Annotated in this window: 57 protein-coding genes and 2 tRNA genes (2 of these 59 running past the window's edge); 33 read left to right on the top strand and 26 right to left on the bottom strand. The window is 71.3% G+C overall.

What is annotated here, in order from left to right; genetic code table 11:
• From ACIBK1_RS12240 to araA, 8 genes are all read left to right on the top strand, one after another.
• On the top strand, positions 1-424 hold the final stretch of the coding sequence (locus ACIBK1_RS12240) for an ABC transporter permease (RefSeq protein WP_030505821.1). The gene continues 623 nt to the left of window position 1, outside the view; only the last 424 of its 1,047 coding nucleotides appear in the window; its start codon lies beyond the left edge, outside the window; its stop codon occupies positions 422-424.
• Positions 421-1,419: a galactofuranose ABC transporter, permease protein YjfF gene (gene yjfF / locus ACIBK1_RS12235; RefSeq protein ID WP_449566882.1), complete on the top strand. Its 999-nt coding sequence runs from the start codon at positions 421-423 to the stop codon at positions 1,417-1,419. Before ACIBK1_RS12240 ends, yjfF begins: the two co-directional genes overlap by 4 nt.
• Positions 1,420-1,486: 67 nt before the next feature.
• Positions 1,487-2,605, top strand: a complete 1,119-nt coding sequence (gene chvE, locus ACIBK1_RS12230; RefSeq protein ID WP_030505819.1) for a multiple monosaccharide ABC transporter substrate-binding protein — start codon at positions 1,487-1,489, stop codon at positions 2,603-2,605.
• Between the two features lie 50 nt (positions 2,606-2,655).
• Positions 2,656-4,185 (top strand): multiple monosaccharide ABC transporter ATP-binding protein, encoded by a 1,530-nt coding sequence (mmsA, locus tag ACIBK1_RS12225; protein ID WP_030505818.1) that lies wholly within the window; start codon positions 2,656-2,658, stop codon positions 4,183-4,185.
• A gap of 5 nt (positions 4,186-4,190) precedes the next feature.
• Positions 4,191-5,450: a multiple monosaccharide ABC transporter permease gene (gene mmsB / locus ACIBK1_RS12220; protein WP_030505817.1), complete on the top strand. Its 1,260-nt coding sequence runs from the start codon at positions 4,191-4,193 to the stop codon at positions 5,448-5,450.
• Between the two features lie 94 nt (positions 5,451-5,544).
• Positions 5,545-7,194: a ribulokinase gene (gene araB, locus ACIBK1_RS12215; RefSeq protein WP_363415207.1), complete on the top strand. Its 1,650-nt coding sequence runs from the start codon at positions 5,545-5,547 to the stop codon at positions 7,192-7,194.
• A complete protein-coding gene (locus ACIBK1_RS12210) occupies positions 7,191-7,850 on the top strand; it encodes an L-ribulose-5-phosphate 4-epimerase (RefSeq protein WP_030505815.1) in 660 nt (219 codons plus the stop codon). Before araB ends, ACIBK1_RS12210 begins: the two co-directional genes overlap by 4 nt.
• A complete protein-coding gene (araA, locus tag ACIBK1_RS12205) occupies positions 7,847-9,328 on the top strand; it encodes an L-arabinose isomerase (RefSeq protein ID WP_357314408.1) in 1,482 nt (493 codons plus the stop codon). The genes ACIBK1_RS12210 and araA overlap by 4 nt, the downstream gene beginning before the upstream one ends.
• 107 nt (positions 9,329-9,435) lie before the next feature.
• On the opposite strand, the gene ACIBK1_RS12200 is transcribed toward araA, so the two are convergent.
• Both ACIBK1_RS12200 and ACIBK1_RS12195 read right to left on the bottom strand, forming a co-directional pair.
• Entirely contained in the window at positions 9,436-10,575 is a 1,140-nt protein-coding gene (locus ACIBK1_RS12200) for an NAD(P)-binding protein (protein ID WP_396734410.1), read from the bottom strand.
• Positions 10,572-11,486, bottom strand: a complete 915-nt coding sequence (locus ACIBK1_RS12195; RefSeq protein WP_396734407.1) for an RNA polymerase sigma-70 factor — start codon at positions 11,484-11,486, stop codon at positions 10,572-10,574. Before ACIBK1_RS12195 ends, ACIBK1_RS12200 begins: the two co-directional genes overlap by 4 nt.
• Before the next feature lie 93 nt (positions 11,487-11,579).
• Between ACIBK1_RS12195 and ACIBK1_RS12190 the strand changes: the two genes are divergently transcribed.
• Positions 11,580-11,652 (top strand) — tRNA-Ala (locus tag ACIBK1_RS12190).
• Between the two features lie 92 nt (positions 11,653-11,744).
• On the opposite strand, the gene ACIBK1_RS12185 is transcribed toward ACIBK1_RS12190, so the two are convergent.
• Positions 11,745-12,053: an AzlD domain-containing protein gene (locus tag ACIBK1_RS12185; protein WP_396734404.1), complete on the bottom strand. Its 309-nt coding sequence runs from the start codon at positions 12,051-12,053 to the stop codon at positions 11,745-11,747.
• Positions 12,044-12,751 carry an AzlC family ABC transporter permease gene (locus ACIBK1_RS12180; protein WP_396734401.1) on the bottom strand — a complete coding sequence of 236 codons (708 nt, stop codon included), beginning with the start codon at positions 12,749-12,751 and terminating at the stop codon, positions 12,044-12,046. The genes ACIBK1_RS12185 and ACIBK1_RS12180 overlap by 10 nt, the downstream gene beginning before the upstream one ends.
• Positions 12,752-12,818: 67 nt before the next feature.
• Here ACIBK1_RS12180 and ACIBK1_RS12175 point away from each other — a divergent pair, with 67 nt between their 5' ends.
• Positions 12,819-13,382: a helix-turn-helix domain-containing protein gene (locus ACIBK1_RS12175; protein WP_396734398.1), complete on the top strand. Its 564-nt coding sequence runs from the start codon at positions 12,819-12,821 to the stop codon at positions 13,380-13,382.
• On the opposite strand, the gene ACIBK1_RS12170 is transcribed toward ACIBK1_RS12175, so the two are convergent.
• Complete coding sequence (locus ACIBK1_RS12170; protein ID WP_396734489.1) at positions 13,379-14,533, bottom strand: low temperature requirement protein A; 1,155 nt, start codon at positions 14,531-14,533, stop codon at positions 13,379-13,381. The two genes, ACIBK1_RS12175 and ACIBK1_RS12170, sit on opposite strands and share 4 nt — an antisense overlap.
• A gap of 319 nt (positions 14,534-14,852) precedes the next feature.
• Here ACIBK1_RS12170 and ACIBK1_RS12165 point away from each other — a divergent pair, with 319 nt between their 5' ends.
• Positions 14,853-15,518, top strand: a complete 666-nt coding sequence (locus ACIBK1_RS12165; RefSeq protein ID WP_363415191.1) for a class I SAM-dependent DNA methyltransferase — start codon at positions 14,853-14,855, stop codon at positions 15,516-15,518.
• Between the two features lie 39 nt (positions 15,519-15,557).
• Entirely contained in the window at positions 15,558-16,997 is a 1,440-nt protein-coding gene (locus ACIBK1_RS12160; protein WP_051761215.1) for an ATP-binding SpoIIE family protein phosphatase, read from the top strand.
• On the opposite strand, the gene ftrA is transcribed toward ACIBK1_RS12160, so the two are convergent.
• Positions 16,910-17,962, bottom strand: coding sequence for a transcriptional regulator FtrA (gene ftrA / locus ACIBK1_RS12155; protein WP_396734394.1), 1,053 nt, complete (start codon positions 17,960-17,962; stop codon positions 16,910-16,912). The two genes, ACIBK1_RS12160 and ftrA, sit on opposite strands and share 88 nt — an antisense overlap.
• A gap of 72 nt (positions 17,963-18,034) precedes the next feature.
• Here ftrA and ACIBK1_RS12150 point away from each other — a divergent pair, with 72 nt between their 5' ends.
• The 3 genes from ACIBK1_RS12150 (at position 18,035) to ACIBK1_RS12140 (ending at position 19,182) form a co-directional block, all read left to right on the top strand.
• Positions 18,035-18,490 (top strand): rhodanese-like domain-containing protein, encoded by a 456-nt coding sequence (locus tag ACIBK1_RS12150; RefSeq protein WP_030505804.1) that lies wholly within the window; start codon positions 18,035-18,037, stop codon positions 18,488-18,490.
• Positions 18,491-18,561: 71 nt separating this feature from the next.
• Positions 18,562-18,634 (top strand) — tRNA-Ala (locus tag ACIBK1_RS12145).
• A 59-nt stretch (positions 18,635-18,693) separates the two neighbouring features.
• Positions 18,694-19,182, top strand: coding sequence for a nucleotidyltransferase domain-containing protein (locus ACIBK1_RS12140; protein WP_396734390.1), 489 nt, complete (start codon positions 18,694-18,696; stop codon positions 19,180-19,182).
• Here the strand turns inward: ACIBK1_RS12140 and ACIBK1_RS12135 are convergent, their stop codons facing one another.
• Both ACIBK1_RS12135 and ACIBK1_RS12130 read right to left on the bottom strand, forming a co-directional pair.
• On the bottom strand, positions 19,183-19,497 hold the full coding sequence (locus ACIBK1_RS12135; protein WP_396734486.1) for an HAD family hydrolase: 315 nt from the start codon (positions 19,495-19,497) through the stop codon (positions 19,183-19,185). It abuts the gene before it with no gap.
• Complete coding sequence (locus ACIBK1_RS12130) at positions 19,463-19,945, bottom strand: winged helix-turn-helix transcriptional regulator (protein WP_030505801.1); 483 nt, start codon at positions 19,943-19,945, stop codon at positions 19,463-19,465. Before ACIBK1_RS12130 ends, ACIBK1_RS12135 begins: the two co-directional genes overlap by 35 nt.
• Before the next feature lie 118 nt (positions 19,946-20,063).
• Here ACIBK1_RS12130 and ACIBK1_RS12125 point away from each other — a divergent pair, with 118 nt between their 5' ends.
• Entirely contained in the window at positions 20,064-20,768 is a 705-nt protein-coding gene (locus ACIBK1_RS12125) for an SDR family oxidoreductase (RefSeq protein WP_396734387.1), read from the top strand.
• 45 nt (positions 20,769-20,813) lie between these two features.
• Positions 20,814-21,029, top strand: coding sequence for a DUF6203 family protein (locus ACIBK1_RS12120; RefSeq protein ID WP_030505799.1), 216 nt, complete (start codon positions 20,814-20,816; stop codon positions 21,027-21,029).
• 130 nt (positions 21,030-21,159) lie between these two features.
• Here the strand turns inward: ACIBK1_RS12120 and ACIBK1_RS12115 are convergent, their stop codons facing one another.
• Positions 21,160-22,122, bottom strand: coding sequence for a GlxA family transcriptional regulator (locus tag ACIBK1_RS12115; RefSeq protein WP_396734384.1), 963 nt, complete (start codon positions 22,120-22,122; stop codon positions 21,160-21,162).
• Between the two features lie 71 nt (positions 22,123-22,193).
• Between ACIBK1_RS12115 and ACIBK1_RS12110 the strand changes: the two genes are divergently transcribed.
• The 3 genes from ACIBK1_RS12110 (at position 22,194) to ACIBK1_RS12100 (ending at position 25,187) form a co-directional block, all read left to right on the top strand.
• The gene (locus tag ACIBK1_RS12110; RefSeq protein ID WP_396734381.1) at positions 22,194-23,483 is read left to right on the top strand and encodes an MFS transporter; all 1,290 of its coding nucleotides are present in this window, start codon (positions 22,194-22,196) and stop codon (positions 23,481-23,483) included.
• Positions 23,480-24,142 carry a peptidyl-tRNA hydrolase gene (locus tag ACIBK1_RS12105; RefSeq protein ID WP_396734379.1) on the top strand — a complete coding sequence of 221 codons (663 nt, stop codon included), beginning with the start codon at positions 23,480-23,482 and terminating at the stop codon, positions 24,140-24,142. The genes ACIBK1_RS12110 and ACIBK1_RS12105 overlap by 4 nt, the downstream gene beginning before the upstream one ends.
• 136 nt (positions 24,143-24,278) lie before the next feature.
• The gene (locus ACIBK1_RS12100; protein ID WP_396734376.1) at positions 24,279-25,187 is read left to right on the top strand and encodes a hypothetical protein; all 909 of its coding nucleotides are present in this window, start codon (positions 24,279-24,281) and stop codon (positions 25,185-25,187) included.
• A 104-nt stretch (positions 25,188-25,291) separates the two neighbouring features.
• Here the strand turns inward: ACIBK1_RS12100 and ACIBK1_RS12095 are convergent, their stop codons facing one another.
• Positions 25,292-27,157: a CASTOR/POLLUX-related putative ion channel gene (locus tag ACIBK1_RS12095; protein ID WP_396734373.1), complete on the bottom strand. Its 1,866-nt coding sequence runs from the start codon at positions 27,155-27,157 to the stop codon at positions 25,292-25,294.
• 62 nt (positions 27,158-27,219) lie between these two features.
• On the opposite strand from ACIBK1_RS12095, the gene ACIBK1_RS12090 reads away from it, so the two are divergent.
• Together ACIBK1_RS12090 and ACIBK1_RS12085 are read left to right on the top strand one after the other, a co-directional pair.
• A complete protein-coding gene (locus ACIBK1_RS12090; protein WP_081903222.1) occupies positions 27,220-27,807 on the top strand; it encodes a Maf family protein in 588 nt (195 codons plus the stop codon).
• 10 nt (positions 27,808-27,817) lie between these two features.
• Complete coding sequence (locus tag ACIBK1_RS12085; RefSeq protein ID WP_396734369.1) at positions 27,818-28,642, top strand: EI24 domain-containing protein; 825 nt, start codon at positions 27,818-27,820, stop codon at positions 28,640-28,642.
• Here ACIBK1_RS12085 and ACIBK1_RS12080 read toward each other — a convergent pair.
• The gene (locus tag ACIBK1_RS12080; RefSeq protein WP_396734366.1) at positions 28,615-30,207 is read right to left on the bottom strand and encodes an ABC-F family ATP-binding cassette domain-containing protein; all 1,593 of its coding nucleotides are present in this window, start codon (positions 30,205-30,207) and stop codon (positions 28,615-28,617) included. The genes ACIBK1_RS12085 and ACIBK1_RS12080 overlap by 28 nt on opposite strands.
• A 218-nt stretch (positions 30,208-30,425) precedes the next feature.
• Between ACIBK1_RS12080 and ACIBK1_RS12075 the strand changes: the two genes are divergently transcribed.
• Positions 30,426-31,508: a DUF4192 domain-containing protein gene (locus tag ACIBK1_RS12075; protein WP_396734364.1), complete on the top strand. Its 1,083-nt coding sequence runs from the start codon at positions 30,426-30,428 to the stop codon at positions 31,506-31,508.
• Positions 31,509-31,515: 7 nt separating this feature from the next.
• Here the strand turns inward: ACIBK1_RS12075 and ACIBK1_RS12070 are convergent, their stop codons facing one another.
• Positions 31,516-31,866 carry a hypothetical protein gene (locus ACIBK1_RS12070; protein WP_030505789.1) on the bottom strand — a complete coding sequence of 117 codons (351 nt, stop codon included), beginning with the start codon at positions 31,864-31,866 and terminating at the stop codon, positions 31,516-31,518.
• A 158-nt stretch (positions 31,867-32,024) separates the two neighbouring features.
• Here ACIBK1_RS12070 and ACIBK1_RS12065 point away from each other — a divergent pair, with 158 nt between their 5' ends.
• Positions 32,025-32,606, top strand: coding sequence for a DUF1707 and DUF4870 domain-containing protein (locus ACIBK1_RS12065; RefSeq protein ID WP_396734361.1), 582 nt, complete (start codon positions 32,025-32,027; stop codon positions 32,604-32,606).
• A gap of 19 nt (positions 32,607-32,625) precedes the next feature.
• Here the strand turns inward: ACIBK1_RS12065 and ACIBK1_RS12060 are convergent, their stop codons facing one another.
• The 5 genes from ACIBK1_RS12060 to ACIBK1_RS12040 all read right to left on the bottom strand — a co-directional run bounded on the left by ACIBK1_RS12060 (position 32,626) and on the right by ACIBK1_RS12040 (position 38,699).
• A complete protein-coding gene (locus ACIBK1_RS12060) occupies positions 32,626-34,152 on the bottom strand; it encodes an ATP-dependent DNA ligase (RefSeq protein ID WP_030505787.1) in 1,527 nt (508 codons plus the stop codon).
• A 63-nt stretch (positions 34,153-34,215) separates the two neighbouring features.
• Complete coding sequence (locus ACIBK1_RS12055; protein ID WP_396734357.1) at positions 34,216-35,742, bottom strand: glycosyltransferase family 39 protein; 1,527 nt, start codon at positions 35,740-35,742, stop codon at positions 34,216-34,218.
• Between the two features lie 192 nt (positions 35,743-35,934).
• The gene (locus tag ACIBK1_RS12050) at positions 35,935-36,309 is read right to left on the bottom strand and encodes an FKBP-type peptidyl-prolyl cis-trans isomerase (protein ID WP_030505785.1); all 375 of its coding nucleotides are present in this window, start codon (positions 36,307-36,309) and stop codon (positions 35,935-35,937) included.
• Positions 36,310-36,453: 144 nt separating this feature from the next.
• Positions 36,454-37,176 carry a general stress protein gene (locus ACIBK1_RS12045; protein ID WP_197042393.1) on the bottom strand — a complete coding sequence of 241 codons (723 nt, stop codon included), beginning with the start codon at positions 37,174-37,176 and terminating at the stop codon, positions 36,454-36,456.
• An 83-nt stretch (positions 37,177-37,259) separates the two neighbouring features.
• Complete coding sequence (locus ACIBK1_RS12040; RefSeq protein WP_030505783.1) at positions 37,260-38,699, bottom strand: GuaB1 family IMP dehydrogenase-related protein; 1,440 nt, start codon at positions 38,697-38,699, stop codon at positions 37,260-37,262.
• A gap of 104 nt (positions 38,700-38,803) precedes the next feature.
• Here ACIBK1_RS12040 and ACIBK1_RS12035 point away from each other — a divergent pair, with 104 nt between their 5' ends.
• The gene (locus tag ACIBK1_RS12035; protein WP_051761210.1) at positions 38,804-39,313 is read left to right on the top strand and encodes a GyrI-like domain-containing protein; all 510 of its coding nucleotides are present in this window, start codon (positions 38,804-38,806) and stop codon (positions 39,311-39,313) included.
• On the opposite strand, the gene ACIBK1_RS12030 is transcribed toward ACIBK1_RS12035, so the two are convergent.
• The 6 genes from ACIBK1_RS12030 to ACIBK1_RS12005 form a co-directional block, all read right to left on the bottom strand.
• Complete coding sequence (locus ACIBK1_RS12030) at positions 39,295-39,855, bottom strand: hypothetical protein (RefSeq protein WP_051761209.1); 561 nt, start codon at positions 39,853-39,855, stop codon at positions 39,295-39,297. The genes ACIBK1_RS12035 and ACIBK1_RS12030 overlap by 19 nt on opposite strands.
• Positions 39,852-40,085, bottom strand: coding sequence for a helix-turn-helix transcriptional regulator (locus ACIBK1_RS12025; RefSeq protein WP_030505780.1), 234 nt, complete (start codon positions 40,083-40,085; stop codon positions 39,852-39,854). The genes ACIBK1_RS12030 and ACIBK1_RS12025 overlap by 4 nt, the downstream gene beginning before the upstream one ends.
• A gap of 30 nt (positions 40,086-40,115) precedes the next feature.
• Positions 40,116-40,907 carry an ABC transporter permease gene (locus ACIBK1_RS12020; RefSeq protein ID WP_051761208.1) on the bottom strand — a complete coding sequence of 264 codons (792 nt, stop codon included), beginning with the start codon at positions 40,905-40,907 and terminating at the stop codon, positions 40,116-40,118.
• The gene (locus ACIBK1_RS12015) at positions 40,904-41,776 is read right to left on the bottom strand and encodes an ABC transporter ATP-binding protein (protein ID WP_051761207.1); all 873 of its coding nucleotides are present in this window, start codon (positions 41,774-41,776) and stop codon (positions 40,904-40,906) included. The genes ACIBK1_RS12020 and ACIBK1_RS12015 overlap by 4 nt, the downstream gene beginning before the upstream one ends.
• Before the next feature lie 96 nt (positions 41,777-41,872).
• Positions 41,873-42,520 carry a nitroreductase family protein gene (locus ACIBK1_RS12010; RefSeq protein WP_030505777.1) on the bottom strand — a complete coding sequence of 216 codons (648 nt, stop codon included), beginning with the start codon at positions 42,518-42,520 and terminating at the stop codon, positions 41,873-41,875.
• A gap of 194 nt (positions 42,521-42,714) precedes the next feature.
• Entirely contained in the window at positions 42,715-43,833 is a 1,119-nt protein-coding gene (locus ACIBK1_RS12005) for a CaiB/BaiF CoA transferase family protein (RefSeq protein WP_030505776.1), read from the bottom strand.
• Between the two features lie 75 nt (positions 43,834-43,908).
• On the opposite strand from ACIBK1_RS12005, the gene ACIBK1_RS12000 reads away from it, so the two are divergent.
• The 3 genes from ACIBK1_RS12000 to ACIBK1_RS11990 all read left to right on the top strand — a co-directional run bounded on the left by ACIBK1_RS12000 (position 43,909) and on the right by ACIBK1_RS11990 (position 47,736).
• On the top strand, positions 43,909-44,898 hold the full coding sequence (locus tag ACIBK1_RS12000; RefSeq protein WP_396734350.1) for a 2-hydroxyacid dehydrogenase: 990 nt from the start codon (positions 43,909-43,911) through the stop codon (positions 44,896-44,898).
• 185 nt (positions 44,899-45,083) lie between these two features.
• A complete protein-coding gene (locus ACIBK1_RS11995; protein WP_030505774.1) occupies positions 45,084-46,454 on the top strand; it encodes an FAD-binding oxidoreductase in 1,371 nt (456 codons plus the stop codon).
• Positions 46,455-46,479: 25 nt separating this feature from the next.
• Positions 46,480-47,736, top strand: a complete 1,257-nt coding sequence (locus ACIBK1_RS11990) for a class I SAM-dependent methyltransferase (RefSeq protein WP_030505773.1) — start codon at positions 46,480-46,482, stop codon at positions 47,734-47,736.
• A 6-nt stretch (positions 47,737-47,742) separates the two neighbouring features.
• Here the strand turns inward: ACIBK1_RS11990 and ACIBK1_RS11985 are convergent, their stop codons facing one another.
• Complete coding sequence (locus ACIBK1_RS11985; RefSeq protein ID WP_030505772.1) at positions 47,743-49,269, bottom strand: long-chain-fatty-acid--CoA ligase; 1,527 nt, start codon at positions 49,267-49,269, stop codon at positions 47,743-47,745.
• A 147-nt stretch (positions 49,270-49,416) separates the two neighbouring features.
• Between ACIBK1_RS11985 and ACIBK1_RS11980 the strand changes: the two genes are divergently transcribed.
• On the top strand, positions 49,417-50,685 hold the full coding sequence (locus tag ACIBK1_RS11980) for a cytochrome P450 (protein ID WP_396734346.1): 1,269 nt from the start codon (positions 49,417-49,419) through the stop codon (positions 50,683-50,685).
• Positions 50,686-50,694: 9 nt separating this feature from the next.
• Here ACIBK1_RS11980 and ACIBK1_RS11975 read toward each other — a convergent pair whose 3' ends face one another.
• Positions 50,695-51,114, bottom strand: coding sequence for a hypothetical protein (locus tag ACIBK1_RS11975; RefSeq protein WP_030505770.1), 420 nt, complete (start codon positions 51,112-51,114; stop codon positions 50,695-50,697).
• Between the two features lie 98 nt (positions 51,115-51,212).
• Here ACIBK1_RS11975 and ACIBK1_RS11970 point away from each other — a divergent pair, with 98 nt between their 5' ends.
• The 4 genes from ACIBK1_RS11970 to ACIBK1_RS11955 all read left to right on the top strand — a co-directional run bounded on the left by ACIBK1_RS11970 (position 51,213) and on the right by ACIBK1_RS11955 (position 54,380).
• On the top strand, positions 51,213-52,202 hold the full coding sequence (locus ACIBK1_RS11970; protein WP_357314775.1) for a GlxA family transcriptional regulator: 990 nt from the start codon (positions 51,213-51,215) through the stop codon (positions 52,200-52,202).
• Positions 52,203-52,236: 34 nt separating this feature from the next.
• On the top strand, positions 52,237-52,665 hold the full coding sequence (locus ACIBK1_RS11965; protein WP_396734342.1) for a hypothetical protein: 429 nt from the start codon (positions 52,237-52,239) through the stop codon (positions 52,663-52,665).
• A complete protein-coding gene (locus tag ACIBK1_RS11960; RefSeq protein WP_363532697.1) occupies positions 52,662-53,030 on the top strand; it encodes a hypothetical protein in 369 nt (122 codons plus the stop codon). The genes ACIBK1_RS11965 and ACIBK1_RS11960 overlap by 4 nt, the downstream gene beginning before the upstream one ends.
• Before the next feature lie 66 nt (positions 53,031-53,096).
• Positions 53,097-54,380: a cytochrome P450 gene (locus ACIBK1_RS11955; RefSeq protein WP_363532700.1), complete on the top strand. Its 1,284-nt coding sequence runs from the start codon at positions 53,097-53,099 to the stop codon at positions 54,378-54,380.
• A 27-nt stretch (positions 54,381-54,407) separates the two neighbouring features.
• Here ACIBK1_RS11955 and ACIBK1_RS11950 read toward each other — a convergent pair whose 3' ends face one another.
• Positions 54,408-54,912 carry the end of a hypothetical protein gene (locus tag ACIBK1_RS11950; protein ID WP_396734338.1) on the bottom strand. 1,031 nt of this gene lie beyond the right edge of the window, so 505 of the gene's 1,536 nt are visible here — the last part of the coding sequence; the start codon falls outside the window, past its right edge — the gene reads right to left on this strand; it ends in the stop codon at positions 54,408-54,410.

Here is a 54,912-nt window from a genome sequence, read left to right as displayed (position 1 = left end):
GAGCCGCCTGGCCGGCATCAGCGCCCGCGGCGTGCTCATCATGGTGTACGCGTTCTGCGGGCTGTGCGCCGGCATCGCGGGCCTGATGATCAGCTCGAACGTCTCCAGCGCCGACGGCAACAACGCGGGCCTGTGGATCGAGCTGGACGCGATCCTCGCCGTCGTCATCGGCGGCACCCCGCTGTCCGGCGGCCGGTTCTCGCTGAGCGGCACGGTGCTGGGCGCCCTCATCATCCAGACGCTGACCACCACCATCTACTCCATCGGCGTCCCCCCGGAGACGACGCTGCTGTTCAAGGCGCTCGTGGTGACGATCGTCTGCCTGATCCAGTCCCCGGCCTTCCGTGCGAAGGTGTTCCACCGCCGCAGGCGCCCGGTCCCGGCGTCCACGGCGCCCGAAGAGAAGGTGAGGGTCTCGGCGTGACGGGTATCACCGGTCTGCTGGACCGCCGCCGTACGGTTCCACAGAAGTACATCCCGGTCCTGGTGACCGCGGGCCTGTTCGTGGCCATGTTCGTGGCGGGCGGCATCCGCTACGAGAACTTCGGGACCGGGCAGATCATCCTCAACGTCTTCATCGACAACGCGTTCCTGCTGGTCGTCGCGGTGGGAATGACGTTCGTGATCCTCACCGGCGGCATCGACCTGTCGGTCGGTTCGGTGGTCGCGCTGGCCACGATGCTGAGCGCCAGCCTGCTGAAGGACGGCTGGCCGGCGTTCGCGGTCATGGCCCTGGTGCTGGTGATCGGCGCGGTGCTGGGCCTGGCGATGGGCGCCATCATCCACTACTTCGAGATCCAGCCGTTCATCGTCACGCTGGCCGGCATGTTCCTCGCCCGCGGCCTGTGCTACACGATCAGCACCGAGTCGATCCCGATCGACAACCCGACGTTCACCGATATCGCGCAGACGCGGATCAACTTCGGCGGCGACCTGTCGGTCACCCCGAGCGCGCTGATCGCGGTGGCTGTCGTGCTGATCGCGGCGTACGTGCTGCATTACACGCGGCTCGGCCGCAACGTCTACGCGACCGGCGGCAGCGAGCAGTCGGCCCTGCTCATGGGCCTGCCGGTGGCCCGTACGAAGATCGCGGTCTACACGATCAGCGGGTTCTGCTCGGCCCTCGGCGGCCTGCTGTTCGCCTTCTACTCGCTGTCCGGCTACGGACTGAGCGCCGTGGGCATGGAGCTGGACGCGATCGCCGCGGTCGTCATCGGCGGCACGCTGCTGACCGGCGGGAGCGGCTTCCTGCTCGGCACCGTGCTCGGCGTGCTCGTGCTGGGCCTGATCCAGACGATCATCAGCTTCGAGGGGACGCTGAGCTCCTGGTGGACCAAGATTTTCATCGGTCTGCTGCTCTTCGTCTTCATCCTCCTGCAGCGCGTATTCTCAGGTGGCTCGCGCCGCAGAGCTCCTTGATGTGCGGAAAGTCCTACCCCTTCTACCGGCCGCACACCGGTGTGCGGCGACCCCCAAGGAGATGTACATGAGGTTGCTACGAATCGGGGGCGCGGTGTCCGCCATCGCGCTCGCCGTTACCATGACCGCCTGCGGCTCCAGCCAGAAGACGGTGGACACGGAGGCGTCCGCGTCCTCCGGGGCCGGCGCCGCCGGAGCCCTGGTCGGCGTCACCATGCCCACCAAGTCGTCGGAGCGCTGGATCCACGACGGCGACAACGTCAAGCAGCAGCTTGAGGCCCTCGGCTACCAGGTGGACCTCCAGTACGCGGAGAACGACATCCCCACCCAGGTCAACCAGATCGAGAACCAGATCACCAAGGGCGCGAAGCTCCTGATCATCGCCTCGATCGACGGCACCGCGCTCACCTCGCAGCTGCAGGAGGCCGCGGACAACAAGATCCCGGTCATCGCCTACGACCGGCTCATCCGCAACAGCCCGAACGTCGACTACTACGCGACCTTCGACAACTTCAAGGTCGGCGTGCAGCAGGCGACCTCGCTGCTGAAGGGCCTCGGCGTCGACGGCGGCAAGAAGGGCCCGTTCAACGTCGAGCTGTTCGGCGGCTCGCCCGACGACAACAACGCCACCTTCTTCTGGAACGGCGCGATGTCGGTGCTCCAGCCGAAGATCGACGACGGCACGCTGAAGGTCAAGAGCGGCCAGACCGACTTCAAGCAGGCCGCCATCCTGCGGTGGGACCCCGCCACGGCGCAGAAGCGCATGGAGGACATCCTCACCAAGACCTACACCGGCGACGCCAAGGTCGACGGCGTGCTCTCGCCGTACGACGGACTGTCCATCGGCATCCTGTCGGCGCTCAAGAGCTCCGGCTACGGCACCAGCGGCCAGCCCTACCCGGTCGTGACCGGCCAGGACGCCGAGCTCGCCTCGGTCAAGTCGATCATCGCCGGTGAGCAGTACTCCACCATCTTCAAGGACACCCGCAAGCTCGCGGAGCAGACCGTGAAGATGGCCGACGCGGTGCTGAAGGGCCAGAAGCCCGAGGTGAACAACACCACGGACTACAACAACGGCAACAAGGTCGTTCCGTCTTACCTGCTGGACCCTGTGGTCGTCGACAAGGACAACTACAAGGACGTCATCGTCGGCAGCGGCTACTACACCGAGGACCAGCTCAAGTAGGGATCCGGGCCCGGGGAGCAGTCCCCGGGCCCTCCCTGAGCGGGGGGCACATGACCGAGCACATCTTGCGGATGAGCGGGATCACCAAGACATTCCCCGGGGTGAAGGCGCTACAGGACGTCAACCTGGCGGTCCGGCGGGGTGAGATCCACGCGATCTGCGGCGAGAACGGCGCCGGCAAGTCGACGCTGATGAAGGTGCTGTCCGGGGTCTATCCCCACGGCCAGTACGACGGCGAGATCACCTTCGAGGGCAGACGCTGCGAGTTCGGCGGCATCCGCGACAGCGAGCACGCCGGCATCGTCATCATCCACCAGGAGTTGGCGCTGTGCCCGCAGCTGTCGATCGCCGAGAACATCTACCTCGGCAACGAGCGGGCAGCGCGCGGCGTCATCGACTGGAACCGCACCAACTACGAGGCCGGCGAGCTGCTGAAGCGGGTCGGCCTGCGGGAGAACCCCACGACGACGGTCTCCGACATCGGCGTGGGCAAGCAGCAACTCGTGGAGATCGCCAAGGCGCTGTCGAAGGAGGTCAAGCTCCTCATTCTCGACGAGCCGACCGCGGCACTCAACGACGAGGACTCGGCCCACCTGCTCGACCTGCTGCGCGGGCTGAGGGACGAGGGGATCACCTGTGTGATCATCTCACACAAGCTCAACGAGGTGATCGCGATCGCGGACTCCGTCACGATCCTCAGGGACGGGCAGACGATCGAGACTCTCGACATGACCGTCGACGGCGTGACCGAGGACCGCATCATCTCCGGCATGGTCGGCCGCGCCCTCGACAACCGCTTCCCGCCGCGCACGCCGGCGATCGGCGAGGAGGCGTTCCGGATCGAGGACTGGACGGTCTACAGCCCCAGCCAGCCTGGCAGGAAGGTGGTCGACGGGGCCTCGCTGACGCTGCGGCGTGGTGAGATCGTGGGCCTGGCCGGGCTGATGGGCGCCGGCCGCACCGAACTGGCGATGAGCGTGTTCGGGCGGACGTACGGGGTGCACATCTCCGGCAGCATCTTCAAGGACGGCAAGCCGATCGAGATCCGCACCGTGCAGGACGCGATCAGGCACGGCGTCGCCTACGCCACCGAAGACCGCAAGAGGTACGGCCTCAACCTCATCGAGGACATCAAGCGCAACATCAGCGCGGCATGGCTCAAGGGCCTGTCGAGGCGTGGCTGGGTCAACGAGTACGAGGAATACCGCGTCGCCCAGCAGTTCCGCGCGAGCATGAACATCAAGGCGCCGAGTGTCGACAGCGTCGTCGGCAAGCTGAGCGGCGGCAACCAGCAGAAGGTCGTGCTCTCCAAGTGGATCCTGACCGAGCCGGACGTGCTGATTCTCGACGAGCCGACCCGGGGCATCGACGTCGGCGCCAAGTACGAGATATACACGATCATCAACCGTCTGGCGGAGCAGGGCAAGGCCGTGCTGGTGATCTCGTCCGAGCTGCCCGAGTTGCTCGGTCTCTGCGACCGCATCTACACGCTCTCGGAGGGGCGCGTCACCGGTGAGGTGCCGCGCGAGGAGGCCACGCAGGAACGCCTCATGTATTTCATGACCAAGGGACAGGAGTAGCCGGCATGAGCAGCATCACGCCCGCCGACGTGGAGGTCGGCGCCAAGGGCGGCGGGGGAGCGCCGGGGCGGCCGGGCCGGGTGTCGCTCGGCGGGCTGTCGCTCAACCTGCGCTCCAGCGGCATCTACATCGCGTTCGCGCTGATCATCGTATTGTTCTCGGTGCTGACCGACGGCGCACTGCTGCAGCCGCAGAACATCTCCAACATCATCGTCCAGAACTCCTACATCCTGATCCTCGCGATCGGGATGATCCTGATCATCATCGCGGGGCACATCGACCTGTCGGTCGGCTCGGTGGTCGCGGTCACCGGCGGGCTCTCCGCGGTGCTCATGGTGAACATGGGCATGCCCTGGCCGGTGGCCCTGCTGATCACGATCGCGGCCGGCGCGCTGATCGGGGCCTGGCAGGGGTACTGGATCGCGTACTTCGGCATCCCCGCGTTCATCGTCACGCTGGCGGGCATGCTGCTCTTCCGGGCGCTGACCCTCACCGTCCTGGGCAACCAGGGCATCGGCCCGTTCCCCGACCAGGTCCGCACACTGGCCAACGGCTTCACCGACGGCTGGCTGGGCAACATCGGCCTCGGCCCGCTCGGGGGCGCCGACCTGTTCAGCCTGCTGGTCGGCATCGTCGCGATCGCCGGCATGGTCCTCGCGCAGTGGCGCAGCCGCAGCGCGCGCAAGGGGTACGGCCAGGCGGTCGACCCTCTGGCGCTGTTCGTGCTGAAGATGGCGGCCGGAGCCGCGCTGATCCTCTTCCTCGTCGTGCAGCTCGCCCGCTTCAAGAACCTGCCGTGGGTGCTCGTGCTGCTCGCGGTGCTCGTGCTGGCGTACTCACTGATGGCCAACCGCACCGTGTTCGGGCGGCAGGTCTACGCGATCGGCGGAAACCTGCACGCGGCGGTGATGTCCGGCGTCAAGGTCAAGTCGGTCGTCTTCTGGATCTTCGTCAACATGGGGGTCCTGTCCGCGATCGCCGGCGTCATCTTTGCCGGCCGGCTCAACCAGGCCGGCCCCACCGCGGGCAACAGCTTCGAGCTGGACGCCATCGCCGCGGCCTTCATCGGTGGCGCGGCCGTTCAGGGCGGCGTGGGCAAGGTGGTCGGCGCGATCACCGGTGGTCTCATCATGGCGGTGATCAACAACGGCATGTCGCTGATCGGCTCGCCCAGCGAGCGCGTCATGCTCGTCAAGGGCGCCGTGCTGCTCGCCGCGGTGGCGTTCGACGTGTGGACCAAGCGCAGGGCCGGCACCGCCCGCTGACGGCCGCAGAGATCGACAGGAAACCGGGTCGCCGGCCTCATCGCAGGCCGGCGGCCCTCGCCCCAGCCGGCACGAGAGCTTGTGGAGGTTGAGTGTGAGCGTTAACAATGAGCGTTATGTGGTCGGTGTGGATTACGGCACGTTGTCCGGCCGCGCCGTGGTGGTGCGCGTGAGCGACGGCGCGGAGCTGGGGAGCGCCGTGCACGAGTACGCCCACCGCGTGATCGAGGACGTGCTGCCCGGCTCGGGGGCCCGCCTCGGACCCGACTGGGCCCTGCAGTCGCCGGCCGACTGGATCGACGTGCTGCGCAACGCCGTGCCGAAGGCCCTGGCCGACGCGCAGGTCTCCGCGGAGCAGGTCGTGGGCATCGGCACGGACTTCACGGCCTGCACGATCCTGCCCGCCACGGCCGACGGCCACCCGCTGTGCGAGGAGTTCCCCGAGCGGCCGCACGCCTGGCCGAAGCTGTGGAAGCACCACGCGGCACAGCCGCACGCCGACCGGATCAACGCGCTGGCCGCCGAGCGCGGCGAGGCGTGGCTGCCGCGGTACGGCGGCAAGATCTCCTCCGAGTGGGCCTTCGCCAAGGGCCTGCAGCTGCTGGAGGAGGACCCGGAGATGTACGACCGGGCCGACCGCTGGATCGAGGCCGCCGACTGGATCATCTGGCAGCTCACCGGGGTGGAGACCCGCAACGTCTGCACCGCCGGATACAAGGCCGTATACCAGGACGGCGCCTACCCGTCCGAGGACTTCCTGGCCGCGCTGAACCCCGCCTTCTCCGGGTTCACCCGGAAGCTCGGCCAGGATCTCGCTCCGCTGGGCGGCCTCGCCGGTCACCTGACCCCGCGGGCCGCCGAGTGGACCGGGCTGCCCGAGGGGATCGCGGTCGCGGTCGGCAACGTCGACGCCCACGTCACCGCGGCCGCGGCCGACGCCGTGCGGCCGGGTCAGATGGTCGCCATCATGGGCACCTCCACCTGCCACGTCATGTGCTCCGACCAGCTCGCCGAGGTCCCCGGCATGTGCGGCGTGGTGCGCGACGGCATCGTCCCCGGGCTGTGGGGCTACGAGGCCGGCCAGTCCGCCGTCGGCGACATCTTCGGCTGGTACGTGGACAACTGCGTGCCCGCGTCGTACGCCGAGCGGGCGGCGGAGGCGGGAGTCGGCCTGCACGAGCACCTGACCTCGCTCGCGGCCGAGCAGAAGGTCGGGCAGCACGGGCTGGTCGCGCTCGACTGGCACGGCGGCAACCGCTCGGTCCTGGTCGACCACACCCTGTCCGGCGTCATCGTCGGGCAGACGCTCGCCACCCGCCCCGAGGACGTCTACCGCGCGCTCATCGAGGCCACCGCGTTCGGCGCCCGCACGATCGTGGAGACGTTCGAGGCGGCCGGGGTGCCGGTCGAGGAGTTCGTGGTCGCCGGCGGCCTGCTCAAGAACCGCTTCCTCATGCAGACGTACGCCGACGTGCTGCGCCGCCCGCTGTCGGTGATCGGCTCCGACCAGGGGCCGGCGCTCGGCTCGGCCATCCACGCCGCCGTCGCCGCGGGCGCCTACCCCGACATCACGGCCGCCGCGGCGGCGATGGGCAAGCGCGAGGCGGCGGCGTACGTGCCCGACGCCGAGCGGGCCGACGCCTACGACCGGCTCTACGCCGAATATCGCAGGCTGCACGACCACTTCGCGGACGGCGAGATGCTCCACCGGCTCCGCGCGATCAGGAACGAGGCCAGCGCATGATCGATGAACTCCGCAGGGAAGTCTGCCGGCTCCACGCCGAACTGGTTCGATACAACCTCGTCGTCTGGACGGCCGGCAACGTGTCGGGCCGGGTGCCGGGCGAGGACCTGTTCGTCATCAAGCCCAGCGGGGTGTCGTACGACGACCTGACCCCCGAGTCGATCGTGGTCTGCGACCTCGACGGCAACCTCGTCGAGGGTGACCTGTCCCCGTCCAGCGACACGGCCGCGCACGCCTACGTGTACCGGAACATGCCCGAGGTCAACGGGGTCGTGCACACCCACTCCACGTACGCCTCGGCCTGGGCGGCCCGCGGTGAGGCGATCCCGTGCGTGCTCACCGCCATGGCGGACGAGTTCGGCGGCGAGATCCCCCTCGGGCCGTTCGCGCTCATCGGCAACGACGACATCGGCAAGGGGATCGTCGCGACCCTGAGCGGGCACCGTTCCCCCGCCGTGCTGATGCAGAACCATGGCGTGTTCACCATCGGCGAGTCGCCGAAGGCGGCGGTCAAGGCCGCCGTGATGTGCGAGGACGTCGCCCGCACTGTGCACGTTTCCCGGCAGCTCGGTGAGCCGCTGCCGATCGCACAGGGTGACATCGACCGCTTGTACGACCGGTATCAGAACGTCTATGGACAGAGGAGTCACCTGTGAAGCTATGGTTCCTGACCGGTAGCCAGGGCCTGTACGGCGAGGACACGCTGCGGCAGGTGGCCGAGCAGTCCCAGCGCATCGCCGAGCAGCTGGGCGAGGCGTTGCCGTTCGAGCTCGAATGGCGGCCAGTGCTCACCGACGCGGCGGCCATCCGCCGCGTGTGCCTTGAGGCCAACGCTGACGACGACTGCATCGGCCTGATCGCGTGGATGCACACGTTCTCCCCGGCCAAGATGTGGATCGCCGGCCTGGACGCGTTGCGTAAGCCGCTGCTGCACCTGCACACGCAGGCCAACGTTGAACTGCCGTGGAGCTCCATCGACATGGACTTCATGAACCTCAACCAGGCCGCCCACGGCGACCGCGAGTTCGGCTACATCCAGACGCGGCTCGGCGTGCCGCGCAAGACCGTCGCGGGTCACGTGAGCGACCCCGCGGTGGCGGCGCGCATCGCCACCTGGGCCCGCGCCGCGGCGGGCCGGGCCGAGGTCGGCTCGCTGCGCCTGGCCCGTTTCGGCGACAACATGCGCGACGTCGCCGTGACCGAGGGCGACAAGGTCGAGGCGCAGCTGCGGTTCGGGGTGTCGGTGAACACCTACGGCGTCAACGAGCTGGCCGAGGCCGTGGACGCCGCCGCGGACGCCGACGTGTCCGCCCTCGTCAAGGAGTACGAGGACCTCTACCGGCTGGCCCCCGAGCTGCGCGCGGGCGGGGAGCGGCACGAGTCGCTGCGGTACGCGGCCCGCATCGAGCTGGGCCTGCGGCACTTCCTGGAGGGCGGCGGCTTCAAGGCGTTCACCACGAACTTCGAGGACCTGGGCGGGCTGCGCCAGCTTCCCGGCCTGGCCGTGCAGCGGCTCATGGCGGAGGGCTACGGCTTCGGCGGCGAGGGCGACTGGAAGACCTCGGTGCTGCTGCGCACGCTCAAGGTCATGTCGGCGGGCCTGCCCGGCGGCACCTCGTTCATGGAGGACTACACCTACAACCTCACCCCGGGCGAGGAGCTCATCCTCGGCGCGCACATGCTGGAGGTCTGCCCGACGATCGCGGCGGACACCCCCGCGTGCGAGATCCACCCGCTGAGCATCGGCGGGCGGGAGGACCCGGTGCGGCTGGTGTTCGACGCCGCCCCCGGCCCCGCCGTGGTGGTCGGCCTGTCCGACATGGGCGAGCGGTTCCGGCTGGTGGCCAACGAGATCGACGTGGTCGCGCCGCCCGAGCCGCTGCCCGCCCTGCCGGTCGCCCGCGCCGTGTGGCGGCCCCGGCCCGACCTGCGCACCTCCGCCGAGTCGTGGATCACGGCGGGCGCCCCGCACCACACGGTGCTGTCCTCGGCCATCGGATCCGAGGAGCTGACCGACTTCGCCGACATGCTCGGCGTCGAGTTGCTCGTGATCGACGAGGCGACCACCTCCCGCCAGTTCACCAAGGAACTGCGGTGGAACCAGGCCTACTACCGGCTCGCGCAAGGATTCTGACAAGCAGGAAGTGAGTGGTGGGCGGCCCGGCCGCCCTCACCCTCGGGCCCTTCTCCTCCGGGGAAGGGCCCGTTTCCGTCGCGTCAGACCGCCCGCCGGTACGGCGATCAGGAGGCGAGGGCGGCCCGGGCCGCCGCGAGCGCGCTGTTGATCGACACCTCGGAGAGCATGCCGGGCGCCGCCACCTGGTCGCCGGCCAGCCACACGCCGTCGCCGCGCTGGACCGCCGGCCTGTCGCGCCACATCGTGCCGGGCGGGTCGAGCGCGCCGCTGCGCCCGGCGGCCACGGCGTCGCGGCGCCAGGTCGTCCGCCCGCGCCAGTCCGGCAGGGCCAGGTCGGCGATCCGTTCCAGCCGCGCGAGCGCCGCGGCCTTCGGCTCATCGGGGCGCATCGGCATCTGCATCTGGACGAGGCTTTCCCCGGGCGGGGCCAGGGACGGATCGGGCAGCGAGTAACGCTCCAGGAAGCCGCCCTCGTCCAGGTCGCTGACGAGGAACATGTCCCGCGGATCGGCGCGCACGGCGAGGTCGAGCAGGACCGACCGGCCGCTCTCCCAGCGCAGCGAGTCGTCGCCCAGCAGGCCGCGGGCGGCGTCGAGGGAGGTGGCGACGATCACCCGTCCCTCCGGCAGCCGGTCCGCGCGCGATCCGGTCTCGATGCGTACGCCGAGGTCGCGCGCCCGCGCGGCCATCCGGTCGATCACCCGTCCCCAGCCGCCGGCCACATAGCGCGCGGCCGGGTAGCGCGGGGCGAGCACCCGCCGGAGCCGCTCCCAGGCGAAGGCCGCCGACAGCCGGCCGGGGTCCGACTCGTAGGTGACGACTCCCAGGAACCGGGCGGCGGCGCGCGCGGCGCCGGCGCCGAAGCGGCGGGTGGCCCAGGATCCGAAGTCCTCGTCCACCGGCGCCGTGAGACCACGCCGGGCGACCATCCGCAGCAGCCCGGCCGGCGGCCGTCCGGTCAGCCTCCCGTCCCGGCGGAACCGGACCCGGGCCAGGTGTCCCGGCCGTATCGGCGCGTACGGCCGGACGAGTCCCCGCTCGTCCAGCCACCGCCAGGGCAGGCCGTCGGAGTAGAAGACGTGGGTGCCGTCGTTGGCGACGTACGGCGTGGCGGTGGAGCGGGCGCGCCCGCCGAGGGTGTGGTGCGCCTCGCGCAGGACGACGGCGGCGCCGCCCTCGGCGCAGGCGATGGCGGCGGTCAGGCCGGCGAGCCCGCCGCCCACGATGGTGATGTTTTCTCTCATGCACTCCCGGACGAATCGCGGGCCCCGATCCGTGACATCTTGTCCGGGTTGGCGATGAGGTAGATCGTGTCCACCAGTCCATCGGCGATCACCAGCGAGATGACCGTGACGGGACGGCCGTCCAGCCGGGCGACGATCGCGGGGCCGCCGTTGACGTGAGCGATCTCCATGTCCATCTCCCTGTCCGGGGAAGCGCCCATGGAGGCCAGGAAGCGCCGGCGGCCCTCCGCGCTCGCGATCGCGACGAGGAAGCGGGCGACCGGCGCGGCGCCGGCCAGCTCCCGCAGCGGCGCCCGGACCTTGCCGCCGCCGTCGCCGACCATGCGGACGTCCGCGGCGAGCAGCGCGGTCAGGCCCTCGATGTCCCCTTCCGCGCAGGCCGCGACGAAGCGCTCGGTGATCGTGCGCCGCTCGCGCCGATTCACGTCGAAGCGCGGCCTGCGCTCGCGCACGTGGTCACGGGCGCGTCTGGCGAGTTGCCGTACGGCGGGCTCGCCTCGGCCGAGGATCTCGGCGATCTCGCCGTGGGAGAAGCCGAACGCCTCCCGCAGGACGAACACGGCCCGTTCCAGCGGGGACAGCGTCTCCAGCACGACGAGGAGGGCCAGCTCGACGCTGTCGGCGAGTTCCGCGGACTCCCCGGAGTCCGGTGCGCCGACGACCGGCTCGGGCAGCCAGGGCCCGACGTACGCCTCCCGCCTGGCCCGCACCCGGCGCAGCCGGTCGACGGCGAGGTTGGTGGTGACGCGTACGAGGTAGGCCTTCGGGTTGGCCACCGACGCGGCGTCCACCTCCGCCCAGCGCAGCCACGCCTCCTGGACCACGTCCTCAGCGTCCGCGGCGCTGCCGAGGATGCGGTAGGCCACACCGGCGAGCAGGCTCCGGTGCGTGGTGAAGACTTCAATGGTCATGTCATGCCAGACGTATCATGCCCGCCGCGGTGTGACATCGGCTCGTCCGGTTACCGTCCCCGCGCGGACTCCTATACACTGACTGCGTCGCGAGGGGCTATAGCGCAGCTGGTAGCGCACTTCCATGGCATGGAAGGGGTCTGGGGTTCGAATCCCCATAGCTCCACAACACCTCAAGGGCGGTCGATCGACCGCCCTTTTGTCGTTCGGGCCGCACACGTTCATAGAGCTGTGCTGATGCGATCGGGCGCTTGTCCGTCAGGGCACGCCGAGGAGGCGGAGGACCGCCGTCGTGGCGGCGGCGAGGACGACGATCAGGGGGAACGGCGCCCTCCGCAGCGTGAGGATCCCGGCGACGAGCACTCCGGCGGGCCTGGCCCATCCGGCGAAGCCGTGCCCCTCGGTTAGGGCCGAGGTGGCCACGAGGGCGATGAGCAGCACGGTCGCGGCGACGGACAACAGGTGGCGCAGGTGGCCGGGCAGCCGGAGCCGGTGCCGCAGCACCGGCCCGGCCAGGCGGAACGCGTAGGTGCCTGCGGCCAGCGCGAGGACGGCGATCAGGGGCATGAGACCTCCGAACCGTAGGGGGTCCGCACGGTGAGCACGAGACCGGTCAGGGCGAGCAGCACCGGCAGGCCCGCGGGCAGGAACGGCGTGGCCGCCACCGCGACGGCCGCACCGGACACGCAGGCCCGGCGCAGGGCGGCGGTCCGCACGTTCCCTTCGGTGAGCGAGGGCAGCACGAGGGCGAGCAGCACCGCGGGGAAGGCCGCGTCCAGTCCCAGAGCGGCGGTGTCGCCGATGCCGCGTCCGGCCAGCGCGCCGAGCACGACGGCCGCGTTCCAGCTGACGAACAGACCGAGCCCGCAGGCCCAGAACGCCGCGTGACGCCGGCGGGGGTCGGCGTCGCGCAGCACGAAGGCCACGGCCTCGTCCGTCAACAGGTGCGCACCGGTGAGGCGCGTCCACCACCGGTCGCCGAGGGCGTCGCCGACCGCGAAGCCGAACGGCAGCAGGCGCGCGTTCAGCACCAGCCCGGCCGCGACGGCGGCGAGCGGGGCGCCGCCGGACAGCACCACGCCGACCGCGGCGAACTGCGCCCCTCCGGCGAACACCAGCAGGGACATGACGACCGGCACCCACGCGGGCAGGCCGCCGGACACGGCGATCGCGCCGAACGCGGCGCCCACCATGGCGTCGGCGAGGCAAACCAAAGCGATGTCGCGGAGCGTGCCGCGATCGAGTGTTCGCCAGAGCGAATGCATGTCCAGTAGAGTGAACAACGACGATGGTGTTCGTCAAGTCGAACAAGCGGAAGTGTGGAGCGAACACGTGGCTGAGAGGCCGTCCTTCGACCTGATCACGCTCATCGCCGCGTCGATCCGCAGGGAGCGCGAGCGCGCCGGCCTGTCGCTGACCGAGCTGGCCAAGCGCGCGGGCATCGCCAAGTCCACGCTCTCCCAGCTGGAGTCGGGCGCCGGCAACCCGAGCGTGGAGACGCTGTGGGCGCTCGGGGTCGCGCTCGGCGTGCCGTTCAGCCGCCTCGTGGACCCGCCCCGGCCGGCCGTACGGGTGATCCGGGCAGGGGAGGGGCCCGCGACCTACTCCGAGCAGGCCAGTTACGCGGCCACCCTGCTGGCGTCGTGCCCGCCGCACGCGCGGCGCGATTTGTACCGGATCTCGGCCCAGCCGGGGCCGCCGCGCACTTCCGACCCGCACATGCCCGGCACCGTCGAGCACCTGCTGATCGGCACCGGGCGCGCGCTTGCCGGGCCCGCGAAGGAGCCGGTCGAGCTCGGGCCGGGTGACTACATCGCCTATCCCGGCGATGCCCCCCACGTCTTCGAAGCCCTCGAACCCGGCACCACCGCGGTCATCGTCATGGAGCACGTCTAGGCCGCCTGCGGCTCCCCGCTGCGGACGACGGCCGCCCAGACGGCGACGCCCGCCACGGTCGCGGTGGCGCAGGCCGCGAGCGCCAGAGGCGGCGTCAGCGGGGTGAGCGCCGCGAGGGCGGCGAGGACGAGCACCCCCGCGAGATGTGACCTCGGGACGCGCCCCCAGACGACCCGCTTGAACAGCGCGTGCCCGGTGAGGAAGAGCGCGGGGCCGCCCAGCACGGCGATCGCCGTTCCGGGCGCGGTGTGGCCCCCCGGGTGGTGGATCACGAGTTCGTCGGCCACGGCCGACACGACGACGCCGGCGACCATCGGCAGGTGGAGGAAAGTGTAGGCCGAGCGGGCGAGCCGCCCAGGGTCGTCCGCCGCGGCGATCACCCGGCTGCCCGCCTCGGCGCTGCTGCCGAAGTAGGTCCACCACAGGCCGACGCTCGCGCCGAACGCGGTGAGCAGGGCCGCACCGGCCACGGGCGACGGATGCGCGGCGAAGGTCGCCCCGGTGACCAGGATCGACTCGCCGAACGCGATGATCAGGAAGAGCTGGCAGCGCTCGGCCAGATGGGCGCCGTCGACCGACCAGTCCGTGGTCGACGACCTGCCGAGGCCCGGCGTGACGAATCCGACCCAGGGGGCCAGCAGGTCGGCCCCCACCGCCGCCGTCCACAGCAGTTCCCTCGACAGGCCGTGCGTGAGACCGCCCGCGATCCAGAACGCCCCCGACAGCACCGCCCAGGCGAGCACGCGCGTCAGGTTGCGCCGCAGCGGGCCCCGCGGCGCGGCGGCCACCGAGCACGCCGTACGGACAACCTGCACGGCCACGTACGCCGCGGCGAACATCAGGCCGTGCTCGCCGAAGGCCCGGGGGAGGGCCGCCGACATGACCAGGCTCGCCAGCATGACGGCGACCAGCACGATCCGCACCGAGGGATGGTCGGGGTCGAACCAGTTCGTGTGCCAGGCGGTGTAGATCCACGCCCACCAGACGGCGAGCAGCAGCAACAGGGTCTGCGCCGCGCCGCGCCACGACAGGTGGGCGAGCAGCAGATGGGAGAGCTGAGTGACCGCGAACACGTACACGAGGTCGAAGAACAGCTCGGTGAACGTGACCCGTTGCTCCCCGCCACGCCGGCGGAGCGTGCCCGTGTGCATCGTCACGGCGGCCCACGCTAGGGATCTTTGTGTCAAAAGGGAAGAAGATAGCTTGATATTGCTGCGGCCACGAGGCGGTCCTCGCCGCTGTAGAGGCGGGCGACGCCGCGCAGCGCGCCTCGCGGACCTCGTCGATCATGCCAGCCTCCCTGGTGCGGCATCTGGCATATCGGTATGCCGACCACGTGAAGTTGACAACGATCTTTGACACAATTGATGGCCGAAATGCCCATTTAGCGGCGCTATGTCTTGACTTGTTCGGGTGTAGTCCTCTATCTAGAAGAAGGCAAAAGACGGCTGATCTCTAACGGCGGCAACTATGACAATCGAATCAGGACCGGACACTCCGCGTCAGGAGTACCGTGCCATCCAGGCCGAGGCGTTCAACCGCATCGGCGGCCGGTATGACGAGGCCTTCCCACACAAGGAAGGCCAGGTGGCCGCCGGTGAATGGATGATCAAGCAGCTCAAGCCGGGGGCACGCGTCCTCGACGTCGGCTGTGGCACGGGGTCGCCCACGGCGCAGCAGTTCGCCGAGGCGGGCTGCGAGGTGGCCGGCATCGACATCTCCCCGGTCATGCTGGACCTGGCGCGCAAGAACGTGCCGACAGGGACCTTCCTCGAACGCGACGTGCTCGACCTCGACGATTCGCTCGGCGTTTTCGACGCCGTGACGGCTTACTTCAGCCTGCTCATGCTGCCGCGGGCCGAAATCGAGCAGGCGCTGCGCAAAATCCACGCGGTGCTCGCCCCCGGTGGCCTGTTCTCGCTGAGCATGGTGGAAATCGACCTCGACGACGTGCCGTTCCAGTTTCTCGGCGCTCCGGTGCGGGTGACCGGATATCTGCGCGACGAGTTGCGCGAGGTCATCGAAGCCGCCGGATTCGGCGTGCTGTCGGAGAACCACATTTCGTACGCTCCGGCGACCACGCAGGCGCCGCCGGAAATCCAGCTGTTCGTCAACTGCCGGCGTGACCGATTCTGAGCGGCCACACCCGTGTCGGGAGGCGGGGATCCGTTCTCAGTGCTGAGTCACGTCAGCGGGGTCGTCCGGGCCATGGGCGAGAGCCGGGGCCCGGAGGAGGCGACGAGGGTCCTCTGCGAGGCGGTGGTGCCGGAACTGGCCGACGCGGCCGCGGTCTACGTGGACGGGGCCGTCCGGCACCGGGTCGATCCCGGCGGGCGGCTGCCGCCGCGCTGGGACGGCGACGGGATCGCTGAGGCGGCCCTCATCGACGAGCACCTGCTCGCCGCGCCCCTCAGGGCGTACGGCGAGCCCGTCGGCTGCGCGCTGCTGGCGCGGGACGCACGGCGGCCGCCCTTCGGGGAGGCCCACGTGCTCGCCGTGGGGCAGCTCGCCGTGCCCGCCGCGCTCGCGATCCACCACGGGCGCAAGGACCGGCGGCAGGACGAGACCCTGGAGACCCTCCAGCGCGGCATGCGGCCGGGCGACCCGCCCGCCCTGCCCGGGCTGGAGATCGCCTACCGCTACAAGCCCGCCGCCGAGCGGGTGGGCGGCGACTGGTACGACGTCATCCCGCTGCCGGGCAGCAGGGTGGCCCTGGTCGTCGGCGACGTGATGGGACACGGGCTGGCCGCCGCGGCCGTGATGGGCCAGCTCCGCACGGCCGTGCAGACCCTGGCCTCGCTCGACCTGCCGGCCGAGCAGGTGCTCCACTCGCTCGACGAGATGGCCCAGCGGCTGGCCGCGCAGACGCTGACCACGTGTGTCTACTGCGTCTACGACCCGGTGCTGCGCAGATGCACGATCGCGAGCGCCGGGCACCTGCCGCCGATCCTGCTCGGACCGGACGGCAAGGCGGAGGTGCTGTCGCCGCCCCGGTGCCCGCCGATCGGGCTGGGCCGCACGCCGTTCGAGACGATGGAGATCGCGGCGGAGGACGGCAGCATGCTCGTCCTCTACACCGACGGGCTCGTGGAGGAGCGCGGGCAGGACATCGGGGTCAGCGTGGAGTCGCTGCGCCGCAGGCTCGCGAACGGCACCTCGATCGAGGCGCTGAGCGACGAGGTGCTGTCGTCGGAGACGACCGACGACGTCACCGTGCTGGCCATCCGGTTCCGCGGCATCCCCAGCGAGCACGTCGCCCAGTGGCTCCTGGAGCCCCAGCCGACGGCGCCCGGCCGCGTACGCGGTCTGGTACGCCGGACGCTCGGCCCGTGGGGTCTCACGCCCATGATCCCGGTGGCCGAGCTGCTCGCCGGAGAGCTCGTCACCAACGCCGTGCAGCACACCCAGCGGCCCATCACCCTCAGGCTGCTGCGCACCGACCACCTGCTGTGCGAGGTCAGCGACGACGACCACCGGCTGCCGGTGGTGCGCGAGCCCGGCCCGCTCGACGAGGACGGCAGGGGACTCTACCTGGTCAACCAGCTCGCCGAGCACTGGGGGACCAGCCGGGTCGCCGGGGGCAAGACCGTCTGGTTCTCGCTGCCCATTCCCTGACGCCGGAACGCCTTGCGGTACGCCGACGGCGACGTACGCATCGAACGGCCGAAATGGTGACGGAACGTCACCGGGCTCTCGAAGCCGACGGCGGCTGCCACCTCCTCCACAGGAGCCGCCGTCGTCTCCAGGAGCGGCAGGCTGGCGGCGATCCGCTGCGCGATCACCCACCGCAGCGGGCTCGTCCCGGTGCGGCGGCCGAAGTGCCGGATGAAGCCGCGCTCGGACATCCCGGCGACCCGTGCCAGCGCGGCGACCGTGACCGGGCGGGTGAGATCGGTCAGCACCCACTCCATCGCCCGGCCCACCGGATCGCCGGCCTCCACCTCCGCGACCGGCGCCTCGACGAACTGCGCCTGCCCGCCCTCCCGGTGCGGCGGCACCACCAGCCTGCGGGCCACCGCGTTGGCCACGCTCGGCCCGTGGTCACGCCGCACCAGATGGACGAGCAGGTCGAGGCCCGCCGCGCTGCCCGCGCTGGTCAGCACGTCGCCCTCGTCCACGTACAGCACCCCGGGATCCACCCGGACCTCGGGATGACGCCGCTGGAGCAGTGCGGCGTACCGCCAGTGGGTCGTCGCGGCCCGCCCGTCGAGCAGCCCGGCGGCGGCGAGGGCGAAGGCGCCCGAGCAGATCGACACGATCCGGGCCCCGCCGTCGTGAGCCCGGCGCAGGGCGGCCGTGAGGGCGGGGGAGATCTCCGCTCGCACGTCCGGGACGCCGGGCACGATCACGGTCCGCGCCCCGGCGAAGACGTCGAGCCCGTGCGCCGCCTCGATCGTGAACCCGCCGACCGCCCGCAGCGGGCCGGGCCTTTCCGCGCACACGGCCAGCTCGTACCACGGGACGTCCAGCTCGGGGCGGGGCAGCCCGAAGACCTCGACGACGCAGCCAAGTTCGAAGGGACTCATGCCGTCGAAGGCCAGCACCGACACGGTGCGGCTCCGGTCGGGGAGCGGGAGCATGGCGGGATATTAGCGATAACGGGCGTTCATGCCTCTTCTGGGGTGGCAGGGCGACCGGGCACCCTGGTCGGCATGTCCGCCGTAACGCACACGCCCGCGGCCGAGCCGGCCGCCGCCGTCGCCCACTTCTCCGCCCGCCTTGCTTTCGAGACCGACGTGTCCGACGTACGCGCCGACCTGCTCTCCGGGGAGCCGGCGATCGTCGTGGTCGACTCCCGCAGCGGGGAGAGCTGGCGGCAGGGCCACATCGAGGGGGCCGTCCATCTGCCCACGGCTGAGATCGCCGCCCGGGCGCCCGAGCTGATCCCCCGTGACGTGACCGTCGTCACCTACTGCTGGGGGCCGGGCTGCAACGGCGCGACCCGCGCGGCGCTGGAGTTCGCCCGGCTGGGTTATCGGGTCAAGGAGATGATCGGCGGGTTCGAATACTGGGTGCGTGAGGGCTTCCCGGTCGTGGAGTCCTCCGGAGTGCGCACCCGGCCGGCCGATCCGCTCACCGCTCCCGCGGGAGCCGCCTGCGCCTGCTGAGACCTTCTCGGTTACACCCACACCGCGGAAGTCCTATACACTGGCGAGGCATCGCCGACGCGGTGTGGCAAGGGGCTATAGCGCAGCTGGTAGCGCACTTCCATGGCATGGAAGGGGTCTGGGGTTCGAATCCCCATAGCTCCACAATGGCTGAACCATCCCGAGAGCCGTCCTCCGTCCGGAGGGCGGCTCTCGGCGTTCTGATGGACGCAGAAACGGTCTGCGGCATCTACGGCTGTCTCGCCGAACGCGGAGTGCGGATCTGGATCGACGGCGGCTGGTGTGTCGACGCTCTCCTCGGGAGGCAGACGAGAGAGCACCCCGACCTCGACGTGGCGGTCGACCACGAGGGTGAAGCGGAGTTCGCCGCACTCATGCGGGGTCTCGGATACACGAAGAGGCGCGACGGCGACGACACCGCGTGGAACTACGTCCTGACCGACGGCCGAGGCCGCAGCGTCGACGTGCACGTCTTCGAATACGACGAATCCGGAAAGAACGTCTACGGGATCGCCTACCCCTACGGCTCGCTCACCGGACAGGGCACGATCGACGGCCGGGCCGTGGACTGCGTCGCACCGCAGTGGATGTTCACCTTCAAGACGGCGTACACGCCCCAGGAAAAGGACCGCGAGGACGTCCACGCGCTGGGGGAGAAGTTCGGCTTCGAGATACCGCCGACCCACCGCTGATCACCGGCTCGTGAGGCGCAGGGTGAGCTCACGGAGGTCCGCGGCCATGGACGGCGCTTCGTCGTGGGTCCATTCGAGGTGGTCGCGATTGATCCAGACGGTGTCCAGCCCGGCCCTTTGAGCGGCGACGACGTCCTCGACGGGGTCGTCGCCCACGTGCAGGACGTCGCATCCCTCAAGCCGCATCCGCTCCAGCATGACGTGGTAGATCTGCGGATCCGGCTTGTGGAATCCGCATCTCCGGACGTCGACGCGGAAGGCCGATCGACCACCCGGTGGTTCAGGCCGCCCTGCCGCCGTCGTCCGGCCGCTCAGTGGCTGTGCGTACGAGGGTGACCGCGTCCAGCGGGACGGCGCGCCCCTCGGGGTCGGTGAACGACACGTCCAGCCGCGCCCCGGTCCGCCGATCGCGGCGTTCGACCGTCGGTCCCGCGAGCCGGGGGGCGTGGCGGTCCCCCCACTGCTGCAGCGCTCCGAGGATCACGAGCGCGTCGCGGCCCGAGTCGGTCAGGTGGTACTCGTACCGGGTGCGGGCCCCGGTGTCGCGGTAGGGCCGCTTCTCGACGACGCCCGCACCGGCGAGCGTCGCCAGCCGTGCGGTCAGCAGATTCGTGGCAATCCCCAGGCGTTGCTGGATGTCGGCGAAACGGACGACTCCCGCGTGCAGCTCCCGCAGTATCAGCGGCGTCCACCGCTCTCCGAGCAGGGTCACGGTCCGCTCGATGGAGCACGTCATCGAGTCGGGGAGTTCGGTGGTCGTCATCGCACGCCTCGCTCGCTGGTCGCCGGTGGCATCCAGGCTAGCCCGAAGAAGCTACCTTGCAATTTTAAAGTCAGACTGTCTAGTGTGGACGCGAAGTCGTCGAGGGATGGAGGCAACAATGAAGATCGAGGGATCGGTCGCGCTGGTCACGGGCGCGAACCGGGGGCTGGGACGGCGTTTCGCAGCCGCGCTGCTGGAGCGTGGCGCTGCCACGGTGTACGCGGCGGCGCGCAGGCCGGAGACGGTCGACCTGCCGGGCGTGGTGCCGCTCGCCCTGGACATCACCGACCCCGCGTCCGTCCGGGCCGCCGCCGAGCGGGCCCGTGACGTGAACCTGCTGATCAACAACGCCGGAGTCTCCACGGGCTCGTCGGCCCTCGCCGGGACGCTCGACGACATCCGCCTGGAGATGGAGACGCACTACTTCGGCACGCTCGCCATGGCTCGTGAGTTCGCCCCGGTCCTGGGCCGCAACGGGGGCGGCGCGATCCTCAACGTGCTGTCGGTGCTGTCGTGGTTCACCGCCCCGCGGGTGGCCGCCTACTCCGCGGCCAAGGCGGCCGCGCTGCAGCTCACCAACAGCCTTCGCCTCGAACTGAAGGAGCAGGGCACGCTCGTCACGGCGCTGCACGTCGGATACATGGACACCGACATGGCCGCCCACGCCGACGGCCCGAAGGCCGACCCGGCGGAGGTCGCCGCCCAGGCCCTGCGGGGGATCGAGCAGGGGAGTTTCGAGGTGGTCGCCGACGACACGAGCCGCTACGTGCGGGCCAAGCTGTCCGGCGGCGTGACCGACCTGTATCCGCAGCTGGTGTCCTGACCGGCGCGCACATGATCACATCCGTGCCGGGTAGGGGCGGATGTCATGAAGAGGATCCTGCAGCTCGTCTTCACCCGCTGGCTGGCGCGCACGCCGCTCGGGATGATCCTGCTCGGCCTCGGCTGGCTGTTCATGCGCAAGCGGCGGGCCCGCAGGCAGCAGCAGCCCGCGAGCGCCCCGGCGCGTCGCGAGCCCGGACGCCGGTCGGGCGACCCGTACGCCTGGCGCGGCCCCGCCACGGGTGACCGCCGCCGGCACTGATCAGCAGCCGGCACTGATCAGCAGCCGGCACTGATCAGCAGTCGGCACTGATCAGTCGGCACTGATCAGCAGTCGGCGCCGATCAGCAGTCGGCACTGATCAGTCGGCACTGATCAGCAGTCGGCGCCGATCAGGCGATGACGGCCGGAGTGCGGAACGTCTGGCGGTAGACCAGGGGGGACACCCCGACTGCGGCGTGGAGGTGCTGGCGGAGCGAGACCGCGCTGCCGAACCCGGCCTTCCTGGCGATCGCGTCGACCGGCAGATCGGTGGTCTCCAGCAGGTCCCGGGCGTGCGCGATCCGCTGCCCGGCGAGCCACCTGGCCGGGCTGAGGCCGGTCTCCTCCCGGAACCTGCGGGTGAACGTCCGCACGCTCATGCGGGCGTGCGCGGCCAGGGCGGCCAGGTTGACCGGCTCCTCCAGGTGTTCCAGCATCCACGCCCGGGTGGGCGCGGTGGTGGTCCCGACGGGATCGGGGAGCGGGCGCTCGATGTACTGGGCCTGCCCGCCCTCCCGGAACGGCGGGGTGACGCAGCGGCGGGCGGTGCGGTTGGCCACCTCGCTGCCGTGGTCGCGCCGGATGACGTGCAGGCACAGATCGATGCCCGCCGCCACGCCGGCCGAGGTGAGCACGTCGCCGTCGTCGATGAACAGCACGTCGGGATCGAGCCGTACGCGGGGGAACAGCACGCCGAAATCCGCGGCGTTGCGCCAGTGGGTGGTCGCCGGACGCCCGTCCAGCAGGCCCGCGGCGGCCAGCACGAAGGCGCCGGTGCAGATCGAGATGAGCCGGGCGCGCCCGGCGACGCCCCACAGCGCCGCGCGCACCTCCTCGTCGAGCGTGCCGTTCTCCAGCGGGGTGCCGCTGTGGATGCCCGGCACCACCACCGTGTCGGCCGTGGCGAGCACGCTCAGGTCGTGGTCGGGAAGGACGCTGTAGCCCGCCTGGCTCCGCACCGGACGGCCGCCCGGGCTGCAGGTGACGACCTCGTACAGCGGGCCGGGGTCGTGGGCGGCCCAGAACACCTGCCCGGGGACGCCCAGATCGAGTGTGGCGAAGTCGTCCAAGGCCAGTACGGCGACGCGGTGCATGGCCCGACTCTTTCACATGTTGACCTCCGGGCCACTGTCGTCCGAGGCGGGCGCAACGGAGGATGCTCGCCATGAAGTCGCTGCATCGTGCCTGGATCGTCGCCGCCGTCGCCTTTGTCGCGATCATCGGGGCGGCCGGGTTCCGCGCCACGCCGGGTGTGCTGATCACCCCGCTGGAGGACGCGTTCGGCTGGTCGCGGGGCACGATCTCGCTCGCGGTCTCGGTGAACCTCATGCTCTACGGGCTGTGCGCGCCGTTCGCGGCGGCGCTCATGGACCGCTTCGGCATGCGCCGCGTCGTCGCCTGCGCCCTGCTGCTGGTGGCGGCCGGGAGCGGCCTGACCGTGTTCATGACCGCGAGCTGGCAGCTCATCGCGCTGTGGGGCGTCCTGGTCGGGCTCGGCACCGGCTCGATGGCGCTCGTCTTCGCCGCCACGCTGACCGACCGCTGGTTCGTACGGCACCGCGGCCTGGTCACCGGCGTACTGACGGCCGGCGGCGCGACCGGGCAGCTGATCTTCCTGCCGGTGCTCGCGCACCTGACGGAGATGCAGGGGTGGCGATGGGCCTCGGTCACGGTGGCGGGAGCCGCGCTCGCCGTCGTGCCCCTCGTGTGGTTCCTGCTCAGGGACACCCCCGAGGAGATCGGCCTGACCGCGCTGGGCGCGACCGAGCCGGTCGTGCGCACGCCCGCCGTGCGCACGCCCGTCGTGCGCGCGCCGGACGGGGGCGCCGCCGCGCGGGCCGTCCGCGTGCTGCGGGACGCCGCCCGCACCCGGCACTTCTGGTATCTCGCCGTCGGCTTCGCCATCTGCGGGGCGAGCACGAACGGCCTGGTCGGCACCCACTTCATCCCGGCCGCCCACGACCACGGCATGCCGGAGACCACCGCGGCCTCGCTGCTCGCCGTGATCGGGGTCTTCGACATCGCCGGCACCGTCTTCTCCGGCTGGCTGAGCGACCGGGTGGACCCGCGGCTCCTGCTCGTCGTCTACTACGCGCTGCGCGGGCTGTCGCTGCTGGTCCTGCCGCAGCTGTTCGCCGCCACGGCCGAGCCGAGCATGCTGGTCTTCATCGTCTTCTACGGTCTCGACTGGGTGGCCACCGTGCCGCCGACCGTCGCGCTGTGCCGCAGGATCTTCGGCGCGAACGGAGCGGTGGTGTTCGGCTGGGTCTTCGCCTCTCACCAGGTCGGCGCGGCCGTCGTCGCCACCGCGGCCGGGATCACCCGTGATCATCTGGGGAACTACGACCTGGCGTGGTACGGCGCGGGCGTGCTGTGCCTGCTCGCCGCGCTCATGTCGTCCCGTATCGTCACGCGTGTCCGGGATGGCCGCGAAGCTGCGATCCTTGTCGGGTGACCGAACGCGTTCTTCCCCTGGTCGTACGCATCGAACGGGCCGCGCCGCCGCAGCGCACCGACGCGCTGGAGGCGGCGGCGACGGCCGTGGTGTGCCTGCTGGACAGTGCCGGGAGCGAAGGCCGGTGGCCGCAGGAGGTCGCCGAGTGGCAGGACGGGCGGATCAGGAAGGTGGTCAGGCGGGCTCGCGGAGCCGAGTGGCGGCGGGCGCTCGCCCTGCCCGGCATCACCGTCGCCGTGCGCACGGCCGAGGTGCGGGTGCATCCTCCCGTGCCGCTCGACGACTGGCCGCGCGACCTCGCCCGGCTCCAGGTGTCGGGCACCGAGTTGACCGACGAGGCCACCCCGCCGGAGCCGGGTCCGGAGGACGTGGTGCTCTGGATCAACCCCGGGCTGGAGATGACCGCGGGTAAGGCGATGGCCCAAGCGGGCCACGGCGCCCAGTTCGCCTGGTGGGGCGCGGGCGAGGCGGACAGGGCGGCCTGGCGCGAGCGCGGCTTCGCCGTACGGGTCAGGACGGCCGGCCCGGCCCGGTGGGACGCGCTGGCCGCGAGCGGGCTGCCGGTGGTCAGGGACGCCGGGTTCACCGAGATCGCACCGGGCTCCGCGACGGTCGTGGCGGACGCTCCGTGGCTGCGGGTCGGCGTTCCCGAAGTGTGATGGGGAACGCACCCGAAATATCGGGATATGCCGTACGCTCCCGATCGTGTCACCTGGGGACTATGGGACGAAGGCCGTTCCCTCTTATATAGCGGCCGAGGCCGAGACCACTCCGCTACCGAAGATCACGGTCCCAGTGGCTGCGCCACCGGCGAGCTCGTCCAAGGGGCTCGGAGACCTGCCGATGCGGGTGGTCTACCGTACGATCGCGGTCGCCGCGGGAATCGCCGTCCTGGGCGCGGGCGCGACCGCCGTGCTGCTGAACCGGGACGACCCCGCGACCGCGGCACCGCGAAACTCCGCGGCCGCCGCCGCTCCCTCGGTCATATCGGCCTCGTCCGCGTCGAGCGCCGCCGCACCCGCCGCGGGCGCGGTGGCCACGCCCGGCCTCAGCCCGCTGTCAAGCACGGGGGCGAGCGCGACGCCCGGCGCGGACGTGGACGCCGTCTCGAGTCCGGCGGCCAGTCCGGACACGGCCGATGTCGCGTTGGCGGCCGCCCTCAAGGACCCCCGCGTGCCCGCGCTGCCGAAGAACAGCCGCCGCCTTCGCACCCTGCCCGGCCGGGCGGCCGCCGCCCACGGCTCGATCAAGGACCGGCGCTCCGGCGTCGCCCTGCCCCGCTTCACCAAGACCTGGGCGCTGGCCACGCCCGCGCCGTTCGCCTCCCGCCAGTTGCTGCCCAAGGTCAAGGGCGCGTCGTACCGCGGGATGCTGGTCTCCTGCCCCGTGCCGATCCCCGAGCAGAAGACGCTGCGCGACACCGCCTTCCTGGCCGCCCGGTGGACGCTGAACCACCACCCCTCGGGCGCGACGATCACCTGGACGGCCTCGCAGCCCATCAAGGCGGGCAAGCGGCAGGGCTGGCTGCTCGGCTACACGGTGCACTACACGCTCAAGGGCAAGAAGCGGGTCTCCGCCGCGGCCCTGGCCCTCGTGGACGTGCCGGAGAAGAAGCCCGCCGTCGTGTTCGTCACGATCCCCGACAGCCAGAAGAAGCGCTGGCACGACATCAACAAGGTGATGTCCTCCGTCAAGGCGCTCTGACCCGGCGCTCGGACGGAACACGGCTCGACCGGCTCCCACGGGCCGGGGGGATCGTGGCGGCGCGGGCCGGCCGACCGGCTCGCCGTGCGGTGGGACGGCCGGGCTCAGTGTTCGGCGAGGACGATCACGGAGTCACCGGGCGTGAACGTCACCGCCCGGGACCGGTCCGGGTTGAGCACGACGCCGTAGTGGGGCGGCTCCCCGGACTTCGCCGCCACGCGGTAACCGATCGCGGTCTCGCCCCGCCGCAGGGCCGACTCCACGATCGTGCGGAAGGCGACGGGCCCGCCTGTTGTCACGTAGTCCTCCACGGGCCGGGGATAGACCTCCGAGCCCGCGGAGTCGAAGAGATAGGTGAAGACCTCGGCGAGATGCGGGTTCTCGGCGAGCTGCGCGAGCAGCAGGCCGATGACGGTGTCGCTGATCACGATGTCGTCGGCCTCGGTGACCTCGGCGAGCGCCCGGTTGTTCTCGTCGTGCATCTCGCTCACGATCGAGTACTTCTCCCCGAGGGTCGCCTGCATGTCGCGCAGCTGCAGCAGCGTCATCAGCGTCCGGTTGTCGGCGTGGCCGGGGTCGTAGCGGTCGTCGGAGAGCACGATGACGTGCTGGTAGACGCCGACGCCAAGGGACTCGAGGGCGTACCTGTCGGTGGCGTCGCACTCCTTGACGTTCACCGTCAGGTTGCGCAGGCCCTCCAGACCGGCGCCCGCGCCGGGGTGGTCGCCGGCGACGTCGAGCACCGATCCGGGGGTCACGTAGCCGTCCAGGTAGCGGATGATCCTCGCGGCCCGGCCGTTCCAGCCGAGCATCAGGGTCCGCTCGGGGGCCGGCGCCGGGGCCGTGGCGGGGACGATGTGCCGTTCGTCCGCGGGAGCCGTTCCGTTCGCCAGGCGGATGAGCGAGTCGTCCTGGGCGAGCACCACGATCTCGTCGGACGTCCCGATCGTCGTGTCCGCCGGCGGGTTGAGCACAACACCGCCGGGCGTGCGCAGGCCGAGGACGGTCGCGGTCGCGTACGCGTCGAGGGCCCGGCCGTACGACCTGTCGGCGAGGGAGGGGTCGCGGCGCAGGTAGATCTCACCGCCGTCGAAGTTCAGCAGGTCCATGCAGACGACGGACACGCCGGACTGCCGGGACGACTGCACGATCAGCCGCGCGGCGATGTCGTCGCTGTCGACCAGGTGGACGCCGGGCCCTCCGGCCAGACGGGCGGCGGCCATGTTGCGCGAGGCGGCGATGGCGGCGACCACCGGAGGATGCTCGCCCGCCCGCTTGGCCAGCGCGAGCAGGGTCTTGATGACGTGCGCGTCCGGGTCCTCCTTCTCGGGGGACAGCACGACGATCGTCCGCGCGGTGCTCAGGCTCAGCAGGTCGAGGTCGCCCGGCTCGGTGGGCCGGCCGGTGCGGCACACCAGGCGCGTCTTGCCCGTGTCGCCCACCCGGGCCCTGATGGCGTCCTCCATGGCCGGCTTGTCCCTGTCGGCCAGGATCGCGATGACCGAACCGTGCTGGCTGGCGTGCGCCTTGGTGAGCTCGGAGACGATCGTGTAGAGCTGCTCGGACCAGCCGAGGATGACGGTGTGGCCGCTCTCGATGACGCGGGAGCGGCCCTTGCGCAGCTCATCGATCTTGCCGCGCAGCCCGGCGGAGAGCACGCCCACGAGGATGCTGACGATGAAGATGCCGCCGAGGGACGCGCCCAGCATGATCGCGAGAAAGGGCGCGGTGCCGGCGTCTCCGGCGATCTTGCCTGGGCTGAGGGCGTGCATGAGCGACAGCCACAGTACCCCGGGCCAGCCGTCGTGCCGGAGCGCCTCGTCGGGGGTGAGCCACATCGTCAGCGCGCTGACCACCACGATGAGCACCAGCGACACCAGGGCCAGCCAGCCGATGAGGGCGGCCGTGCCCCTGGCCATGGTGTTGTCGAACCAGTAACGCGCACGCTCTTTGACCGTGGCTTTCGACACCGGCCCCCCTCGTAAGTGATCAGTAAACGTCAGACATAGTAGAAGCGGCTAGGCTGACTCGCGTGACGGAACTGGTGCTCGCCTCGGCCTCGCCCGCCCGCCTCGGTGTGCTGCGGGCGGCCGGGCTCGACCCCAAGGTCGTCGTCAGCGGCGTCGACGAGGACGCGATCACTGCCGCCACCCCCGAGGAGCTGTGCCTGGAGCTGGCCGTGGCCAAGGCGGACGCCGTCTCGCGTACGCTCGCCGAGGGCATCGTGATCGGCTGCGACTCGGTGCTCGAACTCGACGGCGTCGCGTACGGCAAGCCGGGGACGCCGGAGAACGCGCTGCGCCGCTGGCAGACGATGCGCGGCAGGACCGGCCGGCTGCTGACCGGGCACTGCGTGGTGGACGTGGCCCGGGGCCGGAGGGTGTCGGAGGTGGCGGCGACCGTGGTGCGGTTCGGCACGCCGTCCGACGAGGAGATCGAGGCGTACGTCGCCAGCGGGGAGCCGCTGCGCGTGGCGGGGGCGTTCACGCTCGACGGCCTGGGCGGCTGGTTCGTGGAGGGCATCGAGGGCGATCACGGCAACGTGCTCGGCATCTCGCTTCCCCTGCTTCGCCGCCTTTTCGCCGATGTGGGCGTGCCTGTGACGACCTTGTGGCGCTAGCCTGCCCGCCATGAGTGGCATCGGGCGGCCCGCCGGACGGCGCGGCGTCGGCGGTTTCGCCGAGGGAGTCGGTTTCAGCCTGCGGGGTCTCGCCTGGGTTGCCCGGCATCCCCTCTGGTGGTTGTTCGGCCTGATCCCGGCCTTGATCGCGCTCGCGCTCTACGTCGCGGCGCTGGGGTGGCTGGGCACGCACGCCACCGACGTGGCGGCGTGGGCGACCCCGTTCGCCGACGACTGGGGCTGGCGCGACGTGTTCCGCACGCTGGTCGGCTTGATGATCTTCGTGGCGGGTCTGGCGCTCGCCGTGCTGACGTTCACCGCCGTCACGTTGGTGATCGGCGACCCCTTCTACGAGAAGCTCTCGGAGAAGGTCGAGGAGGACCTGGGCGGGCTCCCCGGCGGCGGCGACCTGCCTTTCTGGGCTTCCCTGTTCCGGTCGATCCGCGACAGCCTCGTCACGCTCTGGTGGGTCCTGCTGTTCTCCGTGCCGCTGTTCGTGCTGGGCTTCGTGCCGGTCGTCGGGCAGACCGTGGTGCCCGTGGTGGGGGCGTTGGTCTCCGGGTTCTTCCTCACGGTCGAACTGACCGCCTTGGCGATGGAACGCCGAGGGCTGCGGCGCAAGGAGCGTTTCGCGCTACTGCGATCGAACATGTCCGCCTCGCTGGGGTTCGGCGTGCCGCTCTTCGTCGCGTTCATGGTGCCGTTCCTGAGCGTGCTCCTGATGCCCGGCGCGGTCGCCGGCGCCGCCATGCTCGTCCGCATGCGGCTGGCGCCGACGACCGTTCCGGGACAGTGGGCACCGGACGGTCAGGCCAGGGACACGAGACCGGCGTAGTCGGAGTTCCACATGTCCTCGACCCCGTCGGGCAGCAGCAGGACGCGGTCGGGGCGCAGGGCCTCCACGGCCTTGTCGTCGTGGGTGACCATCACGACGGCGCCCTGATAGGAGGCGAGCGCCGCCAGCACCTCGTCCCGTGACGCCGGGTCGAGGTTGTTGGTGGGCTCGTCGAGCAGCAGCACGTTGGCCTGCGAGCTGACGAGGGTGGCGAGCGCCAGCCGGGTCTTCTCGCCGCCCGACAGCACGCCCGCGGGCTTGCCCGCGTCATCGCCGCCGAACAGGAACGAGCCGAGGATCCGGCGCACCTCGCCGTCCCCCAGGTGCGGCGCGGCGGCGGCGAGGTTCTGGGCGACGGTGCGCGCCGGGTCGAGCGTGTCGTGCTCCTGCGCGAAGTAGCCCAGCCGCAGACCGGGACCGTGCACCACGCGGCCCGAGTCGGGGCGTTCCCGCCCGGCCAGGATCCGCAGCAGCGTGGTCTTGCCCGCGCCGTTGAGACCGAGCACGACGAGCCGGCTGCCCCGGTCCACGGCCAGGTCCACCCCGGTCAGCACCCGCAGGTCGCCGTACGCCTTGGTCAGGCTGATCGCGCCGAGCGGGGTGCGGCCGCAGGGGGCGGGCTCGGGCAGCCGGATGCGGGCGACCTTCTCGGGGCGGCGGACCGGCTCCACCGCGGCCAGCATGCGGTCGGCCCGGCGCGCCATCTCCCTGGCGCGTACGGCGGTCGCCTTGCCGGCGCGCATCCTGTCGGCCTGGGCGTGCAGCGCGGCGGCCTTGCGTTCGGCGACGGCCCGCTGCCGGGCGCGTCCGCGTTCGGCGGCGTCGCGGTCGGCCAGATAGGTGCGCCAGCCGGTGTTGTGCACCTCCAGTGCGGCCCGGTCGGCGTCCAGGCGCCAGATCCGGTTCACGGTGTCGTCGAGCAGCGCGGTGTCGTGGCTGATCAGGACCAGCCCGCCGGTGCGGCTCGCGAGGAACGACCGCAGCCAGGCCACGGAGTCGGCGTCCAGGTGGTTGGTGGGCTCGTCGAGCAGCATCGTGCCCTGACCGGCGAACAGGATGCGGGCGAGTTCGACCCGGCGCCGCTGCCCGCCGGACAGGGTGCCGACCGGCTGGGTCATGACCCGGTCGGGCAGGCCGAGCCCGGCGGCGATGCGGACGGCCTCGGCCTGCGCGGCGTATCCGCCGCGCGCCTCGAACTCCGCCTCGGCCCGGACGTACCGCCGCATCGCCCGCTCCTGCTCGGCGGGATCGCCCATGGCCGCCTCGGCGGCGCGCAGCGCGCGCTCGGCCTCGTCGAGGCCGCGGGCCGACAGGATGCGGGCGGCGACGGGAAGGGACGGATCGGCCGCCGCGGGATCCTGCGGGAGATAGCCGACCTCGCCGGTCCGGATGATGGTGCCCGCGGCCGGCTGTAGCTCGCCGGCCAGGGTCTTCAGCAGGGTGGTCTTGCCCGCGCCGTTGCGGCCGACCAGGCCGACGCGGTCGCCGGGGGTGACGTGGGCGGTGACGTCCGACAGCAGGAGACGGGCGCCGACGCGCACGTCGACACCGCGAAGGGTGATCATTTGATGACGCTCCGGAGAAGCTCAAGGACACACGGGTGGCGTGAAAGCGGGTGTCCGAGCTAAGAGATCCGGGGCGTAGCCATGGCGCCGAGTGTAGGTCGCGCATCCGGCCCGGCGCCAATGGTTTTGCGGCCGCCGGTTGTCCACAGGAGGACCGCTGTCCCCAGAACGCGCTTCGGCCGTCGTGGGGGCGCGGCCGTCCGGCGAGGCTTGCGGCCATGACTATCCCGAAGCTCGTGCTCTCCTCGCCGGCGGACATCCTCGCCGCCGTGCCCTACCTCGTCGGGTTCCACCCCGCCGACAGCCTCGTCGTCACCGGTGTCGCCGGCCCGGAGGTGCGGCTGACGACGCGCTGGGACCTGCCGGTCGCCGCAGGGGACCTCGACCGGCTGGTCGCGCTGCTGCGCCGCGAATCGGTGACCGCGGCCTTCGTCGTCGGATACGGCGCCGGCGCCCTGGTGACCCCCGCCGTCGACACGGCGACCCGGCTGCTGCACGCCGGGGGCATCCGGGTGGCCGAGAGTCTCCGGGCCGAAGGCGGGCGCTACTGGTCCTACTCCTGCGGCAGCGCGAGCTGCTGTCCCGCGGAGGGCACGCCGTACGACACGCAGCGCAGCCAGGTCGCGGCCGAGGCCGTGCTGCACGGGCTGGTCGCCCTGCCCGACCGGGGCAGCCTGCGGCGCTCGGTCCAACGGTGCGGCGGAGCGGCGATGCGGCAGGTCACCGCCCGGGTCGCGGCCGAGCTGCGGGCGATGCCCGAGCCCGGGGCGCCGCTCGCGGACGAACTGGCCGCGCGGTTCGTGACGGAGGGGCTGGCGCGGGTGCGCAGCGCCATCGGCCTCTACGACTCGGGGGGCAGGCTGGACGACGAGGGCGCCGCCCGGCTCGGGCTCGACCTCGCCGTGGTGAGGGTGCGCGACGAGGCGTGGGCGTTGATCGACGACCGTGACGCGCACGTCGCGCTGTGGCGCGACCTCACCCGCCGCATAGAGCCGGGCCACGTCGCGCCGGCGGCCTCACTGCTGGCCGCCGCCGCCTGGCATCGGGGGGAGTGCGCGCTCGCGGGGATGGCGCTGGAGCGGGCGCTCGCCGCCGACCCCGGCTATTCGATGGCGCTCCTTCTCCGGCAGGCACTGACGCACATGATGTCCCCCGCCATGCTCCGCGACCGCATGCCGACACCGGAGGAGCTCGACGACGAGATGGGCCCTCCCCGGGCGATCTGGCTCGCGCCGCTGCGCGCGCTGCTGGCCCTGGATCTGCCCGGTCCGGCCTCCGCGTCGGCTCTGCGACGACCCTGAGCGGCCGTCAGACCGCCTCGCCGTCCTGAGCCTGCCGCCGGCGCTCGTTGTACGCGCGCATCCGGGCGGGGTAACCGGTGAGCTGCACGTCGTACACCGGAAGGGCGAGATCCCTGGCGACCTTGGCGATCACCGCGGGCGCTCCGACGCGGCGACGGGTCCACTCCCCGTCGTGGGCCACGGCCACCGCGGTGGTGTCGGTCGCGAAGGTCTCGGGTTCGACGTAGAACTCGACTCCACGCCGGGTCTTGGCGAACTCGATGAGGGCCTCGACGTCGGCGTCGGTCGCCTCGCGGTCGAACTTGGCCACGCGGGCGCCCCGGCGTCGCCGGAGCCCGTAGCGATCGCGCCATCTCATAGTGCTTGTATACATCGCCGCGGATCACGATGGCGTTAAGGGAACGGTCTCGGGGCGATGTCGGGGATGTCCCTGATGCCGCCGGACGCGTACACGGCACAAGATGGAGGCAGACTCGAAGAGAGCCGAGCAGTCGATCGACGGAAGGCGATGCCGTGATGCCCGCGACAGCGACACCACCGTGGCCGGGCCGCGCCCCGATGCCGCACCCTCAGTTGCGCGTCACCAACCAGGACCGCGAACAGGTGGTCGAGCATGTCAAAGCGGCCTACGCCGAGGGCCGGCTCGACAAGCACGAGATGGACGAGCGGCTGCACCTCGCCATGACGGCGCGCACGCACGCCGATCTCGTGCCCATCATGAACGACCTGTACGGCACGCGCCCGGCGTACGTCCCCCGGCCGCCCTCGTATCACGCCGCGGTCCCTGACGGGGGAGACCGGGTCGGGGCCGCGGCCTCGCACCTGTTCGGCCTGCTGGGGTTGTTCATCATCGGCCCGCTGCTGATGATGGTGACCGCGGGGCGGACGTCCCCCTACATCAGGAAGCACGCGGTGGAGTCGCTCAACTTCCACCTCACCGTGCTGGGCGCGACGGTGCTGCTGCCGTTCACCGTCGTGGGCGTCGTCCTGCTGCCGGTCATCTGGGTCGTCGGGCTGGTCCTGTGCGTGGTCGGCGGGGTGTCGGCGCTCGCCGCCACCGAGTTCCGCTACCCGCTGACCGTCCGCCTGATCAAGTAACTCGTGGCGCGGCCCCCGGTCAGGGCATGAGCGCGCGGACCGCGGCCACGGTGTCGGCCTCCTCCGGCCGCTTGTCGGGCCGGTAACGCAGCACCCGGGCGAACCGCAGCGCCATGCCGCCGGGGTAGCGGCTCGACCGCTGCACCCCGTCGAAGGCGATCTCCACGACCAGCGCGGGCTTGAGCGTGACGACGTAGTCGTCCGCCGGTCCCTCCGCCAGCCGCAGGAACTGCTCGGTCTGCCAGGTCAGCAGTTCGTCGGTGAGGCCCTTGAACGTCTTGCCGAGCATCACGAACCCGCCGCTCTCCGGGTCGTAGGCGCCGAGGTGCAGGTTGGACAGCCAGCCCTGGCGCCGTCCGTTGCCCCACTCGGCGGCCAGCACGACCAGGTCGAGGGTGTGCCGCGGCTTCACCTTGATCCAGCCGGCCCCTCGCCGGCCCGCGGCGTACGGCGTGCTCAGCGACTTCACCACGACGCCCTCGTGGCCCCGCCGCACGGCGTCGCCGAAGAACGCCTCGGCCTCCTCGGCGTCCGCGGTGACGAGCCGAGGGGTGATCAGCCCGGCCGGGACCGCGGCCTCCAGCGCGGCGTGCCGCTCCTCGTCCGGCAGGTCGAGCAGATCGGCGCCGCCCACGCGCAGGGCGTCGAAGAAGAAGACGGTCAGCGGCACCGTCGCCCGCAGCGACGCGACGTCGGTCCTGCTGGCCACCCGGCCCGAGGTGACCTGGAACGGCTCGGGCCGGCCGTCCGGGCGCAGCGCGATGACCTCGCCGTCGAGCACGAGATCGGTCCCAGGGAGGCCGAGCACGGCCTCGACCAGCTCGGGGACCTGCGCGGTGATGTCGTCGAGGGTGCGGGTGAAGACGGCGACCCGGTCGCCCGACCGGTGGGCCTGGACCCGCACGCCGTCGAGCTTCCACTCGACGGCGGCAGGGGCGCCGGCCTTCTCCAGAGCGGCGGTCACGCTGGCCGCGCTCTGCGCGAGCATCGGCGCCACCGCCCGCCCGACCTCCAGGTGGAACGCCTTCAGCTCCGCGACGCCGCCGCGCAACGCCGCCGCGCCGACGGCGGGCAGGGAGCCGCGCAGGGTCAGGGCCCGGCGCACCTCGGCCGCGGGCACGTTCGCGGCCATGGCGATCGCCTCGATCATCACCCCGTTGAGCGCCCCCTGGCGCAGCTCGGCCGTCAGCAGCCGGTGCAGAAACGACTGTTCCTGCCGGGTGAGGGCGCCGAACAACTCGCCGAGCAGCTCGCGGCGCGCGGCCTGGGAACCGGTGCCCGACTGCGACTTGATGCGTTCGAGCAGCGCGTCGACCTGCGTCAGGGTCGCCGTGGCGATCTGACGCGGCTCGGGGAGATCCGACAGACTCCGCCAGCCCACCCCGATCTGGCGCTGCGGCAGCTCACCCGACAGGTAGGCGATGGCGGTCTCGGCCTCGTCCGGTCCCACCCTGCCGAGGAGCTCGGCGAGGTGCCTGATCTTGGCGAGCCGAGCCGAGTCCGCGGCGACGGCCGCGGACGTCCTGGCAAGGTCGATCAGCAACACACCGTAATCCTGCCTCACCACTGCGGCAGATGCCCAGGCCGGGGTCGGACACGCGTCGTGGCGCTAGCTGTAGTGGCGCACGCGCGGCCACAGCTTGCGCCAGGGCTGGACGGGGTCGTGGCAGACCGTGATCGGCACGCCCTGCTCCTCGCCCGGCATCCCGCTCAGCCTTCCCCCCGGGACGCAGCGGGCGAAGACGGTGGCGAGTCCGGCGGGCGGATAGCCCACGGACACGACCACCCGCGTCCCCTCCGGCGGCGGTCCCCACCACCACAGCTCGTTGTGGCCGCTGTAGACCGCGGGCAGCCCGAACTCTCCCGCCCAGCGGTGCAGCGCGCCTGCCTCGCCGTAGTTCGCCGCGAGCAGCACCGCACCGGCGCGCTCGGCGGCGGGCAGGCCGTTCACGACCCGGGCCGTCTGCGCCGCCACATCGCGCATGCCCACCGACTCAGCGGCCACCTCGTTCATGGCGGCGACCGGCGTTCCGCCGAGCGACGCCGCGGGGACGACCGGCAGCGCCACGACCACCGCCACCACGGCGTTGACCGCCAGCGCCGCGATCAACACTCGTCTCCACCGCCATCCGGCCGCCGTGACGCAGCCGGCCGCGAACAGGTAGAGCAGGAACCCGCCGGTGTAGTCGGGCCGGCCCCCCGAGTAGAGGACCAGCGCGCAGGCCACGGGGTAGGCGATGGCGAGGGAACGGACCCGTCGGTTCCGCCACAGCCGCAGCCAGCCGGTCACGCAGATCACCGCCTGCACGGGCCCGAGCAGCACGATCTGCAGGGGGACGAAGGCCGCCCGGTTGTCCGCGCCCTCGTCGGCCCGCAGCGCGTCGGCCATCTGGAACTGCGGCCAGTCGTGCGTCACCTGGTAGATCAGGTTGGGCGAGGCGATCACCAGAGCCAGGAGGGCGCCGGCCCACAGCCGTCTGTCCCGCAGCACCTCGCGCGGGCCAGCGACGAGGATGCCCAGGCCGACGGTGCCCAGCAGCACCACGATCAGATCGCGGTTGTACGCCGCGATCCCGGACAGCGCTCCCACCCAGAGCCAGTAGCGCCCGTCTCCCCTGAGCAGCACCCGGAGCAGGCACAGCGTGACCGCGCTCCACAGCACGAGGTCGGGGGTGAGGGTCAGCAGCGAGTGACCGGCCAGCAGAGTCAGCACGGAGGTGGCCGTCCCGGCCGCGGCGAGGATCTGGGCCGCGCGGCCGCCACCCAGCTCCCGGGCGGCCAGCGCGACGAGCACGACCAGAGCCCCGGCGCACAGAGCGGGGACGATCCGCAGCGCGACGACCGTGTCTCCGAAGATGGCCGTGGACAGCCGGGCGATCATCGGCGTCAGCGGCGGGGTGTCGAAATATCCGAGCCGCGGCCGCTCGCCCAGCATGCGGAAGTACAGCTCGTCGCGGTGGTAGCCGTACCACGGGCTCACCGCGAGCAGCACGGCCACGGTCACGGCGGCGATCGCGGCAACGGCCCGGGGTGTCGCGGTGAGCGGAGCGTCCGCACGAACGCCCCTGCCGGGGGACGCCCCCTCGGCGTCGTCCTGTGCCGGCGTGCCGCCGGTCACCTTGCCGTCCGCGGTCACGCCGGCCTCCCGGAAGCCGGCGCTCGCAAGGGGCCGCCCTGCGGGCGGCCGTGACGGGAGGAACCCCGATCGAGGGGGTTCATGACGAGGCGGTTCGGGGGGGTATCGGCCACCCGGCCATCATCCTCGAACCGCTCCCGCTCTCCTACCCCTGAATTCTGAGGCGCCGCGTCGCCTCAGCGGGTGTCCAGGTCAGCCGACGCCGAGCAGGTCGACGACGAAGATGAGCGTCTCACCGGGCTTGATGAGGGCGCCCGCGCCGCGGTTTCCGTACCCGAGGTGCGCGGGGATGGTCAGGCGCCGCCGTCCGCCGACCTTCATGCCGGCCACGCCGCGGTCCCAGCCGGCGATGACCCGGCCGCCGCCGAGCGGGAACTGGAACGGCTGGCCGCGGTTCCAGGAGGCGTCGAACTCCTCACCAGTGGAGAACGCCACCCCGACGTAGTGGACGGTCACGTTCTGCCCCGGCTTGGCCTCCGGCCCGTCCCCCTCGACGAGATCGACGATCTCCAGGTCCGCGGGCGGAGCGCCCTCGGGAAAGTCGATCTCCGGCTTCTCCAGTGCCACGTGGGCCTCCTGTTCTGTCTGTGTCCACAGCGCTTCCAGTGCCGGACGTTCCGGCAGGCTGACGACTCTACCGGGGACGGCCGACACGAGAACGCCTTCCCCACGCGGGTGGGGAAGGCGTCGGAACTCCGCCGATGGCGAAGGTCACTGGCGACGGCCCCTCGACAGGCCCGCCCGGTCGTCGTCGCGCGCCGCCTCGGCGCGGGCCTCCTCCGCACGCGCCGCTTCAGCACGCGCTTCCTCGGCACGGGCCTCCTCGGCACGGGTCTCCACCCGATCCTCCGCCGCCGGGTAGGCGGGGGCCTGCGGAGCGGTGTCGCCCGCGGCCGGTGACGTCGTGACGGGCCCGGCCGACGGCGGACGCTGGACGACGACGGTGTCGGCCGGCTGCACACCGCCCTCCAGCAGCGCCTGGGCCTGGTCGAGCATGGGAGAGGCCACCAGCACGTCGTAGCGGCCCGCGACGATCGAGCTCCTGGAGGAGAAGTCGCGCGTCCCGCCGGTGAAGGCGTGGCTGGTGAAGCCGAAGGCGGCGCCGGCGATGGCGCCCCAGAGGATCGACCACAGCACCAGCCCGAAGAACGAGGTCGTGGCCGAGGTGAACAGCCCGAGGAACAGGCCGACGATGAGTCCGAACACCGCACCGGTGATCAGGCCGGACAGTGCCGCCTTGCCGTTGGTGAGCCGTCCGGTGACGGTCTCCTCCAGGCGCAGGTCGCTGCCGACGATCGCGGTGTTCTCCACCGGGAACCCGGCGTCGGACAGGGTGTCCACGGCGCGCTGCGCCGCGGCGTAGTTGTCGTAACTGACCAGCAGCCGTCTGTCGGCCGCGGGACTGACCGGCCCTCCGGCCGGGGAGTACTGCATGATCGCCTCCGCGGGGTAGTGCGGTCGGTACACGAACGCACTACCCCCGGAGAGCCCGATATTCCTCTACGGAATAGGAGGAGTCACCAACTTTGGTGCAGTGGCATGCCCTCGCTGTAGCCGGAGGCGCTCTGCACGCCGACCACCGCCCGCTCGTGGAACTCCTCGATCGTCGCGGCGCCCGCGTACGTGCAGGAGGAACGCAGGCCGGCCACGATCGCGTCGATCTGGTCCTCCACGCTGGGCCGCGCCGGGTCGAGGTACATCCGCGACGTCGAGATGCCCTCCTCGAACAGCGCCTTGCGGGCCCGCTCGAACGGCGAGTCCTCGGCGGTGCGCAGCCGTACGGCACGGGCCGAGGCCATGCCGAAGTTCTCCTTGTACTTGCGCCCGTCGGGGGCGGTGCGGGTGTCGCCGGGCGACTCGTACGTGCCGGCGAACCACGAGCCGATCATGACGTTGGAGGCTCCCGCGGCGAGCGCAAGCGCGACGTCGCGGGGGTGGCGCACGCCGCCGTCGGCCCACACGTGCCGGCCCAGGCGGCGGGCCTCGGCCGCGCACTCCAGCACGGCGGAGAACTGCGGCCGCCCCACGCCGGTCATCATCCGGGTCGTGCACATGGCGCCCGGGCCCACGCCGACCTTCACGATGTCGGCGCCGGCCTCGACGAGGTCGCGTACGCCCTCCGCGGTGACGACGTTGCCCGCCGCGACCGGCACCGAGGGCTCGAGCGCCCGCACGGCCCGCAGCGCCGAGATCATCTTCTCCTGGTGGCCGTGCGCCGTGTCGACCACGAGCACGTCGACGCCGGCGTCGAGCAGCTCCTTGGACTTGGCGGCCACGTCGCCGTTCACCCCGACCGCCGCGGCGACGCGCAGCCGGCCGCGCGCGTCCACGGCGGGCTGGTAGAGGGTGGAGCGCAGGGCCCCGGTGCGGGTGAGGATGCCGACCAGGCGGCCGTCCTCGTCCACCACGGGCGCCAGCCGGTGGCGGCCCTCGTGCAGCGCGTCGAACGCGGACTGCGGATCGACGCCCAGCGGCAGCGTCTGCGGCGAGGCGGTCATCACCTGGGCGAGCTGGGTGAACATGTCGACGCCGTGGCAGTCGGCCTCGGTCACCACGCCGACCGGGCGGTTGTCCCAGTCGACGACGATGACCGCGCCGTGCGCCCGCTTGGGCAGCAGGGTGAGCGCCTCGCCCACGGTGTCGTGGGGGGTGAGGGTGATGGCCGTGTCGTGGACGAGGTCGCGGCTCTTCACCCATTCGATGACGTCGGCCACCACGTCGATCGGGATGTCCTGGGGGATGACGGCGATGCCGCCGCGCCGGGCGACGGTCTCGGCCATGCGGCGGCCCGCGACCGCCGTCATGTTGGCGACGACGATGGGGATCGTGGTGCCGGTTCCGTCGCCGGCGGACAGGTCCACTCCGAGGCGCGACCCGACCGAGGAGCGGGACGGCACCATGAAGACATCGCTGTACGTGAGATCGTAGGGCGGCGTCACATCATTGAGGAATCGCACGTTTGTCCAGCCTACGTTGTGAGCGGGTCATATCCGGCATTCCCGGCCGACGCCGGAGCAGACCCGGACACGGGATACATTGACCTCGCCTGAGAGGAGAGCACGTGATCATCGTTGACCGTCCGGAGGCGCTCGTCGTCGGCTATGCCGTACGAACGACCAACGCGGCGGAGGCGGACCCGGCCCGCGCCCAGTTGCCGGGCCTGTGGACCCGTGCCGGAGCGCCCGGAGCCTTCGCGCACGTGCCCGGCCGGATCGACGAGAACCTGTACGCCGTGCTCACCGACTACGAGAGCGACCACAACGGCGCCTACACCCAGGTCGTCGGCGTGGCCGTGCGCACGGCGGCGCGACTGCCCGAGGGCATGGTCGCCGTGCGGGTGCCCGGCGTGCCGGCGCTGCTGTTCGAGGCGAGGGGACCGATGCCGGGGGCGCTCGTCGACGTGTGGCAGCAGGTGTGGAGCCACACGGAGTCGGGCGGCGCCCCGGCCCGCGCCTTCACCACCGACGTGGAGATCCACCACCCCGACGGCGTCGACCTCTTCGTGGCCACGCTGCCGTCGTTCGGCGAGCCCTCCGGCCCCCCGGCGCAGGTTCAGGCGGCGCCGGCCTGATCGTCGTCCCGGTCGTCGTCGTCCGGCGGCGGGTCGGGCAGCCGCCACCCGGCGACCAGCAACGGCAGCACGAGATGCGTCAGCCACATCGCGATGAGGCCGAGGGCGATGGCGGCCCCCGGCACCCGGGCAGCGGGGCCGTCTCCCCACATCGAGGCGAGGACCAGGGCCAGGACGAGCGTGAGGATCAGCCGCATCAGCGTGTTGGCCACCGTGTAGGCGCGCAGCCGTTCCGCGACCTGCCGCTCGTCCAGGCGGCGTTCCGGCAGCGACGCCAGTCCGCGCGTGGCGGCGTTCAGCGTCGTCACGGAGGGCAGGTAGCACACGAGCGAGACGGCCAGCAGCACGAAGTTGACCGTCACGGCCGTGTCGCTCGGCGCGATGTACCAGGACACGATCGCGTCGGCCCATATCACCAGCAGGCCGGTCGCGCCCGCGGCGACCAGCAGGCGGCGCCGGGCGCGGGTGCGGTACAGCGGCACGAACATCGCGTGCTCCATGCTGCGGGCGGTGTGCGCGTGCCATCTTTCGCGCCAGCTCACAGTGTGCTCCCCAGCTTGGGAAAGGGCTTGAGCGAGAAGACGACCTCCACCGGCACCTCGAAGAACTCGGCGATCCTCAGGGCCAGGTGGAGGCTGGGGCTGTACTCGCCGCGCTCCAGGTAGCCCACCGTCTGGTAGTGCACCCCGAGCGCGGCGGCCAGATCCCGGCGCGAGACGCCGCGGTCGGCCCTCAGCACCGCGATGCGGTTGAACACCGGTTCCTCGGCCACGTGTCACCTCCGTCGGGCCCACGAGTCCGCTCACCGTCCGCGGACCCGGCGCAGCAGCCAGGGGGCTAGAACCATACCGCCGACGGCCCACGCGCCCAGAACGGCCGCAGCCCGGCCGAGCGGCCAGCTGTTTCCGAGCTCGGCCGCGAGGACGGAGTCGGGCAGGAACGCCGCCCGCAGTCCGACGCCCTGCCAGTAGAGCGGGAAGACCTGGGCGATGCCGCGCACCAGGCCGGGCATCATCTCCACGGGGAACATCACCCCGGAGACCAGCATCAGGAGCATCGCCGGCAGGCCGAGCATGGCCGCGGCCGCCTTCGGCCCGGACACCAGGCTGCCGATGGCCGCGCCCAGGGGCACGACGGCCAGCGTGCCGAGCACCAGGACCCAGGCGAGCGTCAGCCACCGCCCGGGCGTCGGCGGCGCGGCCACCCCGGCGAGCGGCACGGCCACCAGCAGGACGAGTGCGGCGTTCAGCGCGATCGTGAGCAGCGTCGAGACGGCCCGGCCGGTCAGGTAGACCCGGATGCCCCCCGGCAGCGTCCGGGCCCGCATCAGCGTGCCCTCCTCGCGGTCGGCGGCGATCAGCATGGGCAGTCCCATCAGCCCGGTCGAGAACACCGCGAACGCCAGGAACCCCGGCGTCATGAACGCCGCCATGGACACGGGCGTCCCGGGCACGTCGTTGCCACCGATGAACAGGATGAGCACCACGTATGTGCCGACGGTCCCGACGAGGGCGTTCAGCAGCTCCTTGCGGTCGCTCCACAGGTTGAGCTGCTCGGTCCAGCCCCGCCGCAGCCCCAGAATCGTCGCGTTCATCGCGTCCCTCCCACAACCGCCGTCTCGCGGGTTCCGCGCGTCTCCTCGATGAGATCCAGGTAGCTCTCCTCCAGAGTCGGCCGCCTGATCTCCAGCCCGGGAACCGGGCCGCCGTACCGCTGGTGCAGGTCAAAGGCCACGCCGGAGGGGTCGGCGGTCTCCAGTTCGCCGTCCTCCCAGCGCACCAGCGACGGGACCTGCACGGCCCGCGCCAGCTCGGCCGGGCTCCCGCAGGTGACCACCCGCCCGGCCACGAGCACGGCGATCCGCTCGGACAGCCGCTCCGCCTCGGCCAGGTCGTGCGTGGTGAGCAGCACGGTCAGGCCCTCCTCGCCGGCCAGCCGCTCGATCAGCAGGTGGAAGTCGCGCCGGGCCTCGGGGTCGAATCCGGTCGTGGGCTCGTCGAGGAAGAGCACCTCGGGGCGGCCGACGATGCCGAGCGCGACGTCCAGCCGGCGGCGCTGGCCCCCGGACAGCACCCCCGCCCGGTTGCGCGCCGCCTCGGTCAGGCCGAGCGCGGCGAGCAGTTCGTCGACGTCGTGGGGATCGTCGTAGTGCGCCGCGACGTGCGCCACCAGGTCGCGCACCCGCCACCGGGGGTGGTCGCGCCACGACTGCACCACCACGCCGAGCCGCGCCCGCCAGGCGTCCCCGGCGCGTGCCGGGTTCTCGCCGAGCACCTCGGCCTCGCCGGACCAGCCGGTGCGGAACCCTTCGAGGATCTCCACCAGCGTGGTCTTGCCGGCGCCGTTGGGCCCCAGCAGTGTGAACACCTCGCCTCTGCGCAGGTCGAGGTCGACGCCGTTCAGGACCTGAACGGGCCCGTACGCCATGCGGAGTCCGCGTACGCGGATGGCGACGTCATGCATGCGCCCTCCAATGAAGTAGCCATGCTCTCGAATGTAGTAGGTGTACTACATTCGATTCAAGACCTGCTTCATCGGAGGGCGGTCAGCGTGATCGGCTCAGGGCGTCCAGAGGGGCTCGGGGATCTCGAAGCCGACCGGCTCGCCCCACTGGTTGCGGAACGACACCTCGTGGACGGGCCGGCGCGGGGCCACGCCCCACCGGCCGGTCGGATAGCCGAAGGTCACGGTGCAGGCCACCTGCCAGCCCTTGCCCTCGGGAACGCCGAGGATCCGCAGGGTCTCCTCACCGTGGAACAACCCCAGCACGGTGGTCAGCGCGCTGCCCACCCCGAACGCGCGGGCGGCGAGCTGGGCGCTCCAGACCGAGGGGTAGATGGAGCCGCCGCTGGAGTCGTTGCGGGTGAAGGCGAACAGCATCAGGGGATAGGACTCGAAGTGGTCCGCCAGGTGCTGGGCCGACCGCATGACGTTGAGCGTGCGGGTGTCGCCGGTCGCCTCGGCCCGCTCGCGCATCGGCTTGTAGTGCGTCTCGAACAGGACGCCGAGCGCCTTCCGGTAGAGCGGCCCGAGCTGCTTCTTCACCTCGGGGTCGTCCACCAGCAGGAACCGCCAGCCCTGGGTGTTGCCCGGGCTGGGGGCGCGGACGGCGGCGTCCAGGATGCGTTCCTGCACCTCCATCGGGATCGGGTCGGGCTTGACCCGCCGCATGGCGCGGGTCGTGTAGAGGGCCTCGAAAAGGTCCATGTGCGGGAAACTCCTCGATCGTCACGGGGAACGGGAAGCGGGGGACGGAGAAGCAGGAGGACGGGGAAGCAGGGGGGCGGAGCAGGGGACAGCCGGCGCGGTCAGGGGGCGGGGGCGGGCCGGAACGGCCGGGGGAGCCGGTCAGGCCGGTCGGGCCGGAACAGTCGAGGGAGCGGGATAGGGGCGGGAGCCGGTCAGGCCAGCACGCCGGCGGCGCGCAGGGCCTTCGCCTCGTCGCCGGGCAGACCCCAGGCGCTCAGGTCGTGCAGCCGGGTGGCCGGGGACAGGTCGCCGCGCGGCACGCCGGCCAGCCGGGGCGCGGGCGCGGCCTGCGGCAGCCCCTCGACCTCCACGAACGTGCCGCGCGCCTGGTTGTGCGGATGCCGGGCGGCCTCGCGCGGATCGAGCACCGGGGACACGCAGGCGTCGGACCCTTCGAAGACCGCCTCCCACTCGGCCCGCGTACGCGACAGGAAGGCCTCGGTCAGCCGCTCCCTGATGGCCGGCCAGTTCGCCGGGTCGTCGCGGCCGGGCATGTCGTCGATGCCCATCCTGGCGAGCATCTCCGCCCAGAACTGCGGCTCCAGGGCGCCCACGGCCAGATAGCCGCCGTCGGCCGTCTCGTAGGTGTCGTACATGGGGGCGCCGGTGTCGAGGAGGTTGGTGCCGCGCGGGCCCCAGTGGCCGGAGTGCACCCCGCCGTAGAACATCGAGAACAGCAGCGCCGCGCCGTCGACCATCGCGGCGTCGACCACCCGGCCGCGTCCGGTGCGCTCGCGCTCCAGCAGCGCCAGCAGCACGCCGTACGCCAGCATCAGGCCGCCGCCGGCGAAGTCGCCGAGGATGTTGATCGGCGGGGTGGGCTTGCCGCCCGCGCGGCCCAGCATCGACAGCACGCCGGCGATCGCGATGTAGTCGATGTCGTGCCCGGCGGTGGAGGCGAGCGGGCCGTCCTGTCCCCAGCCGGTCATGCGGCCGTAGACCAGTCGCCCGTTCACCGCGTGGAGGTCGGCGGGCCCGATGCCGAGCCGTTCGGCGACGCCGGGCCGGAACACCTCGATCACCACGTCGGCCCGCCCGGCCAGCCGCTTGAAGGCGGCGACACCCTCCGGCGACTTCAGATCGAGGCCGATCGTGCGCTTGCCGCGGTCCATCACGTCGCGGCGCGGGACGTCGCTCACGGCCTTCACCCGGTCGACGCGCAGCACCTCGGCGCCGTGGTCGGCCAGCATCATCCCGGCGAACGGCCCGGGCGCGAGACCGGCCAGCTCCAGCACCCGGATCCCCGCCAGCGGCCCCCGCGACTCCTCCATCCGAACCCTCCTCAGAGCGGCATCACTTCACGCGATTAGTAGAACATGTTTCTGTAGGCATGCGAGACTGCGCCGGTGACGTGGAATGTTCTCGCGCTGCCCCCGCTCCCCGAGGACGCGGTGCGCGGCCTGCTCGCCGACCTCGACGGCCGCGCCGAGGTGCGCGTCCCCGCCCGCCACGACCGCGCGGCACTGCTGGACGCGCTGCCCGAGGCCGAGATCGTCGTCGGCGACTGGAGCGGGGTCCTGGCCCTCGACGCGGAGGCCGTACGGCTGGCGCCGCGCCTGGCGTTCGTGCAGCAGCCGTCGGTCGGCGTGGACGGGCACGACCTGGAGGCGCTGGCCAGCGCCGGGGTGCCCCTCGCCAACACCGCGGGGGTGAACGCCGCCGCGGTGGCCGAATGGTGCCTGGCCGCCGCGCTGTCGCTGCTTCGCCACCTCGCCGACGGCGACAGGGCCATGCGGGCGGGGGAGTGGCCGCAGTTCGCCTACCAGCGCCGCGAGCTGGCCGGATGCGGCGTGGGAGTGATCGGCTTCGGGCCGGTCGGCGCGGCCTGCGCCCGGCTGTTCCGCGCGCTCGGCTGCCGGGTCTCCTACTGGTCGCGCACGCCCAGGCACGAGGCGTACGGCGCGGCCTACCTGGACCTCGACGCCCTGGTGGCGGGCAGCGACGTGCTCGTCCTGGCCGTGGCGCTCGCGCCGGAGACCCGCGGGCTGATCGACGCGGAGAGGATCGCTCGCATGCCCAAGGGGTCGGTGCTGGTCAACGCGGCCAGGGGCGGGGTGGTCGACCGGGCGGCGCTGCTGGCCGCGCTGGAGTCCGGTCACCTCGCCGGCGCGGCGCTGGACGTGTACGACAGCGAGCCCCCGGCGCCGGACGACCCACTGCGCTCCTGCCCGCAGGTCCTGCTGTCGCCGCACGCCGCGGGGGTGACGCCCGAGGCGACGACCCGGCTGATCCGGTGTGTGCTTGACAACATCACCGCCGCGACGGACGGCCGTCCGGTCGTCAACGTGGTCAACGGCGCCGATCCGCTCGTTCGCCGACGTTCGCCCAGGATATGAAGGTTTACCCTGTTACGGCAGGGGCGGCGGAGGCGATGAAAAAGGGCAGGATACGATCTACGCCGACGGGGCGCCGCGGGAATTCCAGATAGTTTTCGCGGGCGTAACGTGTCTACTCTGGTCTGCGTTCCCCTCCGGGGATAGCGTGCCAAGAGCCGATCTCTACGATCCATGGGGGTGGTGTCATGCCAGAGCGCACGGCCAGTATGACCGCCCATCAGAAGGCCGTCGAGCAGATCAGGGACTCCTACGCGGCCATACCCGAGGACTCCGCGCCCCGGCTGGCCAAGGCCACGACGAACCTGTTCCGCTTCCGCGCGCCGGCCAAGACGGCCACGCTGTCCGCCCGCGATCTGGACCAGGTCATCCACGTGGACCCGGTGTCCATGACGGCCGAGGTCCAGGGCATGACGACGTACGAGAACCTGGTGGACGCAACGCTGCCGCACGGGCTCATGCCGTACGTGGTGCCGCAGCTCAAGACGATCACGCTGGGCGGCGCGGTCACGGGCCTCGGCATCGAGTCGACGAGCTTCAAGGACGGCCTGCCGCACGAGTCGGTCGAGGAATTGGAGATCCTCACCGGCGACGGGCGGATCGTGGTGGCCCGGGCCGACAACGAGTACGCGGACCTGTTCCACGCGTTCCCCAACTCCTACGGCACGCTCGGCTACGCGCTGCGGATCCGCATCAAGCTGGCCAGGGTGAAGCCGTACGTCAAGCTGACGCACATCCGCTTCAGCGACGCCGACAAGTGCATGCTCGCCATGCAGGAGATCTGCGAGAGCCGCGAGCACGACGGCGAGCAGATCGACTTCGTCGACGGCACGTTCTTCGGCCCCGGCGAGCTGTACATCACGGTGGGCTCGTTCTCCGACCGGGCGCCCTACACGTCCGACTACACCGGCATGCGGATCTACTACCAGTCGATCCGCAGCCGCGTCCGCGACTGGCTGACCGTGCGCGACTACCTGTGGCGCTGGGACACCGACTGGTTCTGGTGCTCGCGCGCCTTCGGCGTGCAGCAGCCGCTGGTCCGCTCGCTCCTGCCGCGCCGCTACCTGCGGTCGGACGTCTATCGCAAGCTCGTCGGCCTCGACCAGAGGTACGGCGTGACCGCCCGGATCGACCGCTGGCGGAACAACCCCGTGCACGAGTCGGTCATCCAGGACGTCGAGGTGCCGATCGAGCGCGGCGCCGAGTTCCTGGAGGTCTTCCACGACAAGGTCGGTATGACCCCGGTGTGGATGTGCCCGCTCAAGGCGACCGGCGATTGGGCGCTCTACCCGCTGGAGCCCGGCCGCCTGTACGTGAACTTCGGTTTCTGGGGCATGGTTCCGCTGCCGCGCGGCCAGTACGACGGGTACTACAACCGGTTGATCGAGCGGGCGGTGCATTCGCTCGACGGCCACAAGTCGCTGTACTCCACCTCTTTCTACGAGCGGGAGGAGTTCTGGCGGCTCTACAACGGAGACGCCTACTGGCCGGTCAAACGCGCCTATGACCCGGGCGGCCGGCTGCTGGACCTCTATGACAAATGCGTCAGAGGCCGGTAGGCGTCGTTACGTCGGGAGAGGTGCAATGACTCTTGCGAAGATCTTCGAGAAGATCGTGGGTCCTGACGCGGGCGTCGAGTTCGTCGCCTACGACGGCAGCAAGGCCGGATCCTCGGGGGCGGACCTCCGCATCGAGGTGAAGTCGCCGGCGGCGGTGGCCTACCTCGCGCAGGCGCCGGGAGAGCTCGGCCTCGCCCGCGCGTACATCTCCGGGCACATCGACGTGCACGGGGACATGTACACCCTGCTCGATCGGATGTGGTCGCTGACCCTGAACGACCTGCCGCTCAGCGAGAAGGTCGCCGCGATCCGCTCGCTCGGGATCAAGCCGCTGCTGATGCGCGTGCCGCCGCCGCCACAGGAGGCGCGGCAGAGCACGCTGGCGAGACTGGGCAGCCGGCACGCCAAGCAGCGCGACGCCGAGGTGATCCACCATCACTACGACGTCTCCAACCGCTTCTACGAGTGGGTGCTCGGCCCCTCCATGGCGTACACGTGCGCGGTCTTCCCGCGGCAGGACGCGACGCTTGAGGAGGCGCAGTACACGAAGTTCGACCTGGTCGCCAAGAAGCTCGACCTCAAGCCCGGCATGCGGCTGCTGGACGTCGGCTGCGGCTGGGGCGGCATGGTCATGCACGCGGCCAAGGAGTACGGCGTGAAGGGCCTGGGCGTCACGCTGTCGCGCCAGCAGGCCGAGTGGGCGCAGAAGGCCATCGCGGAGGCCGGGCTGTCGGAGCTCGCCGAGGTCCGCTACACGGACTATCGCGACGTCGCGGAAACCGGTTTCGACCGGGTCAGCTCGATCGGCCTCACCGAGCACATCGGCAAGGACAACCTGCCGTCGTACTTCTCCTTCCTGTACGGCAAGCTCAAGCCGGGCGGGCGCCTGCTCAACCACTGCATCACCCGCCCGACCAGCACCGAGAAGACCCTGAACAAGGGCGGTTTCATCAACCGCTACGTCTTCCCCGACGGCGAGCTGGAGTCGGTGGGCCACCTGATCCGCCAGATGGAGGACACCGGTTTCGAGGTCCGCCACGAGGAGAACCTGCGCGAGCACTACGCGCTGACGCTGCGCGAGTGGTGCAAGAACCTCGACGCCAACTGGGACGAGGCGGTCGAGGAGGTCGGCCAGGGCACCGCCCGGGTCTGGCGGCTCTACATGGCCGGCTGCGTCGTCGGGTTCGAGCGCAACAAGGTGCAGCTGCACCAGGTGCTCGGCGTCCGGCTCGACGAGGGACAGTCGCACGTTTCGCTGCGCCCGTCCCTCGACTGGCCGTAGAAACCGTTACCGCAGCTCGCGCTTGAGGATCTTGCCGGTGGCGGTCATCGGCAGGGACTCGCGGAACTCCACGATCCGCGGGTACTTGTAGGCCGCCATCGTCTCCCGGCACCACGCCACCAGTTCCTCCTCGGTGGTCGTGGCGCCGGGCTTGCGGATGACGTACGCCTTGACCTCCTCGCCGTGGGAGTCGTGGGGCACCCCGACGACCGCGGCGAGCGAGACGGCCGGATGGGTCATGAGGACCTCTTCGATCTCCCGGGGATAGACGTTGAAGCCGCCTCGGATGATCATGTCCTTGGCCCGGTCGACGATGAAGTAGTAGCCGTCCTCGTCGCGCCGGGCCACGTCGCCGGTGCGGAACCAGCCGTCCTTCATGACCTGGGCCGTCGCCTCGGGCCGGTTGTAGTAGCCCTTCATGATGTTGTGGCCGCGGACGGCGATCTCGCCGATGTCGTCGGCCGTGTTCCACTCGGCGTCGACCAGCTTCATCTCCACGCCCCAGATCGGCGTGCCGATCGAGCCGGCCTTCGCGGGCCTGCCCGGCTGGTTGAACGAGGCCACGGGCGCGGTCTCCGACAGGCCGTACCCCTCCAGGATGTCCACGCCGAACGTCGCGCCGAAGTCCTTGAGCACCTCGACCGGCAGCGCCGAGCCGCCGGAGGCCGCCGTCACCAGGGAGGACGGCACCTCGGCCGCCCCGGCGTGCACGGCGGTGAGCATGGCCCAGTACATGGTCGGCACGCCCGCGAACAGCGTCACCTTCTCCCGCTTCATCAGCGTGAGGGCCTCGGCCGGCTCGAAGCGCGGCATCAGCACGAGCGTGCCGCTGCGCCGGAACCCGGCGTTCATCAGCACCGTCTGCCCGAAGGAGTGGAACAGCGGCAGCGCGACGAGATAGGTGTCGTCCCCCTGCCGGGGGAACATCGCGTCGCTGACGAGGGCGTTCATGACCATGTTCTGGTGGGTGAGCTCGGCGCCCTTCGGCTGGCCGGTGGTGCCGCTCGTGTAGAGGATCACCGCCGTGTCGTCGGCGGAGGTCTGCACGGTCTCGAACTCGCCGGACACACCGTCGAGGGCCGCCCACAGCGTCTCGCCGAGCTCGGACTCGGTGGCGAACGGGGTGGCCGGCAGCACGAAGAAGTGCTCGGCGCGCTCGGCGCCGGCGAAGCCGGCCCGGCCCCGCTCGCCCAGCGGCAGTTCCGGCGAGCCCTCGAAGCAGAAGAAGGCCGTGGCGTCGGAGTCGTCCAGGTGATAGGTGATCTCCCTGGCCTGCAGCAGCACGTTCAGCGGGACGACGGTCGCACCCGTCTTGAGGATCCCGTAGTAGACGAACGGGAAGTACGGGACGTTGGGGCAGGCCAGCGCCACCTTGTCGCCCCTGCCGATGCCGCGCGAGACCAGCAGGTTGGCGACCTGGTTGGCGACGGTGTTCACGAGCGAGTACGGCAGGCGCATGTCGCCGAAGACGACCGCGGTGGCGTCGGGCTTCTCCCGTGCGCTGTCTTCCAGCACGACGGCCAGGTTGAGCATCGCCGCTCCCTCTTCTATCGGACCCTCGGTCCATACCAACCGGTAGGTACCTCAGCGTAACGGCTCGGGGAGTGGAATTTGAGGGTCCGGTTACAAGGGCGTTCTCGACCCTTGACGATGCTGTGCCCCCGCACAAGAGTGGGCGTTATGGACACGGCTGCCGACCTGTCCCACATCCCGTTCTGGGGGCTGCCCCAGGCCGAGCGGCACGAGGCGTTCCGCCGCCTGCGCGCGCTCGACCACCCCGCCTTCTTCCGCGAGAACAAGATCCCCTTCATCGGTCACGGCGCCGGTTACTACGCGCTGGTGCGGCACGCCGACGTGACCGGGGCCAGCCGCGACCCCGCCGTCTTCAGCAGCGAGCCGACGGCCAACAGCGTCCCGGACATGCCGCGCTGGCTGGCGGTCTACTTCGGCTCCATGATCAATATGGACGATCCCCGGCACGCCCGGCTGCGGCGGATCGTCTCGCGGGCGTTCACCCCGCGCATCCTGGCCAAGATGGAGGAGGACCTGGGCCGGGCCGCCCGGGAGATCGTCGGCGAGGCCGTCCGGGAGGGGCCGGGCGACTTCGTCACTCAGATCGCCGCCCGATTACCCGTACGGGTGATCTGCGACATGATGGGCATCCCGGCCGAGCACCACGACCGGGTGCTGCGCCGTACGAACACGATTCTGGCCAACGCCGACTCCGAATATTCGGGCGTCGCCGTGGACCCGTCCCGGCCGGACGGCTCCTTCGGCCGCTGGACCACGGCCCGGGGCCTGGCGGCGCTGCTGCGAGCCGGGCACGACCTGAACGCGCTGGCCCGCCGCCTGGCCGGGGAGCGCCGCCGCCGGCCCACCGACGACCTGACCAGCATGCTCGTGCACGGCGAGGAACACCTGACCGCCCAGGAACTCGGCTCGTTCTTCATCCTGCTGGTCGTCGCGGGCAGCGAGACGACCCGCAACGCCATCGCCCACGGGCTCAAACTGCTCACCGACCACCCCGGCCAGCGCGCGCTGCTTCTGGAGGACTTCGACGGGCGCATCGCGGGCGCCGTGGAGGAGATCGTCCGCTACTCCAGCCCCGTCATCCAGTTCCGGCGCACCGTGACACGGGACCACACGATGAACGGCCACGACTACCGCGCGGGCGACAAGGTCCTGCTGTTCTACAACTCGGCGAACCGGGACGAGGCGGTCTTCCGCGATCCCGACGTCTTCGACATCACCCGCAGTCCCAACCCCCACGTCGGCTTCGGCGGCCACGGCCCCCACTACTGCCTGGGCGCCCACCTCGCCCGCCGGGAGATCACCGTGATGTTCCGCGAGCTGTTCGGCCGCATGCCCGCCATCCGATCCGTGGGCGAGCCGTCCTACCTGCTGTCCAACTTCATCAACGGCGTCAAGCACATGAGCTACCGCTTCTGAACGCCGGCGTCAGTGCGCGTACTCGTCGCGGCGCCGGAACATGGCCGCCAGCATCAGCGGGAACATCGCGACGTGGGCCGCGACCATCAGGGCCATGCCGTCGATCAGGCCCAGCCACAGGAGCGGGAACAACGGCACGACCGGGACGAACATCGCCCCGCACATCTCCAGGACCGGAGCCCAGGCGTGCCCGCGCACCCGCATCCAGACGGCCATGCCGGCCGACATGTCGAACGCCATCAGCAGATAGGCGAGCTCGGGATCGCGGGCGTACGAGGGGGCGATCCCCAGAGCGGACCACAGCAGGCCGAGCGCGAACATCCCCGCGAACATCGCGACGATCATCTCGATGTAGTGCAGGGCGAAACGACCCCATCGCCGTGTGGCGGTGCGGCGACCGGTGTGCCTTACAGGCGTGGTGTCAGTCATGGCCCAACTGTCCGGGCGGCCCGCGACCGCGCCAAGGAGCGAGACGGGGACGGGTCCGAAATCTTGGGGTCTCCGTCCGTCCGGCCTACAGTTGTCTCATGATCCAGCGGCGCGTGGTGGTCGTCGGATATCACGCGGCGGAGCTCGTGGACATCGCGTGTGTGACGTCAAGCCTGATCATGGCGAACGCGTACGGCGCGTCCCCGTGCTACGACGTGTGCCTGGCCACCCCCTCGGGTCTGCCCGTCACCTGCGGCAGCGGGTTGACGCTGCAGGGGCAGCAGGCGCTCGAACGCGTCACGGGGCCGCTGGACACGCTTGTCGTTTCCGGGGGAATCGGGCACGAGGAGGCGGCGGCCAACCGGGTCATCGTCGGGCACGTCCGGCGGCTGGCGCGGGAGAGCCGCCGCGTCGCGTCGGTGTGCACGGGCGCGGCGGTGCTGGCCGCCGCCGGCCTGCTCGACGGGCGGCGTGCCACCACGCACTGGCAGTTCGCGCACACGCTCGCCGCACGCCACCCGGAGATCGACGTCGACTCCCGCCCGATCTTCATCCGCGACGGCAACGTCACCACCGCCGCCGGCGTCACCAGCGCGCTGGACGTCACGCTCGCTTTCATCGAGGAGGACCACGGCCCGGCCCTCGCCAGGCAGGTGGCCCGCAACTTGGTGACCTACCTGCAACGACCCGGCAACCAGGCGCAGATGAGCATGTTCACCGAGGGCCCGCCGCCCGGCGACGGCCTGGTCAAGCGCGTCGTCGACCATGTCACCGGCCGTCCCGACGCCGACCTGTCCACCGCCGCCCTGGCGGCCGGCGCGGGTGTGAGCGAGCGCCACCTGACCCGGCTGTTCCTCAAGCACACGGGCCAGACGCCGGGCCGGTTCGTGCGCCGGGCCCGCGCCGAGGCCGCCGCCCACCTGCTCGCCTCCACGTCGCTGCCGATGACCGCGATCGCGGTCCGCTGCGGCTTCGGGACCGCCGAGGCCCTCCGCCTGGCGTTCGTCGACCTGTACGGCGTCCCGCCCTCGCGCTACCGCTCGACGCAGGCGACCGCGTTGCCGTCCTCCTTCACAAACGACAAGTGACGATTCTGTCGGTGCCGGCTGCAATGGTGGCGGCGTGGTCTACTTCGTCTACCGCAGCGTCTACGAGGGGCCGTCCGGCCGGCTCGTCCGGCACTTCCCCGACGCAACCGTGCTCGACTGGTTCCGCAGGGTGTGGGACGACGCCGCCTCGCAGGACGCGTACGAGTGGGTGGAGCGCGAACTCGGCGCGAACGTCTACGGTCTGCACACCATCTTCGAGACCGGCCTGCCGACCCCCCGCACCCATGGCGAGTTGCGCCGGTTGCTCAAGGAGCACCTGTACGTCGAGAGAACGCTGCGGGTGGACCGGCACAGCGTGCGGGTGCTCACGCCACCTTCAACAGCGTGGGGGGTTCATGGCCGGATGCGTTCCCGGGCGTACGGCTGCCGGGGCTCGCGGCGGCCCTGCGCGCGGCGGATACCCATGAGCTGTCCGGCGAGTTGCGTGCCCTGCGCGCATTGATCGCCCCCGGTGAGGAGGAGATCGCGTCCGCACTGGAGCGCTGCAACCGCTGGGGGCCTCTGGAGGAGTGGCCGCCCGAGATCAGTGCTCCGCACTACCGGGCGCACGAACACGCGCTGCGGCTGCTGGAGGACTTCGTCCCGGCGGACGGACGTGACCCGGGTCGCACGCTCATCCGATGCGACGGTCACCTGGCCCAGATGGCGATCCACATGGACGAAGGTTCCGGTTATCGGCAGTGGTTCCTCTTCGACGACGTCTGGGCCGCTGCACATCCCGAGATGGCCGCGTCACTGATGCGGTTCGGTGCGCACTGGGATCCGCGCTGCCGGCGCAGGCATGCCCGCCTGACCCACTGTGGCTGAACCGGCAGGTGTGGCAGACTGGCAACCGAATGTGGTTCTAGTCACTCGGAAGGGCCGGCCCCCACCATGACGACACAGCCGACGGAGCCCACGGGGCGCACGCCCATCACCTCGGCGGCGGACATCGACCTGAACGACTGGGACTTCTGGGGCCGCCCGGACGAGGAGCGGGAGCACGCGTTCCGGCTGCTGCGCGACCTGGACAAGCCGGCCTTCTTCCCCGAGCCCGAGTTCAGCCTGGGCGGCGTCACCGGGCCGGGTTACCATGCGCTCGTCAGGCACGCCGACATCCTGGAGGCCAGCCGCAACCCCGAGGTCTTCTGCTCGGGCGACGGCGGGGCCACCAACATCCCCGACCTGCCGGCGGAGTTCGCCGAATACTTCGGCTCGATGATCAACATGGACGACCCGCGGCACGCGCGCCTGCGGCGGATCGTCTCGCGCGCCTTCACCCCGAGGATGATCAAGCAGTTCGAGTCCGACGTCGATGTCGCCGCCTCGCGCATCGTGGACGAGCTGCTGGAGACCGGCTCCGGCTGTGACTTCGTCACCGAGGTGGCCGCCAAGCTGCCCCTGAAGATCATCTGCGACATGATGGGCATTCCGGAGAAGGACTACCAGTTCGTCTTCGACCGCTCGAACATCGTCCTCGGCGCCACCGATCCCGAGTACGTCAGCGAGCGTGCGGACATCGCCCACGCGCTGCTCACCGCGGGGATGGAGCTGCAGCAGCTCGTCCAGGACCTGGCCGCGCTGCGGATGCAGACGCCCACCGACGACCTCACCTCGTCCCTGGTCAACGCCAACATCGACGGGGAGCGGCTGACCGCACAGGAGCTCGGCTCGTTCTTCATCCTGCTCGTCGTGGCGGGCAACGAGACCACCCGCAACGCCATCTCCCACGGCATGCGGCTGCTCACGCTCAACCCGGAGCAGCGCCGGCTGTGGCTGGAGGACTTCGAGGGCCGGGCGCCGCGCGCGATCGAGGAGATCGTCCGGCTGGCCGCGCCGGTCAACTACATGCGCCGCAAGGTCACCCGCGACCACGAGATGAACGGCAATCTCTACCGCGAGGGTGAGAAGGTCCTGCTGTACTACTGGGCGGCCAACCGCGACGAGCGGGTGTTCGACGACCCGCTGCGCTTCGACATCCGGCGCGACCCGAACCCGCACGTCGGCTTCGGCGGCCCGGGTCCCCACTTCTGCCTCGGCGCCCACCTCGCCCGCCGCGAGATCACCGCGATGTTCCGCGAGCTGCTGCGGCGGGTCCCCCAGATCGAGGCGGGCGCGCCGGAGCGCCTGCTGTCCAGCTTCATCAACGGCATCAAGCACATGCCCTGCGAGTTCTGACCCGCCGGACCCGGGCCCGGCCGGTGGTCAGCCGAGGGGCTTGATCGACCGGAAGACCGTGTTGATGTCGGGGAGCAGCTCGTCCTTGAGCTCGGGCACGGCCATGTAGACGATCGTGGGAAGGTCGGCGCCGGTGTTCACGGCCGCGATCACGACCGTGGTGGTCGCGCCGTCGGCGGTCACCTTGTAGGCCGCCGCCAGCCCGGTGAGGTTGTTGCGCGTCAGGCGCTGCTGGGCGACCTTGGCGATCTTGTTGTCCTTGGGGAACTGCGTCTGCCGCGCCCGGTACATCACCGCGTTGATCACGGGTCCCAGGCTGCTGGGTGTGGTGTACTTCGCGGCCAGCGACTGCGACAGGGGGCCCGACATCACCGCGGCGAACTCGCGCTTGCCCTTGGTCGTCATGCCGGCCGGCACGTACTGCCTGCTGGTGAAGCCGTACGCCGCCTTGGTCTGAGCCGGGTCGGCGTCCGCCTGCCAGGGGCCGCCGAGCTTGGGCAGCGTGATGCGGCCGGCGGTGTCGGTGAGCACG

The sequence above is a fragment of the Microbispora rosea genome, from assembly GCF_044460045.1.
In the GTDB taxonomy this organism is placed as follows: domain Bacteria; phylum Actinomycetota; class Actinomycetes; order Streptosporangiales; family Streptosporangiaceae; genus Microbispora; species Microbispora rosea.
Note: the sequence above shows the minus strand (reverse complement) of the source record. Positions and strands in the feature narration are given on the sequence as shown.

Bases quoted from the DNA above. Each gene is read 5' to 3' on its own strand.
- chvE (WP_030505819.1), top strand. From the start codon at position 1,487: ATGAGGTTGCTACGAATCGGGGGCGCGGTGTCCGCCATCGCGCTCGCC.
- mmsA (WP_030505818.1), top strand. From the start codon at position 2,656: ATGACCGAGCACATCTTGCGGATGAGCGGGATCACCAAGACATTCCCC.
- mmsB (WP_030505817.1), top strand. From the start codon at position 4,191: ATGAGCAGCATCACGCCCGCCGACGTGGAGGTCGGCGCCAAGGGCGGC.
- ACIBK1_RS12210 (WP_030505815.1), top strand. From the start codon at position 7,191: ATGATCGATGAACTCCGCAGGGAAGTCTGCCGGCTCCACGCCGAACTG.
- ACIBK1_RS12200 (WP_396734410.1), bottom strand. From the start codon at position 10,575: ATGAGAGAAAACATCACCATCGTGGGCGGCGGGCTCGCCGGCCTGACC.
- ACIBK1_RS12195 (WP_396734407.1), bottom strand. From the start codon at position 11,486: ATGACCATTGAAGTCTTCACCACGCACCGGAGCCTGCTCGCCGGTGTG.
- ACIBK1_RS12185 (WP_396734404.1), bottom strand. From the start codon at position 12,053: ATGCCCCTGATCGCCGTCCTCGCGCTGGCCGCAGGCACCTACGCGTTC.
- ACIBK1_RS12180 (WP_396734401.1), bottom strand. From the start codon at position 12,751: ATGCATTCGCTCTGGCGAACACTCGATCGCGGCACGCTCCGCGACATC.
- ACIBK1_RS12170 (WP_396734489.1), bottom strand. From the start codon at position 14,533: ATGCACACGGGCACGCTCCGCCGGCGTGGCGGGGAGCAACGGGTCACG.
- ACIBK1_RS12165 (WP_363415191.1), top strand. From the start codon at position 14,853: ATGACAATCGAATCAGGACCGGACACTCCGCGTCAGGAGTACCGTGCC.
- ftrA (WP_396734394.1), bottom strand. From the start codon at position 17,962: ATGCTCCCGCTCCCCGACCGGAGCCGCACCGTGTCGGTGCTGGCCTTC.
- ACIBK1_RS12150 (WP_030505804.1), top strand. From the start codon at position 18,035: ATGTCCGCCGTAACGCACACGCCCGCGGCCGAGCCGGCCGCCGCCGTC.
- ACIBK1_RS12140 (WP_396734390.1), top strand. From the start codon at position 18,694: ATGGACGCAGAAACGGTCTGCGGCATCTACGGCTGTCTCGCCGAACGC.
- ACIBK1_RS12130 (WP_030505801.1), bottom strand. From the start codon at position 19,945: ATGACGACCACCGAACTCCCCGACTCGATGACGTGCTCCATCGAGCGG.
- ACIBK1_RS12125 (WP_396734387.1), top strand. From the start codon at position 20,064: ATGAAGATCGAGGGATCGGTCGCGCTGGTCACGGGCGCGAACCGGGGG.
- ACIBK1_RS12120 (WP_030505799.1), top strand. From the start codon at position 20,814: ATGAAGAGGATCCTGCAGCTCGTCTTCACCCGCTGGCTGGCGCGCACG.
- ACIBK1_RS12115 (WP_396734384.1), bottom strand. From the start codon at position 22,122: ATGCACCGCGTCGCCGTACTGGCCTTGGACGACTTCGCCACACTCGAT.
- ACIBK1_RS12110 (WP_396734381.1), top strand. From the start codon at position 22,194: ATGAAGTCGCTGCATCGTGCCTGGATCGTCGCCGCCGTCGCCTTTGTC.
- ACIBK1_RS12085 (WP_396734369.1), top strand. From the start codon at position 27,818: ATGAGTGGCATCGGGCGGCCCGCCGGACGGCGCGGCGTCGGCGGTTTC.
- ACIBK1_RS12080 (WP_396734366.1), bottom strand. From the start codon at position 30,207: ATGATCACCCTTCGCGGTGTCGACGTGCGCGTCGGCGCCCGTCTCCTG.
- ACIBK1_RS12075 (WP_396734364.1), top strand. From the start codon at position 30,426: ATGACTATCCCGAAGCTCGTGCTCTCCTCGCCGGCGGACATCCTCGCC.
- ACIBK1_RS12070 (WP_030505789.1), bottom strand. From the start codon at position 31,866: ATGAGATGGCGCGATCGCTACGGGCTCCGGCGACGCCGGGGCGCCCGC.
- ACIBK1_RS12065 (WP_396734361.1), top strand. From the start codon at position 32,025: ATGCCCGCGACAGCGACACCACCGTGGCCGGGCCGCGCCCCGATGCCG.
- ACIBK1_RS12045 (WP_197042393.1), bottom strand. From the start codon at position 37,176: ATGCAGTACTCCCCGGCCGGAGGGCCGGTCAGTCCCGCGGCCGACAGA.
- ACIBK1_RS12020 (WP_051761208.1), bottom strand. From the start codon at position 40,907: ATGAACGCGACGATTCTGGGGCTGCGGCGGGGCTGGACCGAGCAGCTC.
- ACIBK1_RS12015 (WP_051761207.1), bottom strand. From the start codon at position 41,776: ATGCATGACGTCGCCATCCGCGTACGCGGACTCCGCATGGCGTACGGG.
- ACIBK1_RS12010 (WP_030505777.1), bottom strand. From the start codon at position 42,520: ATGGACCTTTTCGAGGCCCTCTACACGACCCGCGCCATGCGGCGGGTC.
- ACIBK1_RS12005 (WP_030505776.1), bottom strand. From the start codon at position 43,833: ATGGAGGAGTCGCGGGGGCCGCTGGCGGGGATCCGGGTGCTGGAGCTG.
- ACIBK1_RS11995 (WP_030505774.1), top strand. From the start codon at position 45,084: ATGCCAGAGCGCACGGCCAGTATGACCGCCCATCAGAAGGCCGTCGAG.
- ACIBK1_RS11990 (WP_030505773.1), top strand. From the start codon at position 46,480: ATGACTCTTGCGAAGATCTTCGAGAAGATCGTGGGTCCTGACGCGGGC.
- ACIBK1_RS11985 (WP_030505772.1), bottom strand. From the start codon at position 49,269: ATGCTCAACCTGGCCGTCGTGCTGGAAGACAGCGCACGGGAGAAGCCC.
- ACIBK1_RS11980 (WP_396734346.1), top strand. From the start codon at position 49,417: ATGGACACGGCTGCCGACCTGTCCCACATCCCGTTCTGGGGGCTGCCC.
- ACIBK1_RS11975 (WP_030505770.1), bottom strand. From the start codon at position 51,114: ATGACTGACACCACGCCTGTAAGGCACACCGGTCGCCGCACCGCCACA.
- ACIBK1_RS11970 (WP_357314775.1), top strand. From the start codon at position 51,213: ATGATCCAGCGGCGCGTGGTGGTCGTCGGATATCACGCGGCGGAGCTC.
- ACIBK1_RS11955 (WP_363532700.1), top strand. From the start codon at position 53,097: ATGACGACACAGCCGACGGAGCCCACGGGGCGCACGCCCATCACCTCG.